Genomic DNA, 57671 nt, shown 5'->3' with positions numbered 1-57671 from the left:
ATATAACGTCATGCGCTGTTTTTACGGGCATTTGCACGGCAAAAGCTGTAATCGTGCCAAGCTCGGTGTCCGCGGTGGACTTGACTACCAGCTCATTTCAGCCGACTTTTTGAACTTTAAACCCTTTCGACTTTGACAATGGCTAAAACTTATGGTATAATTATATGTTAGAAATTATTAGTAAATACAAGGAGTACAACACATGGCACTCAAAAACGTTGAAACCCTCGAAAAAAATCAGGCGAAACTGACCATTGAAGTATCGGCCGAAGACTTCAACGCGGCCATCGAGGAAGCCTACAAAAAGAATGTCGGTAAAATCAAAATCCAAGGTTTCCGCCCTGGTAAAGCCCCGCGCAAAATGATTGAAAAAATGTACGGCGAGAGTTTCTTTTACGAAGATGCCATTAACATCTGCTACCCAGACGCCTACCGCCAAGCGGCGGATGCGGCTGAGCTAGATGTTGTTGGTCGCGCCGATGTCAATATGGTCTCAGTCGACGAAAGCGGCTTTGTTTTTGAAGCTACCGTCGATGTACGTCCCGTAGCCGAAATTGGCGCATATAAGGGCTTGACTGCCGAGTCAAGGCCGGTTGTCGTCACAGACGAAGAAGTCGACGCCGAGCTCGACCGCCTGCGCACTCGTAACGCGCGTGTTGAGGTTGTCGAACGCGCTGCTGAAAACGGCGACATCGTTGTTATGGACTACGCCGGTTTTTCCAATGAAAAACAATTTGACGGCGGGACGGCGCAAAATCAAACATTGGAACTTGGAAGCGGCAACTTTATTCCTGGATTTGAAGAACAGCTCGTTGGCAAGAAAGCTGGCGATGAGCTTGACGTTGATGTAACTTTCCCCGACCCGTATCACAGCGATGAATTGGCAGGACAGCCTGCCGTATTCAAAGTAAAAATCCATGAAGTCAAAGGCAAAACATTGCCTGAACTCGACGATGAACTGGCAAAAGACTTGTCCGATTGTGACACCCTGGATGAACTTCGTGCACAAATCAAAGATGAAAAAACAGCTCGCTTGCAATCCGAAATTGATCGCGTTGTTGAGGAACAGCTAATTGAAGGCCTACTCAAAGACTTCAAAGCTGATATCCCACAGTCGATGATTGATGCCGCTGTCGAACGCATTGTGGAAGACTTCAACTATCAGCTGGCCTCACAAGGCATCGATATGAATACCTACATACAAATCACCGGCATGGACCAAGAGGCGCTGATGGCGCAGTTTAAAACACAAGCTGAGCGTAATGTTCAAACCAACTTAGCCCTGAGTCGTGTCGCTGACGAAGAAAAAATCGAAATCTCTGACGAGCAGCTCAATGAACGCTTTGCCAAAATGGCTGTCGATTATCGGACAGAGGAATCAAAGATCCGCGATATGCTGGATGAAAAGACATTGATTCGCGATATGCGTGTCCAAGCCGCCATAGAGGCCGTTAAAGCAAGCGCAAAAATCACTGAAGCTGTCGAAGAAAAAGAGAAGAAGCCCGCTGCGGCAAAAAAAGCACCTGCAAAAAAGCCCGCTGCTAAGAAACCGACAGCCGCAAAGTCAACTGACGAAGCCAAACCGGCTGCAAAAAAGCCCACTGCGAAATCAACCGATAGTGCCAAGTCTGCGGCAAAGAAACCCGCCGCTAAAAAGCCTGCAACTATTAAAACAGCTGAAAAAGCTGACGTACCGGCTGAATAATGACAAAGTTTGCACTGTCAATATGATATAGTGACAAATCACCCACACTTTAAGAATATGATAACATGGAGGACAAAACAATGGCATTGGTACCAATGGTTGTCGAGCAAACTAACCGCGGTGAACGCTCATATGACATTTTCTCGCGCCTGCTCAACGACAGAATTATTATTTTGAGCGATGAGGTCAATGATGCAACGGCTTCACTCGTTGTGGCACAGTTGCTTTACCTTGAAGCCAGCGACGCCAATAAAGACATCGAGTTGTATATCAATAGCCCCGGCGGTTCGGTCACAGCTGGCATGATGATTTATGACACCATGCAGTTTATCAAGTGCGATGTCTCCACTATCTGCATGGGCATCGCGGCGAGCATGGGTTCATTCTTGCTTGCTGCCGGTGCAAAAGGAAAACGCTACGCTTTGCCAAACTCGGAAATCATGATCCATCAACCGTTAGGCGGTGCACGCGGTCAAGCCACTGATGTGCGTATTCATGCCGAGCATTTGGTCAATACTCGCAAGAGACTCAACGATATGCTGGCACAAATGACCGGCCAAACCGTCAAAAAAATCGAAACCGACACCGAGCGCGACAACTTTATGTCGCCCGAAGAGGCTGTCGCCTACGGACTTGTCGACAAAGTAATCAGTAAAAGGGGATAAAGAGCCGCCGAGTAGGCGCGTATTAAAATTGGAGCGATAACGTGAAAACGACGCTTTTCGCATAGTCGCGGAATTTTGATGGTAATGCGCCGTATACGGGGCGTGACAAAAACACGGGGGTAATTCCATGTCAAATGACGCAAAAAGAACCGTACGCTGCTCGTTTTGCAACAAGAAAAAGGACGAAGTTAAGCGTATGATAGCCGGTCCCGGCGCGTGTATCTGTGATGAGTGCATTCGCCTGTGCTTGAATATTTTGGACGACGAACCAATGTCGTTTGAAGACAAAAAGCCAACTGAAACCGCTGAAAAGCGCGAACTGCCCAAACCACGCGAAATCTATCAAACCCTTGACCAATATATCATCGGGCAAGAGGCGGCAAAAATTTCACTCAGCGTTGCGGTGTACAATCACTACAAACGCATCTATAACCTCGACGAAACAGGCGAGGATGTCGAAATTCAAAAAAGCAACATTTTAATTCTCGGCCCGACCGGTTGTGGAAAAACGCTTTTTGCGCAAACGTTGTCACGCATTTTAGATGTGCCGTTCGCCATCGCCGACGCCACAACATTGACTGAAGCTGGTTATGTTGGTGAGGACGTCGAAAATATTCTGTTACGCCTTATCCAAGCTGCCGATTTCGACATTGAATGGGCTGAACAAGGCATCATCTATGTCGACGAAATTGACAAAATCGCCCGCAAGAGTGAAAATGTATCCATCACTCGCGATGTCAGCGGCGAGGGTGTGCAGCAAGCGTTGCTGAAAATTCTGGAAGGAACGTCCGCCAACGTGCCGCCGCAAGGCGGACGCAAGCACCCGCACTCAGAGTTTATGCAAATCAACACTGACAATATCCTGTTCATCTGTGGTGGCGCTTTCGACGGCATGGAAAAAATCATCGAAAACCGTATGGGCAATGCCACGATCGGTTTCAATGCGCCTGTAAAAACCAAGGAAGAGCGCGAAGAGGCCAACATTCTCCAAGAAATCCAACCTCACGATCTGGTAAAATACGGTATCATTCCCGAACTGGTCGGCCGTTTGCCGGTTATCGCGGCATTAAAAGCCTTGACACGTGAGGATTTAGTGCGTATCTTAACGCAACCCAAAAATGCGTTGACCAAACAGTATTGTAAACTCTTTGCCCTCGATGACGTACAACTGCATTTTGAAAAAGAGGCTTTGGAAGCCATTGCCGATAAGGCATTGGCACGCAACATTGGGGCGCGCGGCCTGCGCTCGGTGTTAGAGGAATCCATGACATCCATCATGTACGATGTACCCACCGACCCTGGCATTGAACGCGTTGTCATCACTGCTGCTGTCATAAACGGCGAAGGTGAGCCTGTGGTCACTCGGCGTAAAGAGGCGTCATAAAAAAGTCGATATATAGGACGCGCCGGGAGAGCAAAACAAAAAAGGGTAGGGGAATAAAATGGCATTCTGCACAAAATGCGGCAAACCAATGACCAAGCAATTCTGCGGGGCCTGCGGTACTGCGGCTGTCACCCCTGACGTCGCTGCTTATTTGCAATCCTTATCAACGGCACAACCCTTGCCGCCGCCTGGTGTGCGACTTGCGACGAAGCCAATACCAAAGCAACACAGGCGCACGAAAATGATTGCCATGATCGCTATTGCTGCGGTATTGGTTATCGCCTTAGGTATTCTGTTTGTATCCAGCAGCTCAAGTATGGCCGGACTCGAGCGCCAACTGCTCGGCACATGGGAGCGCGAAGTTTACGGCTGGATCGGTTCAGACTGGGAAGACGACATGCCTATGCTTCGTACCGGCACACTTCGGCGCACGTTTAGCGAAAACGGCGGTGGCATTGTGCGCACAACATGGCACGGCAGTCCCGGCAGCGAAGGAAGTTCATTCTCATGGCAGCTTGATCGTGGCAGAATCTTCATGTCGCCAAGTACATTTGAAAATGGCGCCGAATGGGATGAGTTTGAAATCACAGACAATCAACTCACCATTCGTCGCGGATGGCAAGAAGAGGTTTATACACGGGTAAGTGAGTAAAAAACGCCCGTACAAAACACAAAAACCGCCGCAAAACAGTTCGTTTTGCGGCGGTTTTGCGGCATTTGAGGGGTGTTTGCGACACTCTTTATATCTTTACCTTTTTGAGACGCGCAAATCGCGGTAAACCGTCAACTTTTACCATATCCGTCTCGCCTTGAATCAGCGGCAGGGCATAGTCAATGTAATCTTGCGTCAGGCCGTTGCCGGCAGCGTTAATCCACGCGTCAGGCACTTTCTTTTCCGTGTTGGCAACATAAGTCAGATCGAGCAATACGGTTTCGCACTTATATTCGCCCGACTCGGGACGTTTGAATGCCACCATTTTGTCGGTCACACCTGCGACAGCTTGCTCAACCGCTGTTTGGCCTGCCAAGTAAGACTCGGCAATGTCGGTACCCGAGCCAACGTGCGCTGCGCAGCGTTGCAGCAAGCTGAACTCGATGCCGCGTACTTTCGCGCCGGTGTGCTCTTTGACAATATTCGCCAGCGTCGCCGCTAAACCGCCCAGTTGTGCGTGGCCGAATGAGTCCTTAGTCGTCGCCATTGTTGAACCATACTCGGAAATAAACTTGCCGTCTTTGTCTTGAATGCCTTCACTAACAGCGATAATCGCCTTGCCATTCTTCTTGTAAACCTCGCTCACATCTTTGAGGAAAACATCCATGTCAAATTCGCGCTCGGGCAGATAAATCAAGTCGGGACCCGCACCGCCATGTGATGCCAACGCCGCCGCCGCCGTTAGCCAACCCGCGTGGCGACCCATGATTTCCAAAATGGTAATCATGCCGATGTCGTAGACACGTGCGTCTTGATAGACTTCCATGCAGCTTGTGGCAATATATTTCGCCGCCGAGCCATAGCCGGGGCAGTGGTCAGTGCCGTAGAGGTCGTTGTCAATAGTTTTAGGAATACCCATAACGCGACATTCATATCCGTTTTTGAGCATGTATTTGCTGATTTTATTACAAGTATCCATTGAGTCATTGCCGCCATTGTAGAAGAAATAGCGCACGTCGTATTTTTTGAAAATTTCCAAAATGCGCTTGTAATCAGTATCGTCAACATCAGGGTCAGCCAGCTTGTAGCGGCATGAGCCCAGGGCAGAGGAGGGGGTATACTTTAGCAGTGACAATTCGTTAGGGTCTTCTTGCCCCATGTCGTACAATACGTCATCAAGTACGCCACGAATGCCGTGTGCCGCACCGAGAACTTTGGTGATATTAGGGTTTTTGAGTGCCGTTTCAATCGCACCAAGTGCGCTGGCGTTAATGACCGACGTTGGTCCACCCGATTGCCCGATAATACAGGCGCCTTTGAGTTGGGACATGGTTGTTTACCTCCGAAATTTTCTGTTGTTCGAGCCATTATACCCTTAAATGGATTGTTTTGTCAATGCGTGTGTGTTATAGTTAATGCAAAAAAGGTGATTTATGAATATCGTATACAACAACGTCTTGTCAGTAGAAGATTACTGCAAGCTACGTAAATCTGTGGGATGGCGTGATATATCTGAAGCGCGTGTGCAATATGCATTAGATAAATCTGACTTTATCATTGCGGCAGTAGTTGATAGTAACGCAGTAGGTATGGCACGGTTGATTACCGATGGCACGCAAGTGTTGATTATGGATGTTGTTGTCCATCCCGATTATCAAGGCAAAGGAATCGGCAGAGGGCTAATGGAGCAAATCAGGCAGTATATACTGAGCATAGACTTTGACCAAATACTTGTGAATCTTATAACACGCGACCAAACAGGATTTTATGAGAAACTTGGATACAAAAAGCTTAAAGATTTTCAAGCCGAAGGCATGCGCTTGTGGTTGAATGGTATGTAGGGGCGGCACTCTTGCCGCCCATGCTGAATCTACCCAAACAACCACCCAAACACCCCCGTACGTTGCGGCTGCGGCGTTTGCTGTGCCGTCACAACATGGTGCAACATCACGGCAATATCAGCGCGTGTCATAGGTGCGTCGAGATTTAGCACATCATTCGTGTCAAACAGCCCATTCTCACGCATATTCGTCACCGATTGCGCCGCCCAAGAGGGGACAGCACTGTCTTCGGCAAATGCATACACCATGTCGCTATCTGGCAAATTTAGTGCGTTGTTTAGCAATACGCTTGCTTGACCGCGTGTGATGGGGAAGTCGGGTTGGAATGCCCGCCGACCATCTTCTTGCGTAACGCCGCTCAGCCAACGGGCGTTGACGGCTAGGTTGACATAAGGCTTAGCCCATGCCGGTATATCCTCATCGTCGGCAAAGCCAGTTCGCAACGTTGGTGTCACTTCGCTAAGCTTCAGGCCATTGACCGCCAATGCCAAAAACTCCGCACGACTGACCGGTGTATCGGGGTGGAAGAAATGTCGTCCGCCAACCTGTTCGCCGACAATTAAGCCGGCCTCGGCCAGTTGCAATGCCGCATAATGCGCCGGATGTCCGTCCATGTCGTGGTAGCTGACTTTGGGTTGTTGACGCGCAATGGTTATTTCGACTTTCGCGGGTGCCGATGTGTTGCCGTACGAGTCAACGGCAACGTAGGTGAAACTGTCGCGTCCGTGTTTGTTGTGATAGGGGGTGTAAATGAAACTGCCGTCAGCGTTAAGCTTGACTTCACCGCGGCGCGACTTGCCGGCAATCCTAAACGTCAGCGGATCGCCGTCGGGGTCTTTGGCGTTAAATTGACCTGTAATAGCAACATTTCGGAAGGTTGACAACGTTACGTCTTGCGCAATAGGGGGTTGATTTGGTTCTTCTAGCACTGCGACATTGATGGTCACGTTATCAACGCTCACGCCGCCGGAAAAGACCGGCAAAAAGCTGAAACTGGCTTGCGAAACACTGTCGGCAGCAGGAGTATAGCGCAAGTTGTCAAGATTATCAATTGTGATAGCCTCACCAACCATCAATTGACGTTCCATGACGTATAAGTTGCCGATTTCTGCATCGGGCAGACCTGTGATGATAATGCCCTGTAGTTTGTCGTCACCGATAATGCGTGACGTGAAATCTTTGCGTGAAAATTCGATTTCATTGCCGACGGTGGTGTTCTTGGCGAAAATCTCCACAGTTGGCGACTCGGCGATGGTTTGCGCAAATGCGACGGGAGCAAAGGTGAGCAGCAAAACGATGGCTAGAATTATTGAAATAAAGCGACGTTTCATGATGGCCTCCTTAAACGTTAAGAATTGAGCGATACACCTATTGTTTGCCGGAATTGTTGAAATATTCCTAAACATTTCACTTGACATAATCTTTTTTACGCAGTATACTGAGAGGGATAAAAAGAAGAGGAACAGGTATTGTGTTACCCTCAACTATACAAAATAAAGATTTTGTATAGTTAGATGTTAGCGGTATTTGTATCCTCTACGGAGGAGCTTACATATGAACTACTCACTCGTACACGAACGCATTGATCAAATCCTTGATATGCAGCGTGCCCGCGTTGCGGCTATGGCGGAACAAGCTGACTTTATTGATTACGCCAAGTGTGCGCCGCTCATTATCGGTATTTGTGGCGGTGACGGCATCGGCCCTGCCATTACGGCACAAAGTGCGCGTGTATTGCAGCACTTGTTGGCGGCCGAAGTTTCAGCCGGGAAAATCGAGTTTCGTACCATCGATGGTCTGACGATTGAAAACCGTGCGGCGTGCGATAGGGCCATTCCTGATGACGTGCTGGAAGAATTGAAAGCCTGCCACGTCATTCTCAAAGGCCCAACCACTACTCCTCGTGCCGGCGACCCGTGGCCAAATATCGAAAGTGCCAATGTCGCCATGCGCAAAGCGCTGGATTTATTCGCCAATGTTCGTCCTGTAAAAGTGCCTGACCAAAATATCGACTGGGTCTTTTTCCGTGAGAACACGGAGGGGTCATATGCTGTTGGTAGTTTAGGCATTCATGCCGATGATGACATTGCCATCGACTTCTGCGTCACGACAACTGGTGGCACCGAGCGTATTGCCAAATTGGCGTTTGAACATGCTAAAAAGACCGGACGCAAGCGCGTCACGGCAGTCACAAAAGCCAATGTTGTCAAGACGACGGATGGTAAATTTCTGAAAATTTGCGAAGAAATCGCCGAAAATTACCCCGAAATCACTTATGATGACTGGTACATCGACATCATGACAGCAAAATTGGTTGACGAAAAACGTCGGACGGCGTTTGAGGTTTTTGTACTCCCCAACCTTTATGGCGATATTTTGACTGACGAGGCCGCTGAGTTCCAAGGCGGTGTCGGTACAGCGGGCAGTGCCAATATCGGCAAGCGTTACGCCATGTTTGAAGCCATCCACGGCAGTGCGCCACGCATGGTGGAAGAAGGGCGTGCGCAATATGCTGACCCCTGTTCGATGTTGCGGGCGTCGGTGATGCTGCTCGAACATATCGGCAAAATTGACGAGTCTTCGCGCTTGGAAAAAGCGTTGAACGTCTGCATGTACGAAGAGAAAAAGTTGGTTATTACTGGGCGAGACACAGGCGCGACCAGTGACGCTTTTGCCGATTATGTGATGTCGAAACTATAAAGTTCACACATGGCAAAATGGAGGCTGTTATGAAGAAAATTGCGTTGCTGCTTTCTTTGGTGTTGTTGGTGTCACTGCTTCTCAGTAGTGCGACCGCCAATGATCCTGTTGTCACACGTTCGTATGTTGACAATGTATTTGCGCCTTCTATTCGTGCGGCGGCAAACAATGCAATCCAAAGTGATATAGCGGCGACGCAATCACGCTTGCGCGATCAAATGTCAATGCTTTCAAATCATTTCTCTAACGCTAGCGCGGAAGAAATGATTGTGCAATCATCAAGCAATTTAATCCGTGATGCTATCCACCGCATGTCTATGGCACCCATGTCAACGACGCGCAATATGCTTATCCAACTGCCCGATGACATGACAATGGCGCTTGTCGTAGGCTCTACGTTTGTGTTAGAGCGTGGTCAGGCATATCTTGCAACAACTGCCATCAACTTAACCACAGGTATTGAGCAGCAACCGGGCACGGCAATGACTATCAACCATATTTACCTTACAGTTGAAGGCGGGCGCGCTGTGAACGGCTCTATCAATGCGGTGTTGCGCGTTGATGGCACCTATCGCTTTGAACGTACTTATCGAGAGCAATTTAGCGAACACGCGCACGCACTTCGCAGTTTAGGACTGTTCCGCGGGTCGCACAACGGCTTTGAGTTGAACCGTCCGTTGACGCGCGAAGAGGCTGTTATCTTTATGATTCGTTTCCTTGGCTTGGAAGAAGCTGCCGTTGAAGCCGACCTACCCAACCCGTTTGATGATCATCTGCCCAGTTGGGCACGGCCGCATATTGCCTACGCTCATCAACGCGGCTATGTGCGTGGCATGGGCGGCACGATGGAGGGACAATTTGGCTTTGGGCGATTGATTAGTATGCCGGAATTTATCACGTTGGTGCTGCGCACCTTAGGCTATACCGAAGAACAAGACGGTTTCCGCTGGACAACAGCACCGGATTTTGCCACTGAAATCGAACTCTTCACCTATGCTGAAATGACGGAATTCCGAAACCCGTTTATGCGCGATCATGTTGCTTATTTGGGGTTTTACTTACTGTTCGGTGAGCTTCGCGACGAAGATATAACGGTGCTTGACCGCTTGATTGAACGTGGTGTATTTACGATGGAGGAGGCAGAGGCTGCCATTGTGATGGTGACGATGGAGCGGATTGAGAGCGTTTAGCCGGAATTATATGATATTTGAAAGGCCTTGCTGTGCTTAAGCAAGGCCTTTGTCTATTTATATGTCTGTCAATTTCACATTCCCCTCCCCTGCCAGCTCTTGCAGCTTTCGCATTAACAACGGCGTAGGATAGCACTGCGCAGAAAACTTTTTCTTTGTTTCTTCGTCATAAATAACGGCAGGCCAAATTCCGGGAAATGATTTGAGCAGCGGCGGCAGGGCTTGGAAGGCTTCGCAACGCTGGTTGGGTATGCGGATATATAACTTTTGCGGCACTTCGCCCGTGAGTGATTGTAATGAATTGACCAAAATTTGCGGCGGCTTGTCGTCGCGAATGGATAGCCGACCCTCGCCCCAGATTGCCTTACCATTGCCGGCAATGTCTGATATTTCACGTAAGATTTTCGGGAAAATCATACATTCCAACGCACCGCTGTCGTCTTCAAGCATGAAAAACGCCATCAAGTCGCCGTTTCGTGTGTCTTTTGTTTTAAATGATGAGATAATGCCAGCGAATCTGACGATTTCATTATCGGAAAATCTATTTTCGCTCTCATCTTCTTGCTGGGTATCGAGCAAAATATCGCCCAATGATACCGGTGAAATTAACGCCAATTCGGTTTGATAATATTGCATCGGATGCCCACTGAGATATAGTCCCGTCACAGCCTTTTCGTGTGCCAATCGGTCAAAATCGTTGTATTCGGCGATGTTAAAGTGTGTGGGCTGAGTTGTTTCCTCGGCATCATCGAACATGCCCATTTGCCCGGCTACGTTTGCCTGTTTGTCACGGTTCAAGTCGGATAAAATGGTTGGCATAGCGTCCATCAAACCGCGCCGGGTCACGTCGAAGTTGTCGAATGCGCCGGAGAGAATCAACGACTCTAATGCTGTTTTATTGGGCGCAGCATGTAACATACGCTTACAAAAGCTATACAGATCGGTAAAATCACCTTTTTCATCACGCTCTTTTATTATGGCATCGACAGCGGCATGACCAAGGTTTTTCAAGGTCGCTAAGCCGTAACGAATACCGTCCTCTTCGCAAGAAAAATTTGCCGAACTCTTATTGATGTCCGGTGGCAAAATATCAATGCCCATCGCGCGAATCGACTTGATGTAATGGCTCACGGCATCGGGCGATTCGCCTGTTGTCAAGAATGCGGCAAAATATTCTTTGGGGTAGTGACGTTTTAGGTACGCCGTTTGGAAGGCAATTTGCGCATAACAGACGGCGTGCGCCTTATTGAATGCATAGTTAGCGAAACTGAGCATTTCATCGAAAATTAAATTGGCCGTCGCCGCCTCAACACCTCGTTTAACGCAACCGTCAATGCCGAGTTCCTCATTGCCGTGGATAAAATTTTGGCGTTCTTTTGCCAACTCGCTCATTTTTTTCTTACTCATAGCCCGGCGCACACTGTCAGCACGTCCCAAAGAAAATCCCGCCAAAGCTCTGAAAATCTCTTGAACTTGCTCTTGATAGACAATTACACCGTGTGTAAGTTGCAAAATATCGCGCAGCATGGGGTGGTGATAATGCACTTTTTCAGGGTTATGCTTGCTCTCTAAAAAACGCGGAATCTGTTCCATCGGACCAGGACGGAACAATGCTACTGCCGCCGTAATATCCTCAATGCTGCGTGGACCGAGGTTGATGCAGAGCCTTGTCATACCGGCACTTTCAAGCTGGAAAACACCTTCGGTATCGCCATGACTCAACATTTTGAATGTCTCTAAGTCGTCCTCCGGCACTTTCCCAATGTCAAAGTCGGGTGTGTGGATGCGAATAAGTGTTAGCGCATCATCAATAACAGTGATATTGCGCAGGCCGAGAAAGTCCATTTTCAGTAAGCCCAAGTCAGCAATAGTGTTCATGGAGAATTGCGTGACAATTGCCTCGTCATTCTTTGCAAGCGGCACAAGTTCGACGACGGGCTCCTGCGTAATGACGATACCTGCCGCATGTGTGCCGGCGTGGCGCGGAACACCCTCTAAGGCTTGTGCGGTAGTGACGACTTTGGCAATTTGTGGGTCTGTATCCACCAGTTGCCGCAGCTCGTTCGACTGCTTCAATGCCTTTTCCAACGTCATGCCGAGCCCAAATGGAATCAGTTTGGCAACTCTATCTATCTGCCCATACGGGACGCCCAGCGCTCGACCCACATCGCGCACGCCGCCCCGTGCCGCCATTGTACCGAATGTGATAATTTGCGCTACATGGTCGTGTCCATACTTTTCAATAACATAGTCAATAACCTCGTGCCGCCGTCGGATACAAAAATCAATATCAATATCGGGTAGGCTGACGCGCTCGGGGTTTAGAAATCGCTCGAAATAAAGCCCGTAGCGCATGGGGTCAAGGTGGGTGATGCCGAGGCAGTAGCTAACCATGCTGCCTGCTGCGCTCCCCCGCCCCGGTCCGACGGGAATGCCGTTGCGCTGTGCATATGCCATAAAGTCGCCTGTGATAAGGAAGTAGTCGTTATAGCCCATATTCGCAATAACGTCCAATTCAAACTGTAAGCGTTCGCGGTATCCGGCGTTGGCGTTGGGGTAACGTTCGGCAAAGCCTTCAAGCGCCAACTTTTTCAAATAGGTGGTTGAGTCACTCTCGCCCTCAGGCAATGAAAAGTGCGGCATATGCGTGGTATTAAAATCGAATTCAACATGACAACGCGCCGCAATTTTCATCGTGTTTTCAATGGCCTGCGGCATATCGGGGAACATGGCCGCCATTTCGTCGCCGCTTTTGACGTATAGGTCGGTGCAAGAAAATTTCATGCGGTCGGGGTCGTCAACTGTTTTGTTGGTTTGCACGCAGAGCAAAATATCCTGCACTTCGGCATCCTGTTCTTCGACATAGTGACAATCATTGGTGGCAACGAGCCCCAAGTCATGTTCCTGCGCCAGCCGTTTCAATCCGGCATTGGCGATTTTATCTTCGGGTTGTCCGTGTTCCTGTACTTCAAGGAAATAATGCTCACGCCCGAATATTTCGACCATTCGCCCAACTTCACGTGATGCGCCCTCGTAGTCGCGGTTGAGCAATAGTTGCGGCACAGCACCTCCCAAGCAACCTGACAGCGCAATCAAACCTTCATGGTAACGTTCCAGCAATTCGTAATCGACCCGTGCTTTGCCGTAAAAGCCATCGATAAAACCAAAGCTAACGATTTTACATAAATTGCGGTAGCCGGTATCGTTTTCGCACAGTAATACGAGGTGGTGTGATTCGCTGTCCTTGCCGTGTTCCTTATCGTGCCGCGAACGCGATGCAACGTAGACTTCACAGCCAATAATCGGCGTGATATCATTCTTGATCGCCTCGCGGTAGAAGTCCACCACGCCGTACATCACGCCGTGATCGGTGATGGCGACGTGCGTTTGTCCCAGCTCTTTGAGCCGCTTCATCAACGGCACGATGCGGCAATTGCCGTCGAGCAGGCTGTATTCTGTGTGTAAATGTAAGTGGGTGAATGGTGTCATAATTTACTCCCGTATAAACCGCAACCGATTGACTGTTACCGTCGCAGGTGAAGGACCGATGGCAAACACGCGCCAACCGTCCATGTAAACATCGTCGATTGGTGGCATAAGGAAATAATATTCGGTCGGCAGTTGGTCGCGGATATTCATTAAATCGTCCAGCCATACGCGCCCGACGTAACGCCCGCGCCGCAAATCGTCGCCGTCAAGGCCGCCCTCGTCTAAGGTGTTGAATTGCGCCATGACTTGTGTTATCGGTATGCGGTTTTGCGGCAAGGATGGTCCTTGCGTCAACAGAACAATGCTGGCGTTGTGGCTGACTTCAACGTCAAATTCCAGCACAATGTTGCCCCATTCACTGAGCGGAAAATGTATGCCGCTTCCCCACTTCAGCGCGCCGGTTGCCGCCGGCCATTGCCCTGCGGTGTTGCTGAAAATCAAGGATGGCACACCGTCAGCGTTGAGCGGCCCGTATTCGACGTTGACTATAGAGTTACCGGTGTGAATCGTCCATGCATCAATAGGAACGAGCGGGAGGTAATCGTAAACGCCTTGTGCGTGGACGACTATGCGGATTGGAAATATACCAAGTATTTCATCAGTATCGATATTAAATGCCTCAAATGTGGCTTCGTACACGCCAGCTGCCAGCCCATATGCAGGCCTTACACCTAAAACCCATTGCTCATCCAGTATATCTCCATCGGTAACACCCCATGTAAAGGCCTCTGGTGTATCGCCGGCAAGCCTGTAAGAAATTCTTAGTTCTTTACGATCATGCTCAATACCGCTAGTATTCCGAAACGTCACTGATTGAGTTTCAGGCAATTCATCATCTTCAACAATCGAAAAATCCATGCGCTCGACATTCTCAAACGTCACCGCGTCACGCATAACGACGTAATGCCCCACAAGATTATGCGATTGTCCGCCCATGCTGAATTCGTACGGCAAAAAGCCTGTTTCGCCTGGCATAACAGTAATTTCCGCAATGAGTTGGTCATGATCGAGCCAGTTGTTGATGTCGCTGAATGGCAATAATTGGAACGCCGGGTCGTTCAGCGGCGAATACGCGCCCATATAGGCGTTGCGCCCTGCGCCGCGCTCGATGTACGCCGCAAACACGCGCGGGACGCTGCTGTTGTTGGTAAAAAACATATAGTGGTGGTAAATTACGCCAATGTTCGCCCACGGCCATGACTGACCCGAGCGAATGTCGGGACGGTCGGGCGTCAAGACGTGTTCTTGGTCATTGTACAGTACCGTTAACGGCAAGCTGTCTTGGTTGACAACATAACGGTTGCGCGACACGGCATGCGTTGTCCAGCGATTGTCGACGTGACCGCTAATGCTGACAGGCATGCGCCCGGGCGCAGTTGTATCGTCAACCGTCCATGCCATGGTTGCCGCCACTTCGCCCAAATACGGCGAATAGCCCGTTGTACCGAGCCAATGCTTAGAGTTGGGGTATACTGTTTCAAATGGATCAAAATCGTTTAAGTTTTCCGTCACCCACGACATGACGCGCACTTCCAGTGGACGGCTACCATATACGCGCATTTTTCCGTCGAAAGTGCCGTTCATATGTGAGATGTGATTGGCAATAGGGTCCCATTCTGTCGTAAATGTTCGTGCGCCGTATTCTCTGCGTGGCAGGTCTTCGTTATCGGTAAAGAAGAGCCACATGCTGTCGCCCGCCGCAATTGTGTAGTCAGTACTCACGCCGGCGGTGTAGTACCACAGGCGGATGGTTTCGCTGTTGGTTGTCCAACCGAAAGACGCACCGTGGTTTTTTAGCGTCAGTGTTGCCGCTTGATCGTTGGGGTTATGGAAATGTATACCGTAATATATGCCTGTCCCCATGTAGTTATTGTGATAGAAGCAGAGGTGCAAAGAGCCATCAAATTCGCCTTCGTACAGATTGATACCAACCTCGGCGATATCTTGGCGGTCAATGGGTTCAGGTCCGTTGACAAAGAGGAATTTCCCGCCCTCGATATGTTCGTAATGAATCACCGCGGGTTGGTTCGCCACGGGTTCAGGCGGCTGCGGAATATCCGGCATAGTCGGCACAGGCGTAGGCGCAAGAAGCGGCGCATTGCTGCTGTTACACGCGGTGATTGGCAGCAACGCAATGGCAAGGATTGCGGTAAGTGTGAGGATTTTTTTCATAAAATTCTCCTTTGTAGGGCAAGGGCTCTGCTCTTGCTGTTTTTGGGTGACGGACGAACGCAGGCCGCCACTACGGTTTTTGCGCCGTGATTCGCTCCTTTGCGTGCTCGTGTGAAACGCCGCCGGGGTGCGCATCGCAAAATGTAAATTCTTCGTGCGAAAGTATTGTCCAGCCGTCATATTTCGCAGGCAATTCGCCTATGTCGAACAGGCTCTTGGTAAACGGCGCATTATCCGGCGTGGCAGGCACGCGGTTGGTGAACACGTCAACGAGGTTGTAGCCGCCCGATTTAGTGTGCGTTTGCATATTAGCAATAAACTTATCCCGCACAGCTTTCTCCGGCAAGTGCAAAACGCCGTGCGATAAAATCACGTCATAGTCACCGCCTAAAACGTAATCGCCAACATCGCAAGCCGTGAAATTGACAACAACGCCTTTATCAGCAGCAATGGCTTTCGCCTTTGCAATGCCCGCCTCAGACAAGTCAAATGCGTCGACTGTGTGTCCTTGTTCGGCCAAGAAGATAGAGTTACGTCCCTCGCCGCAACCAACGTCAAGAATGCGCGAATTAGACTTGAAGTTTTGATGAAAAGCCGCAACATCGGCAGTCGCGCCTTTCGAGAAAGTCGAAACATTTTTATCGTGATACCCGATTTCCCAAAACGGTTTATCGCAAAAATAAAACAATTCATCTATGTACGGGTATACGTGCTTGGGTATAAAAGTACCGTCTTCCATCATTTGCAAAATGGTTGATTTACTCGCCCACACGGCATCGCACGTTTCGTCGGGCAGCAGCACAACGTCATTGATATCAAAATCCTGCCGAAAGAGCCAGACATCGCTTATGTCGTTATGCTGCACTTCATAATGCTTTCGATTATATCGCTTAAACATCTGCCCGTTCTTGGGGTCAAGCGTCAGTCCAAGTTCTTCTTGCACTTCTTTACTCGCCGTTGTCAAGCTGTTGTCACCCGCGACCGCGCTGCCGCCGGTACATTCCCAGAGATTCGGCCACGGCTTGTTTGGCGTGCGTTTGGATATCAAAAACTCGCCTTGGGGGTTCATAATCCAAACGTGCACAATCAAGTGATATTCACCGTCCGCCATCGGTGCCCCGCGTTCCATCAAGCGCCCGGTTTTGTTGCCGTGCTCATCTAGCATATCCCACATTTCAGCCATGCACAATGTTCTCCCCATCAAAAATTAGAAGTCCACGCCCCAGGCCGGTCGGCAACCCTGCTCGCACGCGTTCGGCGAAGGCACGTTGCAGCGATGTGTCGGTTGGCCATTGCTCGGGCGGTAGTTTGCTTGCTGCGGCAAAAATACGCCAAGCATCGGGAAACCCGTCGGTTTCAACGTGTTCCACAATGGTAAAGTCGTCCATAAAGTCAAGGATATTTGAATTTTTCGGCAAGAAATTCTTGTGTTCCGGATAAAAAAGCCATGTGTCGCATATAATTACAAGTGGGCGGTACCCGTCCATGCCGGCGGTGAATTCGTAGGCTCTGCGATAGGAATCAAGCCTGACCGCTTTAGTCAAAGGTTCGCCCGATGACGGAATATGGCAGCTTAGTATGGGATACCCTTTTTCGATGTGCAAATCGCCGTTTTCGTAGGGCGTTTTCCACCAATACTTAGCAATATCATATTGCATCCGCCCTAAAGCGAACCGTTGCATACGATAAAAGCCGGAGAACCAACCAAAGACGAATGTGCCGATAATGCCATGTACTTCTTGGCACTCACGCATCTTGTATTTGATGTCCATCAGTGAATCCCAGAAAATCTCGTCACTGATTCCTTGCTCATCGTATCGCTCACGCAGCTTCTTCGCAGAAATCACCAACAAATAGAGTGCAAACGTATACTCATGAACACCCAACTCCTTGGCGCGTTGACTGGTTTTCTCAACCAATGTTTCTTCCGAAACATCGGCATTGAACAAGTCGTTCTGCAAGTCTTGCAACTCACCGTACTTTCCGCGCATATCCGCCATTACATTGCGTGCTTCCTGTGACATGTCGAGTTTGTCAAAAATCTGTTCCAGCATGATTATTTCTCCTCCCTGTTACGCCCCATATACGACAACTCTATTCTTTACTTAACTGTACAATTTTTCGCAACCGGTGGTTCAACGCTGATTTGCTGATACTCAAGGCCTCTGCCAGCTCCGACAATGACCATTCAGGGTTCTCCACACGCAACATGGCAGTCTTTTGTAAGTCTTCGGACAATGCTGCAAATGCCCCGCTGTCCATGAGTTTCTGTGTGGCAATGCGGTGCTGTGTCGCCGCCTCGACAATACGGGTGAGGTTGCCTGTTTCGCAGTTGACTTTGCGATTTACGTCATTGCGCAACTGCCGCTCCATCTGTGCCATTACGACCGTCATGTAGGCCGATTGCGCGCCCGCCAGCAGCAGCACATCGCCAATTGCCTCAGCCGCTTTGAAATAAATAACATAGCCCGACTTGCGTCGTGTCAGACGCGGGTCTAACGCCATCTCGCGCAACAACGCCAAAAATTCGCGCATAACGTAGTAATGGCTGCCCGAAATTTCAAGATGAAATTTTTCCGTAGTTGTCCGTAACTCATCTGTCATCGGCGCATTAACTGCCCCCGCCGATAGAAACGCACCGCGCAAGAAAGTACTGCGGCAACACTCGTCCTCCAACAACGCGTTATTGATGTGCAGTGCAATTGACATCGAGTGTCCGTAGTCATAAAGGTCAAACAGTGCGTACAAATGCGTTTTATCCCGCAATGACAGTACGGTTTTGCCGTCGCCCATGACTTTCTGCTCAAAAGAGAAGCCAAGCAGTTCTTGCGTCGTTTCTTGGAAAATAGAAACAATACAATCGTACTTCGTAACAATTTTTACCTCATTGCGTGAAAATGTATGGCCGAACAGCAATATACCATATAGCAATGCACGCCGACAGCACGGCCTGTCCGCAATCACGGCACACAGCTCTTGCTTGACTTGCTGGCTGAACGTTATCATAGGCCTAATTTGACCACTTCACATATCAACTCAACGCCTGTTTGTGCCTTAACGGTCGCTTTAATATGCATTTCCAAGGCAATCATATCCGCCGCCGTGGCGTTTCCGTAATTGATAACAAATCCAGCATGTTTTTCGCTCACCTGCGCGTCGCCTGTACGGTAGCCTTTCAGCCCGCACTCATCAATCAATGCCGCCGCGTAATATCCGGGCGGACGTTTGAAATAACTGCCCGCGCTTGGAAATTCCAATGGCTGGCTTTTTTTGCGCTTGCCTTGCAACTCTTCCATTCGCGCTTGAATGGTTGCCTTTTGGCCTCGTTTCAATTTGAAATGAGCGCGCAACACTGTCCAGTTTTTATCCATAAATATAGAATGTCGATAAGAAAATTGACATTCTTCGCCTGTCAAGTAAATTTGCTTGCCATCCGCGGTGACCGCATCAACGCCGCACACGATATCACTCATACAGCCATCATACGCACCGCCGTTCATTTTGACCGCACCGCCTACCGTGCCCGGGATGCCGTGTGCCCAAGCCATGCCGTCCAGGTTATGTTCTGCTGCGAAAATCGCTACACGCGAGAGCATTAAACCGCAGTCAGCAACAACACCTTCACCGTCGTTGCTGTCAAGTGATACTTCTTGCAAACCGTCTTTTGTCTTAATGATAACGCCTGACCAACCCTCATCGGCGGCCAGGATATTTGAGCCGTTGCCCAGCAGGAAATATGGAATATTTGCGTTGCGGCATAATTCCAATGCTATCAACAGCTCATCTACGGTTTGCGGCAACAACATCAGTGGTGCTGCGCCGCCGACGTGAAAGGTGGTGTGACGACTTAACAGCTCATCACGTAAGGCTTTTCGCCCCTGTGTTTCCCAAGCCGCCGTCACGTTTTGAATTGCATCCATAGCTACCACCTCTCCTTTCATGTTACGCGCAGGTGTGTTGATTTATACGCTGTGTTGGAAAATGCTTATACTATAAGGTATTCGGCTAACTTAAACCACTCAATTTTACAATGTTTTTCAAGTGCTTCTTGAAAAGACTTATTGAAATATAACTTAATAAATGGGTCAAAAACTTTCCCTATGCCGGAATAACCAATTCGTAGCTCGTGCTTTAGACGAACACCCTCATCAGTGTCATTTAACTCCAATTCCACTATCGCCGGAAGTCGCAATTTTGCTTTTTTCATCTGCCATTCGATTTTATTTGCGTGGCTTGCTGTAATCACAACTGCATAGAAAGTCAATCGGCGATTTTCACCCAAGTACTCATCCATAAAAACCACATCGCCGAGATGATTTTCCTTGCCGTGTTTAACGATGTGAAATTGCAAATGTTCCCCCGGCCACCATTCACTATATCGTTGGTCGCAAGGGTTACTCATAAAATCAAAAAATTGCTTCGCTGTCGCGTTTGGCACTGTTAATTCAACTGTATGACGAATCATATACTCACCTCAACACGCCTTTGCAAATATAAATTTTCTACTAACCCACTGCCACCAATGCTGCACCAATCACGCCCGCGTCATTGCCTAACGCCGCAGTGCGAATGACTGCCTTTTTCGCTGTCTTATTATAACTCTCACGTTCGACAATGGCTGTTAGCGGCACAATTAGCGCATCTCCCTCGTTAGCAATGCCGCCGCCAATACAGACGACTTCTGGTTCGAGAATATTGATCATATTTGCCAGCCCACAGCCAAGCATCTCCATATACTGCAACACAACGCCTTTTGCGATTTCGTCGCCGTCGCGCATGGCGTCAAATGCTGTCCGCCCGCTCACGCCGTCAAGTGTTTTTACTTGACGCCACAAGCGGCTGTCCGGATAAGCCTCCATAGCTTCGCGTGTCATGCGCATGAGTGCCGTCGCTGAAGCGTACGATTCCCAGCAACCTTTACGGCCGCAACCGCAAGGCTCGCCGTCATACACAATAACCATATGCCCAAGTTCGCCGCCGAGATGGTTAAAACCGGCATACACTTTGCCGCCGATGACAATGCCGCCGCCAACACCTGTGCCGAGCGTGATAAACAGCACATCGTCGCAACCTTTTGCGCTGCCAACTTTCGCCTCGCCGAGCGCAGCGGCGTTGGCATCATTTTCTAATGCAATTGGCACATCCCATTGCTTGCGCATCATGGCGGGCAGCTTGACAGGCTCTTGCAACGACGGAATATTGCAACAGTAAATCACGGTATCGGCATCCACCGAGCCGGGAAAGCCCAACCCAATAGCGTCAATGTCTGCCGTGTCAACGTTCGCTTTAACACAAGCTTCACGCGCTATGGCAATCAAGTCATCAGCCAACAATTGCGGGTCAGTGTCTTGGCGCGTGGGCAGGCTGGCTTTGCCCAGCAGTTTTCCCTCACGGGTCACTACGCCGGCAACAAGGCTCATGCCGCCAACATCTATGCCTATGGTGTACATGGAAAATCCTCCAAAATTAACGTAGGGGCGGGTGAACCCCGCCCCCCCTGCAAAGTCATTTATCTAGCCAATCGACGGCAACGCCGCCGCAGCTGCGCTTTGACCGACACGGCGCGTCTTTTCATCAGGCAACAGCAAATTCAAATCGGCGATTTCGGGGTAGTCGTCTTTAAGCACTTGACGCGCTTTTTCAATGACAATATCGCCGCCTTTGCCACTCATCACGCGCCCCAGCAACAACACGTGGCGCATGGGATAAATCGTGCGCCACAATGCCAGCGCATGACCAAGATACACACCAATCGAGTCAAAAATTGCGGCGGCTCTCGCGTCGTCGTCTTTCATTAGATTTTGCACAAAGGTCAATTTTTCTGCCGGTGTCGCATCAGCCGGCAATTCAATACCCGCTGCGGGGCAAAGTAGTGCCACGCCGTCTTGCGACATGCACTTTACACCGCAACCGATATCGCCCGACCACTCATCTTCAAAGGCATTATCTTGCCCGTCGACCGGCGCAAACGCCAACTCGTTAAGTCGTCCGGTAATATTACCGTTGCCGTCAATGTATCCCGCCGCAAGGCTTGTGCCCATGGCAATGCCAAGCACATTGTTTTCCCCAAGTCCCATTGCACCTGCCAGTGCCGTCACATCGCCGTCGTTTGCCACGACGAGCGGCACATCGCCGATTTCTTTGGCGGCGTTGATGTAAATATCCTTAACTACGCGCTCAAAATCATCGGGCTCGACTTTCAAGAACAGTGACGCAACTGCCGTTCGATTAGCCACATAAATGCCGGCTGATGACACGCCGATGGCATCGACACGTGGCATTTTACTGGCCGCAGTCTTCATGGCATCGACAATGCCATTGAAATGATACATCGGGTCAGCTGTGATTTTAGGATGCCAAACAACTTCTTCGCTGTAAATCGCCTCGCCATCAACAACTGCCGAGACTTTGCGGTCACTGCCGCCGGCATCAAAGCCAATGCGGCAGCCCGACAAGTCGCGTTTCAGCGCGGTGGTGACCTCGTGCGTTTGCGGACGCTGCCCGTACGGCAAGCTGTTCACCTCAAAATCACGTTCGTAGACCCGCGCCATAAAGGCGTTGTCGAATGCGCGCTTGCCCGTTGGGCTGTATTGCTCTTTAATGTGCGCGGCAATGCTGTCGCTGCCGCAAACGGTGATTCTAAACCCGCCAATCGCCCACAGCAGCAGTTTAACCATGCGTTCTGCATAGGCGTTGTCGGCGTCGTTATGCTTGCCATCACCAATAATTTTGGTTTCCAATGTAAAAACTTGTCCATTCTCACGCTCGATGGCGATGGCGAACGGTTGGGTCGCTAGCTTGGCGTAAGCGCGATTGTACGCCGACAGTGGCACAAAGCCGGGATTCAGTGCGGGAATGTGTTTGACATTGATGTCAATTCCATGGTGTTGCATAATAGTTTCTCCTTAATTGTAATGTTTACTCATCCTGAACCGGTAATGCAGAAAATGCTTATTAGTGGATATTATTCTTTGACTGTTGATAAACAAAAAGGATGTCCGGCAGGGTCAAACATCACAGTCGATGTATCAAAGAATTGAATCTCAGATTTTTTTGCGCCATGATATAAAGCCAATTTTTCAACTTCTTGCAAATTGTCCACAAAGAAATCTATATGCGCCATTTGTTGTTGTTTTCCGTTTTCCCATGGCCAAACAGGCGGCGTATAATCCTCCACAGTTTGAAAAACTAACAAAATGCCTTCCGGCGTACGAAGACCTGCCCACTCATCACCAGAGAGTTCCTCTCTTGTCCAGCCTGATATGTTCATATAAAAATCAGCTAATTCATTAGCGTTTGGGCAATCAAACGAAATACCGAGTATTGACTTTATCATCTTTTTATCCTATCTACCTACTAATACAAATTTTCACTTCACCTCAACACGCGCGGGCGAACAGTGTTCGCCCCTACGATGGTTCGGCAATTTACTTCATCCGTGCAAGCCTATCCTCAACATCAACACGCATACTATCGATATGTGCTTTGATGAAGTCGACCGGGCAAATGGTGTCATCTAAAATCAACGCTGTGATATCAAGCGCGTAGCTGCAACTATTACAGGTATCAACGGCGTGCGAGGCGAAGAATGTTGCGTTGGCAACTCGACGTCCGATAGCGGCTAAATCATATCGCTTGCCGCCTGCGCACTGTGACTCGAATACGGCTAAAATATCCGATGCCAATTGCGGCTCGGGGTCAGTGTTAAACACAACTTTGTCGCTGTCAAGCAGCCAGTCTAAGCCGCGCCAAACTTCCATGCTGTACAGTTTCTTTGGGCGCAATTCCATTGGCAGTGAACGGATAGCTTCGATTGTACGCAATGCTACGCCAACGTGTGTATCGTGTTTGTCGGCTAAATTGTGCGTAAACAAAAACTCCGGCGCACAGGCTTTAATAATTGCCGCTAGTTCTTCGGCGCACTGTCCGTCGCCCGATGCCTTTGCCGCTTTGCTTGGATAGCCGAGTTGCAGCATAGCACTGTAACGCCCCATTTTTGCGGCGGCGTCCTGCTCTTGGCGGCGTACAAGCTGCATATCCTCATCGGTCATCGAGGCATATTTTCCGTCCCGCGGTGAGCCTGCGCCATCAGTGATAACAACAGCGCTGAAAAACTTATTGCTGTCGTTGTAGCACTCGACAATGGGGCCGTATGCCATGATTTCCACGTCGTCTTGGTGTGCTGCAATGCACAGGTGTGTCGTGCGTTGCATAGCCGCCGCCGCACCCGAACCATCGGGGATGTAGATGTGACCTTTTGCATTTTTGAGTTGCATGAGATGTTCCTCCTGATATATATCTTTTATAATGTAACGCTTAATACCCCAGCTCAACCAGTATATCCGCCGCACTGACAACCATATCAACGCAAATCGTTCTAAACATATTTTCCTCAATGGCCTTTGCTCTGCCTTCGGGGGTTGAGATATCATAGCCAAGCAAATCGCGGCAAGCTAAGTGCTTGTTTTCTTCCTTGAACTTCGCCGTGAATTCTTCTGTTCGTTCATAACAAAACCTCTTGGTGTGGCCGTATTTCAGGCCGATTACCAACACCGCGCCCGCCACTGCACCACAGACCTCACCGCTTCGCATCCCGCTGCTGAGCCCGCCGGCAATTTTTAATGCCGTGTCTTTTTCCAGTCCATAGTCCTCGGAAAATGCACCGAAAATTGCTTGTCCGCAATTGAAACTGTTGTGGAAGAGATCGGCGGCGATTTCGGCCTTTTTGCTCACTATATATTCCTCCTCCGCCTCGCAAGCCACGCCCGAAACCTCGTTTCATTGGTATTCAATACCAAATCTTCGGGAAAGCCAATCTCTTGCAGCAGGTCCATCGCCAAATCAACATTGCCGACAAATCGTGCATCATGCGCGTCACTATTAACGATTACAGGACAATCATATTTGGCGCACAATTTCAACCAATGCTCAAATGTTTCGCGTGACTCACGCCCAAAGCGGAGCGACGTGTTGTTAACTTCCAGCACTGTGTCAGTGCGCACACACGCGCGTACTATGGCATCGTAACCAATATTATAATCGCTTTGCCCAACATGTGCAATACCGTCAATATGCGGGTGTTCGCAAGCTTTAATCCAATCGGCAGTCACGACTTCACGGTCATCCGACGGCGGGTAACACCATTGATGCTGCGAGCAAAGCACAAAATCCAGCTGCGCAAGAATATCATCGGGTAAATCATAACCATTTGGCATCATGTTGAGTTCAATGCCGCCAAGTACTGTCACACCGTCAATTTCGCGCGGATAATTTTGAGAAATATCAACGAAATATTCAAGCGGCGGCGCGTCATGCACATCGGGACCGTGTTCGGTGATGGCAATAATGCTCAGCCCTTTTTGTTTTGCCGCAGCGGCAGCTTCTTCAATCGTGGGCGTAGCGTGCCCGCAGGCGTTAGTATGTATATGCAAATCGGCAATCAATTTATTGTTGGTTTTGCCGTGGCGGAGACCGCGCTCTTCGCCTAAGGCAAAATCATGCATCATCACGTTCAAGACGATTGCCCCCAGTCGTCGCTGCCATCCTGTCCGAAATGGCGGCTGATTCTGTCGGTAAACTCCTTAGCGGCATTGTAGCCCAACTTTTTATGCCGCAAATTCATAGCGGCAACTTCAATGATAATAGCCAAATTTCGCCCCGGCTTGACAGGCACTTCCAGTTTGGGAATCTCCACGCCGAGGATCTCAGTTGTCATTTGGTCGAGCCCCAGCCTGTCATACTGCTTCTTATCATCCCACATTTCAAGGTGAATCACCAAGTCGATTTTTTCGCTCTGATTGACTGCGCCCATGCCAAAAATGCGGCGCACATCCACCACACCAATGCCGCGCAGTTCAATATAATGCCGAATCAGCTCAGGCGCGCTGCCCACAAGGCTAATGGCCGACACGCGCTTGATTTCTACAGCATCGTCGGCAATCAGCCGGTGCCCGCGTTTGACCAGTTCAATTGCCGTTTCGCTTTTGCCCACGCCGCTTTCGCCAAAGAGCAAAATACCCTCGCCATAAACCTCAACCAACACACCGTGCCGCGTCACACGCGGTGCCAGTGACACTTTGAGTGACGCCACCATGGCACTCATGATATACGCCGTCGATTCCTGCGTTTGCAACAACGGCACTTCATATTTTTTTGCAGAGGCAAGACACTCAGAGCATGGTTCTATGCCTCGACTGACAATCAGTGCCGGAATTTTACGCGAAAAGAGCGCGTCAAAATTCTCACGCCGCTGCTTGGGTGTCAAAGTCTCTAAATACGTCGCCTCCACTTTGCCCATAATCTGTAGACGTGACGGCTCAAAGTAATCAAAAAAACCGGTCAACTGCAACCCGGGACGGTTGACATCGTCGGTAGTAATCTCAATATCGGCGATATGCGGTGGTTCATGCAGCACCGTTAAATTAAATTCTTTAATGAAGTCTGTCAGCTTGACACGATAAGGCGCTTCAGTCATTTGATTCACATCCTCTGATTGTTTCACTTTTGCCATTATACGGCAAAACACAAGAAAAGGCAAGAGCAAGTTTTCTGCCTTGAAAAGATTTCTATACTATGTTACAATGAATATAACATACGTTTATATTTTGGAGGCAACGCTATGCACTTTGTTAAAATGTATGCCTGTCAGCATGACATTGCTTTGCTTGACGGCATCACTTCGTCTGTCGATGAAAGTGTACTTGCGGTGCCATACCTTTGTGATCGGCGGCTTGGCATAGGCGCGCAAACCCTTGTAGTTGTGCACCCGTCTACGGTGGCACACGCGCGCATTTCAGTGTATACGAGTAACGGCGCGGCCGTCATACTCTGTGGCGACTCAATACGCTGCGCGGCAAAGTTTCTCTACGATGACGGACACGTCAGCAATACCGCCATGACCATCGAAACATATCACGGTGTCAAGGAAGTGTTGGTCACACCATCCAGGAGTGAAGAGGCGTACAGCGTAACCATTGACTTGGGGCAGGCGCGTATGACCAAGCCTCCCATTTATAACCCATATCTCAAGATGAATTGCGTTAGTCTCGGTGAGCGATATATATTCATGGAGGAAGACAAACTGTACAGCGAGCCTGTTGAGTCACTCGGTCAAAAGCTGTCACGCGACCCATCACAGGACGGCGGTATCGACGTTGGCTTTGTTTCAGCGAGTGACCTCAAGACTTTAGCGTTGCGTCTATGGAACCGCACCGGTAACGAAACATTCAGTGACGGCACTGCCGCTGCCGCCGCTGCTGCGCTGATGATTGACAAGCGAAAATGCCAGCCGTCAGTCACCGTCCGTATGGCCGGCGGTGACATCACCGTCCACCAAGACGACGAGGGGCATTTATTTTTAACAGGGCAAGTTTGCTACGCATTTCGCGGCGAGATTTAATGTAAGTGTGCCACCGCTACATGATATGTTGCACCACTGCTATCACCTCTTGCCAATCACGCCGCATTTCCGCCAAGCACCGCAATCCAGCAGGCGTAATTTCATAATATTTCCGCATGCGACCGTTGTACGGACGATGATAAGTCGTCAAGCAGCCCGATTGTTCCAGACGGCGCAACACCGGGTACAATGACGAGTCGCTTACATCTATAAGTTCCCGCATATCAGCTGTAACAGCATATCCGTATGACTCTTTTTCTTCCAACAGCTTTAAGACACAGGCGTCAAGTAAGCCTTTTTTTATTTCTTTGTTCATTTTCAATACCCCCTGCTAACGTATTATACATCAAGCAATATTATTTATCAATGCAACTTTGGGAGGCTTCTTATGAAAAAACGCACACTCGCACTGTTCCTGACCATCCTTTTTACGTTGCTTCCCCTTTTTGGCTGTCGTGACATCAGCGAAAACGGCAACACTGTTGCAGCCCCGGTCAATGACACAGGGCTGCACAATCCCGACCTCAACCCGCAAACTGCCGCCGGGGTGGCGCAGGGCGCAAACGACTTTGCGTTTCGGCTGAGTGCCGCGCTGGCGCAAGAATTAGGCGATGAAAATCTGATCGTATCTCCCTACTCGGTTTGGTTGCCGCTTGCTGCGCTGCTCAATGCCACCACCGAAGCCCATATCAACGAACTACTCGAAGCCCTCGGCATTGCGGGCATTTCCGTTGACGATGTCAACCGTGCCGCCGCCCGTATGCTCTTCTCCCTCAACCGCGAGAGCGCCCGTCAGTCCGCCGAAGAAAACGACTGGCTCGACGAGTTCCATAACCCGCTCCGCATTGTCAACGCCATTTTCGTTGACGACAGCGTCAGATTGCGGCAAAACTTCGCGCAGATATTTATGGACTACTTCCGCGGTGCAGCGTTTAATGTCAATTTCAGCTCACAAATCGCTGTCGATGCCGTCAATACTTGGGCGTATGAGCAAACGAACGGGCTGATCCGTGACATTATTGAAGAATTCAGCCCATATGCCATTGTCGCCATTGCCAACGCCATCTACTTCTCCGATCGTTGGTCGTGGGAATTTAGTCCTTCGGCAACCATTGAAGACATCTTCCACGCGCCGTCGGGCGAAACAACAGCGCACTTTATGGTGCGGCAAGGCGACGGGCAATTTTACTTCGAGGATGCCTATTTGCAAGCTACACAACTCCGCTTTACACACGGCGGCGGCATGATGGTTCTGCTGCCCCGTGACGGCGACGCCAACAACCTGCTTGCCGGCATGACCAACCAACGCTTTGAGCAAATTCGCGCAGACGGTGATTCCGATGCCACAGGACGGTTGCTCTTGCCCCGCTTCTCCCTCGAAAACCGGCTTGATGGTTTAGGAGAAACTTTGGACGCCTTGGGCGTTCCCTTATTCAACCCACTCACCGGGCCGACAATAGGCGGGTTGATTGAAAGTGGCGACTTTGTACGGCTTGGCCAAGTCGTGCAAAAATCCGTGATTGAAGTCGACGAAAAAGGAACAACTGCCGCCGCTGTAACAGTGATGGAGGCTGTTAATGACGGCATCCCCGAGGAGCCGGAACCAGCTATACCCTTTGAAATGATTTGCGATCGACCTTTTGTCTTCGTGCTGTACCAGTGGGCAGACGGCGGTGCGCAAGTGCTGTTTACGGGCGCGGTTAACCAACCATAACCTAGGGTTATACCGTAATAAAAAACCGCCCTCACGGGCGGTTTTTTATTACGGTAGGGCGTGAGTTACTTCATGCCTTGTTCGTAGCTTTGAATCATTTTTTTGACCATTTGGCCGCCAACCGATCCGGCTTGGCGTGCTGTCAAGTCACCGTTGTAACCTTGTTTCAAGTTAACGCCAACTTCGCGGGCAGCTTCCATTTTGAAGCGGCTGAGCGCTTCTTTTGCTTCAGGTACAAGAGCTTGGTTAGCCATAGTATTTATCTCCTTCTGATGTCAAAAGGCATTGCGCGATGATAGTGTGTGCCATCACATTGTGCTTTATACTCAGTGATATCCTTCTTCGTTGCCAATTATTTCATCAAATATCTCAATTTTCCCAATCGATACTTCGTATGCTATTTTTTCTACTGTTATACCATCTTCTATTTTTTGATATGTACGGCTTTGTATGCGCCCTTCAATCGATAATTTCGTTCCAATTTCACAATCGGCGAATTCACGCGCTTGCCCACCCCATACAATACACGGAAGATAGTCGGCGCGTCCGTAACGACGGTTGACTGCCAAAAGCATATCGCAAATTTCGCGCCCTAACGGCGTTTTACGAAAAACAGGTGCTTTGCATAGCGTTCCGCATAATGAGACAATATTATGTGGCTCGCCTTGGCTGTGTATAATACTTTGCGCCAACACCGTAATAATCAAACGATTGCCAATGCCGCTCTTGTTGTTATACGATCGCAACGCACCCTGCACGGCAATCGTGTCGCCAATGTCAACGGCAGCTTCTTTTAACATTGATTCCGGGCAAATGATTTTCACATAATCGTCAATACCTGACAAGCGACGGCTTTCCAACACAAAGCCATAAAACGTTTCGCGGTGTGTCGTATGCGACACTTGCGGCGCGCTGATCACCTTGCCGCAAAGGGTGACGGCGTTTATATTCCAATTCATGTTATTGCCTCTCTTCTCGTTCGCTAGGACAGTCTATGAGGCAACTACGCTGTTTATGCGTGGGCGAATCGATATATATACCATTCTCCGAGGCGTTTTTCTCCGATTAGCGAATAAGCAAGTACCTTAATACAATAGACGGCTCAGCATTATTTAGCAGAAACTCAATGATTTTTTCTTTCATGCCAACTTCCCCAAATAAAGATTTCCCGCCTTCTCATTAGCGAAACAGCCGTATCATAATGCCGAGCCGATGTCAAGTTTTTTGTTTGCAAGTATTGTCATTTTGTGATAGAATAACAAATATATCCATTTGACAGGAGAACATTATGCAAACCGAACACTCTGCCCCTACCTTAAATGACAAACAACAACAGGCCGTCGACCATGTTGACGGCCCTTTGCTCATTCTCGCCGGTGCCGGCAGCGGCAAAACTACAGTGCTTATTGAACGCGTTGCAAATATGATTGAACGCGGCGTCAAGCCGTGGCAAATTTTGGCGATTACTTTTACAAACAAAGCCGGCGGCGAGATTCGCGAAAGGCTGGAAAAGCGCGTTGGCGAGCAAGCCGCCGACGTTTGGGCGCATACGTTTCACTCAGCGTGTGTGCGTATTTTGCGGCGCGACATTGACCGTGTGGGATTCACTCGCTCGTTTTCTATCTACGATGCTGACGACAGCCAGCGTGTGCTAAAAGCCATCATGAACGAGCATAATATCGACCCAAACGACTGTCCGCCGCGCGCTGTTTTGACCGAAATTTCCAAGGCGAAAGACCAGCTGCTTGCGCCCGAACAATACGCCCAATTGCACGACGAAACGGCGTTTGAACAAACTATCGCAAAACTCTATAAACATTACCAAAAGGCATTGCGTGACGCAAATGCGCTTGATTTTGATGACATTTTGTGCCATGCTGTCAACTTATTGCTGACCAACGAAGACTTGCTTGATTACTATCGCGCAAAGTTTCGCTATATTATGATTGACGAATATCAGGACACCAACCATGTGCAGTATTTGCTTGCATCGGCGCTGGCAGACGAACATCGAAACTTTTGCGTTGTCGGCGATGATGACCAAAGTATTTACCGTTTTCGCGGCGCAACTGTCGAAAACATTTTGAACTTCCAAGAACAATATCCCGACGCCCTTGTTGTGCGCTTGGAAGAAAACTATCGCTCAACCGGCACGATTTTGCGCGCGGCTAACGGCTTAATTGCCAAAAACAGCCAACGTCTGGGCAAAACGTTGTGGACAAGCCAAGGCGACGGCGAAAAAATTGCATGGCATTGCGTGGATAACAGCGATTATGAGGCCTCAACCGTTTGCAACCTAATTATGAAAGCCGTAGGCGAAGGTGCAAAACTGCGCGAATTTGCCGTACTGTACCGCGTTAACGCGCAAGCAAATAAAATTGAGGAATCTTTGCGGCGTAACGCCATCCCCTATCGCATTGTCGGCGGCACGCGATTCTTTGACCGCTTGGAAATCCGCGATATGCTGGCGTATTTGCATGTTATAAATAATCCGCAAGACACGTTGCGTTTGCTGCGTATTGTCAATACGCCGTCGCGCAAAATCGGGCAAACATCCATCGACACAGCGCAAGCACTTGCTCTGCAAAACGGCATAACATTGTACGAAGTTCTCGCCAAAGCATACGCTTACCCTGAATTATCGCGTGTGCAAAACGCCATGATAAATTTTACAACAATGCTGGGCGATTTGCGCGACAGCGAATTGCCGCTTGACGAGCTATACGACGCATTGCTGCAAAAAACAAAATATTGCGAATTCTGGGAAGCCAAAGACGACCCTAAAGACAAAGAGCGCGCCAACAACGCCCGCGAATTAAAGTCGAGCATTACTGCGTACATAGAGCGTTGCGCCGAGCAAGGCGAAACGCCTGCATTGTCAGGTTTCCTCGAAGAAGTTGCACTTTTTACCGACCTTGAAACGTATGACGAAAACAGCGATGCCGTCGTGCTGATGACTGTGCATAGTGCCAAAGGCTTGGAGTTTGATCGTGTGATGCTTGTGGGATTAGAGGAAAATATTTTCCCATCCCCACGCTCTGTATATGAGCAGGTTCAACTCGAAGAAGAGCGGCGGCTCTGCTATGTCGCCGTAACGCGAGCGCGGAAAATATTGCATTTATTTTCTGCACAATCGCGTATGTTGTACGGGCAAACAACGTTTAATCAGCCGTCACGGTTTATCAGCGAAATACCGCAGGACTGCGTTACCGTACACGAAAACCGTCAAACGCAACCCACCATCCGCGATGTTTACAGCCCGTCACGCCCTACGCGGTCAGCGATTCCTGCAGCAAAACCAAGCACACCGTTGCCCGATTTTCAACCGGGAATGCGCGTAACACACACGGCGTTCGGCAACGGTATGGTCATCAGTGCACGCCCAATGGGCGGTGATTGCTTGCTGGAAATCGAATTTGACGACAAGGGCAAAAAACGACTGATGGCGAAATCGGCGATGGCGTATTTGTCGGTTGGCGGGTAGGTGGTTTAGCGCAACTTTTTTGTGTTGAGGATTTAATGAAAAATGTAATGATTATTGTATCCGGTATGGCAGCGGCAGGCAAAACGACATTTGCCGAGTGGTTGTCACAAGAGGCGTGTGTCCCTCTTCTTTCTGTTGACAACTTGTGGGAAAATTGGGGGACAACTACGATTCCATTTGCTCAATATTGGGTTCTTTGCGAAGATATAATGAAGCAGTCTTCGCCGTTAATCATTGAATTTGGTTTTTGGGACGAACAAAAGCCGATGATAAATGAATTGGTTAAACAGTACAAGTATCAAACTGTTAATGTCCATTTTACCACTTCGGTTGAGTTGGCACATCAGCGTTTTAATGATAGAAGAAAATATGATATGGGTGGCGCGAAGCCGCAAATTACATTGGAACAATATATGGAAATAGTAGAACAATCGAAAAATTTTCAATTTGGAGATTGCATTCTTTATGTTGATACCACTGATTTTTCAACAGTTTCATATGCGGATATAACTAAACAGATACATCAGCACACAATGGGTGCAGTATAAGCAATATATGCCTAGAATCACCCCTCCCCCTTACACACATCATACCGCCGCATCGCAATCACAGTCGATGTCAAATTGCACACTTCTGTCAACGCCCCCGTGTACATACCCGCTGACAAGTTATAGACAATCATACAACTTTGGCTGAGCAATGATGTTTTGCGCAGCCATTTCATGTTATCTTGCCATGTGCCCCACGTTTTTGCCGATGTTGCAATTAGCGGCATAATGCTCAAAACATTTTGCCATGAAAAATACGTCGAAATTGCAATAATTCCCAAAAACGCAACCAATACTATGCGTGATGGTTGCAAATTTTTCTTTTTATATACATAAAACACCACACCGCGAATTAGTACAACAGTAAACAAAAGTGCGGCTGTAATTCTGTTTGTCATCAAATATTGCGCGATAAAGAGGACCGTTCCTGTAATTTGGAGCAATAGGAACGTTTCTTTTTTGCGCTGTTGCAATGATGCGACGAATAAAATTAACGTGAGGATTCCGAGTGCTTGTATAAGGATGAAATTATTCAAAGGGTTTTTCCCTTTTCAACGTAATATTCATCTTTTAAAACAGCATACTCAACACGATTTACCCATTCACCGTCCCATTTTGTATGTTGCTTGTAATCGCCCTCTTTGGTCATTCCGCACCGAATCATCGCACGTTCTGACGCAAGATTACACTGCAAACACCCGGCTGTAATTTTGTTCACACGCAATTCTTCAAAGCCAAACTTTATAACAGCTTTATTTGCTTCGGATGCATACCCTTTGCCACAAAACTCGGGCAAAAATAGATATTGCAATTCCGCACGACTGTCAACAACAGGCTCAAACCCAACTTCAAGCTCTACAATCCCCGCAAATTCGCCGGTTTTAGCCAATATAACAGCAAATTCCCACCGCAATCTTGGTTTATGCTCATAATCTTTCAGCAGTGTGTCTATATAATGTTGGCTCTGCGCAATATTAGCATGAGGCAAATCTAAATAGCGCATAACATTTGGATTTGAGAATAAATTGTACACGTTATTGGCATCTTTACTGCAAATTTCGCGGAGTAATAGCCGGTTTGTTTTAATTGGTAGTTTCATAGTACATCACTTCCGCCCGCGCAAATAATCCGCCGCGGGCATTTTCTTGCCGCCCGGGGCTTGCACTGTGCCGATACACACTAATTTTCCGTCCCCGGCAGCAATGGTAAGCCCGCCGTTGCTTGTGTCTTCGCCAAAAATAGACGCATTTGTAATTTTCAATACCACACCGTTAATGTTCGTTGTCGCAACCGGCCACGGGTCAAGTCCGCGAATTTGGTTGACAACTTTCTGCGCCGATTTTTGCCAATCGACATCACACAACGACTTGTCGAGCATAGGCGCAATCGTCGCAAGTGCCTCGTCTTGCGGTGTTCGCGGCGCGTTACCAATTTCCAGGCAAGCAAGGGTTTCAACCAGCAGTTCCGCCGCCATTGGCATAAGTTCGTCATGCAATTCGCCCGCTGTCATGTCGGGCGGAATTGCTATCGTACGTTTCAAAATCATATCGCCGGTATCCATACCCTCTGCCATGTGCATGGTCGTCACGCCGCTCTCGCGCTCGCCGTTGAGGACAGCCCATTGTATCGGTGCCGCTCCGCGATATTTCGGCAGCAGCGATGCATGGGCATTTATGCAACCGTGTTTCGGGATTTCAAGGATATCAAGCGGCAAAATGCGTCCGTACGCCACAACGGCAATGCAATCGGGCGCATACGCACGCAACTGCTCTGCCACAACGCCATCGCGCAATTTTGTGGGCTGATGCACCGTCAAGCCATGCGATAACGCCAGCTGCTTAACGGGCGGCGGCGTCAACTTCATCCCCCGCCCTACCGGCTTGTCGGGCTGGCAGTAGACGGCTAAAATGTCATGCCCTGCGGCAATCAATGCTTCCAATGACGCAGCAGCAAAGACCGGCGTACCCATAAAGACTAATTTCACGCAGTACCCCCCTCTTTTTTATTTCTTATTTACTTAACTCTTCATCAGTCAAATACCGCGACACTTTGGCGGTAAACAACTGTCCGTCCAAATGCTCCAATTCATGGCAAACCGCCCGCGCCGCAAGCCCTTCAACGAATTTCTTAAATTCTTTGCCGTGTCGGTCCTGCGCCTTGACTTTAACTTTCATCGGGCGCTTGACAATTCCATAAAGCCCCGGCACAGACAAACAGCCCTCTGCGCCCTCCTGCTCGCCGGACTGCGCCACAATTTCAGGGTTAATCAATTCGATTAGCCCCGTTTCTTCAGTGTCAATCAACGCCACACGCCGCAATACGCCAACTTGCACAGCGGCAAGCCCCGCACCGTTGGCCTCAATGAGCGTATCACGCATATCGTCCAGCAATTGATACAAACGGTCATCAAATTGCTCGACAGGCCGTGATGGCTTTAATAGGCTGGCATCGCCCTGTGTCAAAATTTCTCGAATTGCCATAACCTTAGATACCCCTCTGTTAATATAATATCACCTAATGAGTCGCTGTTATATATTATTCGGCATAAAATCAGCATACACATATACGCCCTTACATGCCTTGCTAAGTGCCGCCATTTCCTCTGAAATGCCATGCCGCGTTGCGCGGTCAAATTGCCCCAACAACACAAGCTGATAGCGATACTGAAAATTGTGCCGAAATAAAGACGCCGGCGCAGGCCCTTTGATATTTAGTGCGGGAAACATTATTGCTAACTTATCTCGCAAAGCTAGTGCGGCCAAATGCACTGCCTCATTTTCACGGCCCGACAGGCGCAGTAGCAACATTTCGGAAAATGGCGGCAAATTTCGTGCCTGCCGTAATGGCAATTCGGCTTGATAAAATACATCGTAGTCCTGCGCTGCCGAGGCTTGGAGTATCACATTTTGCGGTGTGAAACTCTGAACGACAGCCCGACCCGGCTTTTGTCCGCGCCCGGCGCGCCCCACGACTTGAGTAATCAATGCAAACGTCCGCTCATGGGCACGAAAATCAGCGGTATTTAACGATGAGTCGGCCGCTAAAACACCAACAAGCGTAACATTCTCAAAGTCCAATCCCTTTGTAACCATTTGCGTCCCCACCAAAAACGGCACTCGTTCATCGCGAAATTGCGCCAACAACGTCGCGTGTGCGCCGCGCCCGCCCGTCGTGTCTGTGTCCATACGAATGATGGGCTGGTTGGGAAACATCTGCTGCAATTCTTCCACCACACGTTGCGTGCCAAATCCCATTGACTTCATCACACCACCACAATGGTGGCAACTCTGTTGTGCCGGCATCGAATACCCACAGTAATGACACATTAGGCGATTGTTCGCCGAATGATACGTCAAAGCATTACTGCATGCCGGACATTGCGGTGACACGCCGCATTGCAAACAAGTATGCATTCTATCACGACCACGCCGATTGACAAAAAGGATAGATTGTTCGCCGTTTTCTAAATTTTTGCGCAGCTCTTGCGCTAAAACATTTCCAACTACACCATTCAAGCCATTCTCTAAATCAACCCGCAAGTCAGCAATCGTCACCGCCGGTAACGCCGACGCATTAAACCGCCCCGGCAACGCCAGCAATGTCAGCTTACCCGTCCGTGCAGCGTACATGCTTTCAATGCTCGGCGTCGCGCTGCCCAGCACAAGCAAGGCATTGTGCTGGGCAGCGCGATATTTCGCCACGTCGCGGGCATGGTAGCGCGGCATGTTATCGCTTTTATAGCTGCCCTCATGCTCCTCATCAAGAATAATCAGCGACAGCTTACGCATGGGTGCGAAGACTGCCGAACGCGTGCCAACCACCACATCAGCCTGTCCTGACCGCACGCGCTTCCATTCATCATAGCGTTGCGTCAGCGTCATGCCGCTGTTGAGCATGGCAACACGGTCGCCAAACTGTTGCGTGAATTGCGACACCAGCTGCGGTGTCAATGCGATTTCCGGCACAAGCACCATCGCGCCGCCGCCTTGTGCCAGCGTGTGTTCAATAAGCTTAATATAGACTGCCGTCTTGCCACTGCCCGTCACACCATGCAGCAATGCGCCTCGCGAGCGAACGCCACTTCCGGTTTGCCGGCGGTCATGCAGTTCAACAAGTCTCTCAAATACCGCTTGTTGTGCCTCGGTCAGTGTTTCGATTGTCTTGCTCGACAGTTCCAGCTCAGGGCGACGAAAACTCTCACGCTCATGCGTATTCACAGCCTGCAACTTCTCCAAAGCCCGCAATGTCGCTGCTGTCGCACCTGTATAATAGCGCAACTCGTGCCACGGCAAAGTTGGTCCCTCGGCTTGCAAGAGCTCCAGCAACGCCACCTGTAACGACGCGCGATGCGCCATACGCCCCGCATATTCTCGCACACTGAAGTCGGGCGACAATGTGACAAGCACTTCTGTTTTGTCGTTCAGCCGTGGTGCACGCTTTTCCTCAACACGCGCAAAGCCTTTGAGTCGCAATGATTCCCATGCCAGCTCACCGCCCTGCTGTGCCAGCACGGCGCTAAGGTTTGCGCCTTTTTTCTGTCGTTTAAGCCATTGCCACAACGCCAACACTTGCGGTTCATGTTGACATGCCTCTGCCACAACTTCTTCGCCGACATCATTCACAAAGCAAACCGTCTTTGCCTGCAACCATACACCCGCAGGCAACATGGCGCGCAAGACAGCGTAAAACGGCGCGAAAAAACGCTCCCGCACCCAAAATGCAAGTTGAATATCCTGACCTGTGGCAATAGGTTCGCGGTCGAGCAGCTGCAAAATCGGCTTTGTCTTGGAATGCACCGATTCATTACTCAATGCCAAGACAATGCCTTCTTTCCGCGTATTGCCCCGCCCAAACGGCGCAACGACTCGACAGCCCGCGCAAATATCCTCACGCCACTGTTCAGGCACTTCATAATCGTATACAGCATCCAAGCCTTGCAACGGTAACTCTAGCGCGAGCTTAGCGTACAGTTTGCCTGGCACATGCGGCATTATACCGATGCCTGTATACGCCCCTCGGCAACTTCCCGAATGGCGATGCTGAGTGGCTTCTCTTCCAAGAAAACACCCTCCTCACGGGCATCTTCGGCAATGTCGCGTGTACGTTGCGCCACAACATTCACCAAGAGATAGCGATTGTTCACCGATTGCATCATTTGCGCGATGGATGGTTCTAACATAATAATCTCCTCTATTTTTGTATTTCCCGCCCTGACGCCAACTTCGCCATAATCACAGACGCCAGTTCAAACGCCGCACGGTCAATGTCTCCCTTACGATTAAACACGATATGATCATAAATGTCAAGTTCTGACAATTGTTCGCTGACTGCTTGCATACGCTTAGCAATACTCTCCTCACACTCTGTGCCGCGTTTTCGCAGCCTGTCTTCAAGCTCATCTAATGATGGTGGTACCAGATAGACAAACAGTGCGTCGGGATGTCGCTGTTTGATTTGCACTGCACCCTTAACTTCAATGTCGAGCAATACGACTTCGCCCAACTCAATACGCTGCTTCACAGGTGCATAAGGCGTTCCATATTGATGCCCGGCAAACGCAGCAAACTCTAACAGTCCGTCTCCCTTAACCAACTCATCAAATTTCTCACGGCTGACAAAGTGGTACGCCACGCCGTCATCTTCGCCCGGGCGCGGCTCACGCGTGGTTGCCGACACCGAAAAATGCACCGGCGGCAAAAACTTGCCGTATTGCTTCAGCATAGCAGCGATGACTGTACTCTTACCACTGCCGGACGGACCGCTCAATACGACCAGCGTGCCCTGTTTACTCATCGGCGCCATCCTCCCCACAGGCAATGGTTGCCTCGTCAGTCATACGGTTGGTGAGCCGGTTGGCAATGGTTTCAGGTTGAATCGCCGACAAAATCACATGATCGCTCGACATCACAATGACAGCACGCGTACGCCGTCCATATGTCGCGTCAATCAGCATTTTTCGCTCCCGCGCCTCGGTAATACTCCGCTTAATGGGTGCCGATTCGGGGCTTACAACAGCTATCAAATGCGCCGTGTTGACCATATTGCCAAATCCTATGTTGATGAGTTTCATTGAAAATCCTCCGTGGTAATTGCTGTGCCCTATGCTGTATAATGTTTATTTTGTGCAGTTTTATTGCCATTGTTACTACTCATATTATGTTTTATCTATGATATACGCTTTTTTAATAAGTATTAAACTTTTAACACTATCAATGAAAACCGGGATGTTATTATAATGGTGCATAGATTCCGGTCTTATCCACGGCGTTATCCACATCATATTCCTCATATCGTTATCAATAGATGTAAACGCAAAAGACTTCGATTCACCAAATGCAAGAACGCAAATATTCATATGGCTGTTTCCGGCAACATTGACTGTCATCGCTAAATCCTTTGAACAACCCTCCTTCGCGCAATTAACACATTTATGCTCCAACGCTTTCATAAATATATCGACAACTTCCTCCGATTGCTCATTCACATATTTATCACTATTACCAATCCATTCAAACGAAACTTCACAGCCGATAGAATTTTCGTTGATACGCACTTTGCCTACATCTATGCCTTTATACTTGAATTTATAGCATTTATACCCCTGTGAAATGGTCATGTCTTCTGACTTTAAAAATGCGTAAAAATCTTCAAAGTCTGCAAGTAGCTGACCACTTAATTTTTCCTTTGCTATTTCCAATAGTTTCTTTGACATTTTAACCTCCACTAATATAAATTCTCTAACAACAAATATCACCACACCTACTCTATATTCTGCACCTGCTCCCGCATTTTCTCAATCTCAGCTTTCAAGTCCACCACAATCCGTGCCATATCGGCATCATTACACTTTGACCCGATGGTGTTTGCTTCGCGGTGAAATTCCTGCATCAAGAAATCAAGCTTGCGCCCGCCGCCCTTATCAAGCAAGTCACGCATTTGCTTGATATGACTGCGCAGTCGCACAATTTCCTCGTCAATCGCCGCTTTGTCGGCAAACAGCGCCGCCTCAGCCAGCACACGCTGCGGGTCGAACTGCTCATCGCCTAACAGTTCGCGCATACGAGCGTCAATTTTGGTGCGATACGCTTCCGTCGCCTGCGGTGCCAAAGCAACGATTTGTTCCAGCAACGCTTCCACAGCAAAACAACGCTCCAACAAGTCGGCCTTTAAATTCTCGCCCTCACGCCGACGCATTGTTGTCAGCTGTGTCAACGCATGGTCAAGCACGTCGAGTACTGCCGCCTGCAAGGCGTCATTATCCTGCTCAGACCGCTGTGTAGCAATCACATCCGGCAGCGTCAGCAGTCTCGTAACGCTTAAATCATTGGGTTTCCCCAGTTGTGCTGCCAGTTGTGCTGCCGCTTGCATATATCCCTCGGCTACCGAAGCGTTGACTGTGATAGCCGCATTGTCAGCCTGCGCGCTGTCAATGGTGACAAATGCCGACACTTTGCCGCGCGAAAGAGCCGCATTCAACCGTGCCTTGACAGGCTCTTCCAAAAACAGATACAACGCACCCGTGCGGATATGGCAATCTAAATACCGCCCGTTGACGCTTTTGACCTCAATGGTAATATTCTGCTTACCGTGCGTGCCCTCGGCACGTCCGTAACCTGTCATACTCGCAATCATAATGCCCTCTATTCTGATGTTATCATTTCAATCGTTGTGGCACCGTGCTTGCGCCGTCGTCCGCACAGTATCGCCGCGCCCAGCGTTACAACAAAAGCAACCGCACCAACCCACGGTGCAACAGCATATCCGCCCAAAAACAATGCAATTGGCAGTACATACAACCATGCCGCCATGCCGAGAATCGACTTTGTCGGCGTTTGCACGACAACAGCATCACCCACAAGTGCGTTGCAGTTATTGTAGGCATTTAATGTAATGGTGCTCACCCCGCAGCTACCGCACGTTAGGCATCCGTGTCCGCACGCTGCGCCGCGTTTAACAATAATCTCAACTGTACCGTCAACGTTCACGGCAGTGACGATGCCGTTAGCTTGCATCAGTCTCAATCTCAAGCGACACGCTCAACTCGCCAATCACAGCCACCAGTGGTGCGCCGCGGATATTCACCGTTGCCTGCGCGCCCATTCGTCCGGCGACAATGGGCGCCCCCTGCATGGCAAGATCAACAACCACCGTAATATCGTCAGCATTCAGCGCTTGCACCGATGCCGTCGGGCCACGCAAACGCACTGAAATCGGCGGCACAATGCGATAGCTTATCCCTGCCGGCACATTGTTCACCCTAAAATTCTCCACCACCACGTCGCGCTCGCTCACGCCGCTGATAGTAATCGACACTGTGGCTTCTTCCACGCGGTCAACATTGAAGACGCCGTTGACGGGGACGTGTACGGGAAAAAGAAAGTCTTGGCTCATGCTCTCCAATTCGGCGAGGATAATCGCCGGCTCAAGCTCAATGGTATGAATACCGTCCAAAATCTCGCGCTCACCTTGCAACCGTATGCTGGTCGGCGAAATCACAGACGATTCGACATCTTCTTGCCGAATGCCGCCGCCGGCAACAATTTGAACGGCCAGTGGCACATCCTTAACGAAATGCACAGGCACATACACCATAACTATTTCGGCAAATGTCAAATCACTTTCGCCGATTGTTGCGCCGTAAGCGTCTAAAAACTCCCAAATATATACATCTTGCGTAAAACTTTCCGACGCTTGGGTCGCATTCAGCACAATAGTGACTTCTTCGATATAATCTACCACATCGGCCGGGCCGCTGACGGTCAAACGATTGGCAATCACATCATCGGGATGGCCAATCGATTCAATGCGGATATTGTCCTCATCAATACGGTAATCCTCATCCAGCTCCACCGCACTGATATCTACGCGCACAGGCACGCGCCGAACAGCATAAGCGACAACTTCCAACATAAGCTCTTGCGGCGAAATCCTGATAACTTCCACACTGTCTTGCAACGCTGCTGGCAAGATGACCTCAATGGTCGCAGGATGCTGCCCTGTCTCATCAATGTGCGCCAACGAACATTGCACAACAATGCTGTCGCGCATCCCCTCCAGCCGCGTCAAATCCCTCATCGTACCGCGCACGGTAATATCAACGGTTGACGCCAACCCCCCACGTATAAAAAGCTCGTGGTCTTCGGTTCTGTCATTAATGACGGTTACGGGCAAATTCGAGATGGTAGTCTGACTCGTCGGGTCCAGCATGGTCATAACAAAAAGCCACAGCACCACAGCCACGAACAGACTCAAAAGTAACCATAAAAAATTAATGCCGCGGCGCTCTTTGGCAGGAGTCAAACGACTTTCAGTACGGCCGTCGCTTGGGAGGCGATTGTTTTCACTCGTCATGATTTCCTCCTCCATCGGCGCGTAAAACGTTTCAAGCCTTTGGCATTGGCGATTTCTTCGTCAACAAGCAATTCGTTGTTCAGCATTTTTTCTAACGTATCCGGTGTCAAGTGCCGTTTGATAATACCGTCCTGCACCAGCGAAATTGAACCCGTCTCCTCACTGACAACGATGCAGACGGCGTCTGACGTTTCACTCATACCCAGCGCTGCGCGATGCCGCATACCCAGTTCGCGATTGACGGTGGTGCTGGTCGTCAGCGGCAGCATACAACCGGCACCGACAACGCGCCCCTCTTCAATGATTACCGCGCCGTCATGTAATGGTGATTTTGGGAAAAATATGCTCTGCAACAGTTCACTTGATGTCTCGGCATTAATCATGGTACCCGTGCGCAAAATATCGGTTAAAATTACGTTGCGTTGGAAGATTATCAGCGCGCCTGTGCGCTCCCACGCAAATGTTTTGCAAGCCTCGACCGTATGCATGATCGCGGCTTCCACCGTACTGCGGCTCTCTTTGGCAAGCAGCTGCTGCAACGTACTTTTCGAACCGATTTGCTCCAACATCTTGCGCAGTTCCGGCTGAAACATAACGATAATCGCAATGATGCCGACTTGCATCGTATTGCTCAAAATATAGTTGATTGTTTGCAGCTGTAAAAGCTCAGCCAACAACATCAGCACAGCCAATAGCACTACGCCTTGAATAACGCGGATAGCTTTCGTACGGCGCAACAGCTTAATTAGCTGGTAGACAATGAGCGTCACCAGCAAAATATCAATGTAGTCGGACACCGTGGCGTCCCGTACATAGTGTATAATATTTTCGAGCAGCGTACGGAAAAACTCTTGCATACCGACTCCTTTACATGAACTGTATATATTGTACCACAAATCGCCGAAAATGTCAAGTCGAAAAACCCCTGCCTAATGGCAGGGGCCGGTAAATAAAACTGACTTAAAGTCGCGCATTTTTCAGTCAATTATGGGGTCTTTGCAGCAAATTTTGGGTGCCGATGGGGCGTCCCTGCACTACATGGCTCCCTCAATAAACACTTTTAAACGCTCCAAGCCTTTGACAATATTTTCGTCGCTCGTAGCATAGCCCCAACGCAAATAATTCGGCGCGCCAAACCCGCCACATGGCACAACGGCAACGCACGCCTTCTGAAGCAACAACTCAGCAAAATCATCGGCGTTATTGATAACCTTCCCATATAGCGTCTTGCCGAGCAGCGCCTCAATGCTCATCATGACATAAAACGCCCCCTGTGGCCGAATGACCTTGACCAGCGGTATTTCATCCGCCTTGGCCAAGAATAAATCTCGGCGCTTGTGAAACACATCTCGCAACGCTTCAACGCACGACTGGTCGCCGCTCAATGCGACAGCCGCCGCCTTTTGCGCCATTGTTGCCGGTGAAGAAGTCGAATGGCTCTGATAATTTGCCATCAATGTCGCCAACTCCTGGTTTGCCGCTACATACCCCACGCGCCAGCCCGTCATGGCAAAGCTTTTCGACACGCCGGACAATACCACCGTCAAGTCTTTCATTTTCGGAGAAATAGCCGCAATGCTTGTAAAAGTTCCCTCATACACTAATTTGCTGTAAATTTCATCACTAATGACGAAAATTTCGTGTTCCACACACAGCATTGCGATTTTTTCCAATGTTTCACGCGGCACAACCATACCTGTTGGGTTAGACGGGCTGTTGAGTATCATTACTTTTGTCTTGGGTGTAATGACATGAGCAATATCATCAACGTCAAGCTCGAAACGATCGCCCTTGTCACAATTGACCTCAACGACAACGCCGCCGCACATCTCAATCTGCTCTTTATAGCTAACCCAATACGGCGTGGGTAAAATCACCTCATCGCCCGGATTGAGCAGGCATGCCAACGCAATGTATAGGTTGTGCTTGCCGCCACTCGACACAACAATCTGGCTTGGCGCGTAATCCAAACCCTTATTTGCTTTGAAGCGTTTGCAAACAGCTTTGCGCAATTCCTCGGTGCCCGCCGGAGGCGTATAGCGCGTCAAATTATTCTCAATCGCCGCAATGCCGGCTGCCTTGATGTGTTCCGGCGTATCGAAATCAGGCTCACCTGCACCAAAACCGATAACATCCTGCCCCTCGGCAAGCATTTGCTTATACTGCGCATCAATCCGCATAGTGGTCGATGCCGTGATTTTTTGTGCCCGTGTAGAGTATGGTTTATGGCTCATGGATTGTTGCCTTCTTCCCAATAAATTTCTTGAACCAGTATACTCTAAATCTTGCAAGAAAGCAACCCTTTCGACAAAATTTTATGTGGAAATTGAAAGGCTATTGGCATGAGCTGCAAATCGCTCCTAATGGACATCCGTCACACTTCGCCTTTGCTCGGCAAAAGTCTTTGCACACATACACAATGCAAGCGTGAAAGTTATTGTACAACGGCACATCAACAGGCAAACTGTTCATAAACCACGCCTGCACATCACGGTAGGTCAACTTAACATCCACACCCAAACGTCCCAGTAACCGTTTTGTGTATGCATCCACCACAAATGACGGTAACTCAAGCCCATACAGCAAAATCGAGTCTGCAGTTTCCTCCCCTACCCCTTTAATGTCAAGCAATTCATGCCGCAATATTTCCAACGGCTGCGCAGCGACTTTTTCAGCTTGATAATCATATTGCTTGAACCAAGCCGTCAAACATTTTAAATACGCCGCCTTTTGATTGAAGAACCCCGCAGGACGAATAATTCCGACAAGCTCATCTAGCGTCGCATTTTCCACAAATTTAGGCGTAACATCGCTTCCAAAATTATTGATGGCCTTTTCCACGTTGCGCCAAGCTGTGTTTTGGGTGAGGATTGCGCCAATCATCATTTCATAGGGCGCATCGGCAGGCCACCAATCTAGGTTGCCGTAACGGGCGTAGAGTATGTTGTATAGCTTCGTTGGTTTCATAATTCTGCTCCTGTAGTTGTGTAACATTACGCTATAAGTGTAACACACATTTTCTCTGCTGGATTACCAAAAACAACTTTGTTGCAAAAAGGGCCGAGCATTTAACTCGACCCCCATTTTTTAATTCCTAACTAGCCAGCACCGCCCCGTACGCTTTATATGCCATAAACACATCCAGTTTACCCACCAACTCAAACGGCGCGTGCATTGACAACACAGGCACACCGGCATCGACAATATCAATATTGCGTTCCGCCAGATACGCCGCGACAGTGCCGCCGCCGCCTTGGTCGACTTTACCGAGTTCCGCCATCTGCCACAGCACGTTGGCTTTGTCAAACATACCGCGCAGTTTTGACATCACTTCGGCACTTGCGTCCGACGCACCGCCTTTGCCGCCGCGCCCGGTGTACTTGCATACAGCAATGCCGTGGTTGAGCATGGCACTGTTATTTTTCTCACTAACACCGGCAAACGTCGGGTCATACGCATTGCTTACGTCTGCCGACACGCAGAATGAGTTGGCGTAACAGTCAAATAAACTAATATTATTAGGTTTACATAATCCGTTAACAAACCAATCGAAATGCGCGCTCTTCATGCCTGTAACGCCCTCACTGCCGATTTCTTCCTTGTCGGCGAGCAACACGAGTGCCGTCTTTTCTGGCACTTCCTGCAAGTCAAGCAACGCTTGCAACGCCGCATACGAACACACGCGGTCATCATGACCGTACGCGCCAATCATCGAACTGTCCAGCCCCACATATCGTGCCGACAACGCAGGCACAAGCGACAGTTCGGCAGTTTGGAAATCGCATTCGGTAATGCCGTACTTTTGGTTAAGCAGTTCCATCACAGCGAGTTTCACGCGGTCTTTGCCTTCTTCGCTGTCGGGTTTTGAGGCAATCAAGGCATTGAGTTCTTCGCCGGCAATACCTTCAGTCATTGATTTTTTCATTTGGTCTTTCGCCAAATGCGGCAGTAAATCAGTGATGTATAGCACCGGATCGACGGCATCGAAGCCAATTTTAATGTCAATTTGTTTGCCTTGTCTGTCGTACACCACGCCCATCAACGCCAACGGCAACGCCGTCCATTGGTATTTCTTAATGCCGCCGTAATAGTGCGTTTTGAAATACGCCAGCCCATCGGCTTCGTACAACGGGTTGGGTTTCAAGTCCAGCCGCGGCGTGTCGATATGCGCGGCAATTAGGTTAAACCCCGTCTCCATTGATTGCTTTCCGATAATGGCTAAAATCATTGCCTTACCGCGATTGTCGGCGTAAATCTTGTCGCCGGCTTGATAGCTTTCGCCCGGCACAAACAGCTTGAATCCGTGCTTTTCGGCAATTGCAATAGTCGCCTTAACAGCTTCGCGCTCGGTCATCGAATCGTCCAGAAAAGTGCGGTAATCTTCGCACAATTCGTCCATTTTCTTTGTTTCCTCGGCGTTGAGTGTGTCGTAGCCGTTTTTTGGACTCCGCAACAATGCCTCATGGCGTTGGTCTTTTTTTTCCATAATTTTTTCTCCTTCTTTATAGGGGCGCACAGTGTCCGCCCATTGATTATTTATTATTGGCGGGCTGTGCGCTCCTACAATATTCTAATATTTTCAACGCATTCTTGCGCAATTCAAGCTCTGTGCCATCGTTTTCAATACAATAATCCGACTCTTCTCGATAATACACATCATCGGGCTGAGCGTTAATCCGCGCTTGCACTTGCTCTACCGTCAAATTATCCCGCGCAACGACACGTTGTATGCGCAATGCCGGCGGCGCAGTGACACTTACAATGCAATCGCAATGCCGCACAATATCACTTTTCAGTAGCGCAATCGCCTCAATTACGACATCGCCATCAATATCTGCAATCTTTTTCGCCACTTCTTCGGCAATATGCAGATGTGTAACAGCTTCCAGCCTTGCAAGCGCGTCGGCGTTGTTGAATACAATTTCCGCCAACTTTGCCCGATTGATTTTGCCGCTATCGTCAACGGACGGAAATTCGCCCAACACGGCGCGTTGCAATACTTTTGATGCTGTCAGCAATTCACGATACACCACATCGCAATCAATAACGTGCAACCCGCATTTCCGCCAAATTGCCGCGACTTGCGATTTACCGCTACCGATTGGACCTGTGAGGCCGATAGTCATAGCGCATTCTCCTGTGTCCATGCCAACGCTTCTTTTAGTATCGTAACCGTTACCGCTTTTGTCCACCAACGCCCATCAACAGGTCGTTGGTTGCTGAATTGCTGCTGTGAAGCGAGTTCAAATGCCTGTGGCAACGGCAACCACAATGGTTCACTTCCGTCGGCGATTTCATAATCACACAAGCTCAACTCACTCTTTTCGCCGACTACTCTCGCGATATAGCAATAGTTTTCAGCAACAACGCTAGGTTCGGCGCAATTACTGTTCTCATCAACTCGCCCGAGTTCAGCGATAATCTCACAATCGCAGCCGCACTCTTCCAGCATTTCACGTTTCAATGCCGTATAAAAATCCTCACCATCTTCGACCCCGCCGCCCGGCAACATATAAACTTCCCATTTTTTTATATGCCACAGTGCAATATTGCCATCTCGATCAAATAACACCGCACGCACACAAATACGCGGCGGCGCAGTAGATAAGCCGTCAACGCCGATGATATCCTTATCCGTAATCGTTGCAATATGTTTCATAACGCCCATTCCTTATTTCTGCATTCTTATTTACTCAATACGTTCCCACACGTTTTGCCGCCTCCACCACCACACGCATGTTTTCCAAACTCACACTGCTGGGAATCGAATGGTCACTCGCAAAGATATACCCCCCGCCCTCTTTCAGTTTCGGCACAAGGCGTTCAATCTCGGCAACCACAGCTTCGGGGTTCGTCCACAGTTTAATATCAAGCCCACCGTGCAACGTAAGTTTATCGCCGTACTCGGCTTTAACGGCCAGTGCGTCCATGCCGGCCTTAACTTCTAACGGATTGAGTATATCGACACCGGTGTCAACAATGTCGGGCAGCAATTTTGTAATGTTACCGCAAGAATGCAGCCGTGCAACAATGCCTTTATTGTGCGCCCAATCAACGGCGCGTTTATGCGCCGGTTTGATAATCTGCCGATAAATTTCGGGCGAAAACAGCGTTGTGCCTTTATAACCCATATCATCGGGCCAGTGGATGGAGTCAAAGCGATAGCCCTTGTCCCACATCATGTCGTAATGCGCAATACACTTGTCTAAATATGTGTTAATAATATCTTCAACCCATTCCGGCTCTTCAATCATCGCCATCAAAATGGTTTCTGTGCCGCTCATCCACGAATGCGCCACGTCAAAACCAAACCAAAAAACAGCTTCAATCCAATCGCCATTGGCAACCCATTTGGCGTGATTGTCTTCCAACGCCGCCCAATCAATGCGCGACGGGTCGACGGTCATACGCGCTTTTGTTTCTTGCCAAATTTTAGAATCCTTCACTTTGAAGTCCAAGAATTCCGGCGTAGACTCACCGCCGCCAAAATCTTTATACGTCGCGCCCCAGGCATTAGTGCAAATTGTGTATTCGTCTGTTTTTTCAATGACTTCCACCTCATAGCGCGGCGAAATATCAACCCATAATTCCTGCACTTTGTCGATGCCGAAATAATCGCGGTAATCCATCCCCGCAGGCAAGCCCTCTTGCTCCCAACGCTGCACTGTGCCCGGCCACGGCCAATCCTTAATGGGTATACGGTCAACGTCTTGGCGGTTGATTATGCGCGTAAAGCGTTCTTTGGTTGTCATGGTGTGTCCTCCTAAGATTCAAAGCGTTTTTAGTAATTTTACAAACTTGCCGCCCTCATCTTCGCCCATACGGAAAATGCTTGTAAAGCCTTTTTTCTCATACAGCCATCTGGCTCCGATACTGTCTATGTCCACGCCCAAAGACATTTCTTTGTAGCCTAGACTCTTAGCGTACTCGGTTAAATAATCAAGCAACACGCCCCCGATACCGCGATTGCGGTATTCCGGCTTAACCACCATTCTCGAAAGATAAATACGTTCATTTTCAATGGTGCATCCTAAATCTCCGCTGACTAGAACGAGTGAGCCTTCGCCTATATATTCGTCATTTTCCACATACACAAAGGTGATTCTATTGCCGGATATAAGTTCGTCATGCCACTTTTTTGTCCTTTTGGGGTTCTTGTTCATATCCCAAATATTGCCACACTTGTAATAGTTGTCCGGGGCGAGCTTTTCTATCGTATAGCCCATTCTTAATTCACGCCTCCAAATCCCATTCAAAAATATTAACCGTGCGATAGCCATTATCTTTGTACAAATCATGCCATCCCGGCAATGCCACTGTGCGAACCAGCTTTGCGCCCAATTTTTCACAAACGCGTATGGAACTTCGGTTGTCATGGCGGTTTGAAATCAACAATTTAGTCATATCATGCGCCTTAGCAATAGGCGCCAACAAGCGGCAAGCCCGTGCAGCATAGCCGTTGCCTCGGTGTGGTTCATCGATATTATAGCCAATTTGCCCGCCGTAGTACAGCCCCTCGGTAAAGCCGATGGTCAAGCGCGCGTCACCGATTTTCTCGCCGCCCTTGCAAATGATGAAGCTGTAATTCGGCATCCAATTCCGTTCGGGCTGATACGGCGTTTTCTTTATGCAAACAAAATACAATTCGCCGTCACGCAGTTCGGGCAAGTCGACAAAGCCGTCAAATGTAATAGGCAACAGAGCATAGCGAGCAATTTCAGTTTGAGTCTCCCACTCCCGCCTTAACATCGCATACAAAAACGCGTCATCGTACTCACTATCCGACTTTTTGTGCGCGGGAAAAGCGTCTAAGAAATGCCCCTCACGGCGCATTCCGATTTTCTCCATAATGCCCCATGAGCCAATATTTTCGGCATAGCATTCGGCTATAATTCGATGCAAATTCAATGACTCAAAGCCAAATTTCAGCAATGCCCGCCCTATTTCCGTACCGTAACCTTGCCGCCAGTAATTGCGGTGCAGCAACCAACCCACGCTACCATAATTGTCGTTAATATCAAGCCCGCACCCGCCAATAAGCTGTCCGCCATCTCTTAATGTAACAGCCCAATTATAATTTTTTATAGGGTTTACTTCCGCTTTGGCAATAAATTCAGCGATTTTCTCACGGGTTACTTGCTCAGTGTTCGTTGGGTATGGCATGTAGTTAAAATTCTCATCATTGCCCGCATAACTATGCACAGCATCAAAGTCATCATGTCGAAATTTCCTCAAAATCAATCGTGGTGTTTCAATTGATTTCATCTACTCCTCCCCCTTCAACTTCTCCGCCTGGTCCGCCGTTGTCAGCGCGTCAACCACTTCGTTTAACTCGCCGTTCATAATGGCGTCAATTTTATACAGCGTCAAGTTAATCCGGTGGTCGGTCACACGGCTTTGCGGGAAATTATACGTCCGAATGCGCTCACTGCGGTCGCCCGAGCCAACTTGCCCTTTGCGTGCCGCCGCAATTTCATCGGTTTGCTTTTGACGTTCCATGTCGAGTAAGCGCGTTTTTAGAATTTTCAAGGCGCGGTCTTTGTTCTTGTGCTGGCTGCGCTCGTCTTGACACTCAACGACCAACCCGCTCGGAATATGCAACATCCGAATGGCCGAATCGGTCTTATTGACGTGTTGTCCGCCCGCGCCGCTGGCGCGCATGGTTTCAATTTGCAAGTCGGCAGGGTTGATTTCAATATCGACATCTTCGGCTTCTGGCAATACGGCAACAGTTGCAGCCGATGTGTGAATACGCCCCTGCGTTTCGGTGTCCGGCACACGTTGCACGCGATGTACGCCGCTCTCGTATTTCAAACGTGAATAGGCGCCGTTTCCCGAAATCAGAAACGAAATTTCTTTAATTCCACCCAATTCAGTGTCGTTTACGCTCAAATTTTCCACTTTCCATCGATTGCTCTCGGCAAACATGGTATACATACGATACAACGCCGACGCAAACAACGCCGACTCCTCGCCACCAACACCGGCACGAACTTCCATTACGACATTCTTTTCATCATTTGGGTCAACGGGCAATAACAGAATTTTCATGCGCTCTTCAAGATCGGGAATGACCGCTCTCGCCGCGTCCAACTCCTCCTGCGCCAACTCCCGCAGCTCCACATCGCCGCCCGCGTTAAGGATTTCCATCGATTCCTCGACAGTCTGCAACGCCGCCGCATACTCTTTATAAGCCTCCATCAACGGCATGAGTGCCTTCTGCTCTTTGAGCAACTTGCCCATCGCCTGTGGGTCGGCATACACCTCAGGGTCGGCGAGCTGTGTTTCAATGACGTTGTATTTCTCTTCAATGCCGCGTAGTGTGTCGAGCATGGTGTTCTCCTTTTACTTGTGCTATACTCAATCTATCACTTCCGGCGATAAATGTCAATGACGGCACCCAACTTTTAACCTGTCTTCGCGTCTATATTACGAGAGGAGGGAAAACAATGCAGGAATTTCAAGACCTGGTCAACACCAACTACGCCAAAGTCTTCTACCACACCTTAAAACAAGTCGGCAATGACCACGATGCCGCCGACATCGCGCAAAACACCTTTTTCAAAGCCTTCCTGCGCTACGGCTCACTCCAAAAGCCGGAATCCGCCGCCCCGTGGCTATTCGTCATCTGCAATAACGAAATCAAACAGCACTTCCGACAGGCTGCAAAGCAACAAACCACACACCCAAACCAACCCCAACCGACAAGCCACGCCACACTCTATGCCGCCATCGAGCAACTATCCCAAGCCCAGCGCCAAGTCGTACTCCTCAAATACTTCGGCGGTTACACCATGCAGGAATTGTCAGTGGCACTAGACATCAGCACCGCCACCGTCAAAAGCCGGCTCTACGAAGCCCGCCAAGCCTTGAAACGCCTGTTAAGCACACCATCACCCACACTACAATCAAAAAGGAGAAAAAACATTATGTCAACCATCAACCTATGTGACATCGGCTCAAAAACAATCCCCTGCCTGTCACTCAACGCACAAAAACAACTCTTGCAATGCGCCAAAGATAACGTAAAATTCACCGAAAGCATGCTCGCCGAGCTTGCCGACATTGACACCGGCAAGGATTTCTTAGTCGCCTGCAACGGCAGCGTATCCTACGACGAACTCGTCAAAATCCTCGCCTGCTGCGACGATGCCACCGTCTACCGACTAAGCGGCAAGGACTATAAAGCATGGCGCTCAATCAGCAACAGCCCGCTGGCCAAAGACATCGCCGCACTACAAAACATGGGCGGCTACATCGACAGCGTAGAGCCAATCTTGTACGTCCCATCGCTACTCGACACCTGCCATTGGTACAAAAAATATCTCAACTGGGGTTACGGTACCGACGAGGACGGCATCGAAAAGTACTGCCACGCCACCATCTGCCCGCAAGCCCACGACGACCTCAACTCGCCGTACCAAAACTTCAAAGGCTTCCACCTCCGCCAAAGCCAAAGCAACGATGTGCCAATTCGTTGCGGCGCATTTATCTTTGTCAGCGGTCTGGCAGAATTGCACACCTCAATCATCAAGCGCGGTTGGAGCAAAATCACCAAAATCCGCCACAACAACTGGGGGACAGACGCTTTTAACGTCGAAGACCTAAACGGCTTTACCTTGGAATTCTGCGAATGGCGTTGTGAAAATCCGTCAGACTATACCTAACCAACGCAGAGTCTCTGCTCTTGCCGTTCGCAGTAAAAACAACCGCAACGTCACAGCAAGGCGGGGTTTGTCCCCCGCCTTGCTTTTTATTTGCAATTATCCGCGCAATCTGCTATACTATTCAGCAGATTAAACGCGGAGGATAAAACAATGAGCCAAGCACCCACATTTGACTTGCAAACCCTGCGCCATAGTGTTTCCCATGTCATGGCAGCCGCGGTAACGCGTTTGTACCCAAACGCAAAATTAGCCATCGGCCCTGCCATCGACAATGGTTTCTACTACGATTTCGACCTCGATACACACATCAAGCAAGAAGATTTAAAAGCGATTGAGGCTGAGATGAAAAAAATCATCAAAGAACGCCATGCTTTTACAGCATACACACTGCCCCGAGCTGAGGCACTCGAAGCCATGGCTGATCAACCATATAAAGTGGAGTTGATTCACGAACTACCCGACGACGCCGAAATTTCTTTCTACAAGACCGGCGATTTTGTTGACCTCTGCGCCGGGCCGCACATTGACCACGCCGGGCGGATTAAAGCATTCAAACTTCTCAATGTTACCGGCGCATATTGGCGTGGTAATAGCGATAATAAGATGTTACAGCGCATTTACGGCACGGCATTTGCGACCAAAGATGAGTTGGCGGCACATTTGCACGCGCTGGAAGAGGCGAAAAAGCGTGACCATAACAAAATCGGGCGTGAACTAGGCTACTTTACAACGGTTGACTATATCGGACAAGGCTTGCCTATTCTACTACCAAAGGGTGCAAAGGTTTTGCAACTTTTACAGCGTTTTGTCGAAGACGAGGAGGAAAAACGCGGCTATTTACTAACTAAAACCCCTATGATGGCAAAGCGAGACACCTATAAAATTTCGTCACACTGGCAACATTACCGCGATGGTATGTTTGTTATCGGCGATGCCGACGCCGAAGAAAACAATGATGTGTTTGCCCTGCGTCCCATGACCTGTCCGTTCCAATTCCAAGTTTATCTTAATAAAATGCGTTCCTACCGCGATTTGCCCATTCGTCTGAACGAAACGGCCACGCTGTTCCGTAATGAAGGCTCCGGCGAAATGCACGGTCTAATTCGCGTACGGCAGTTCACGTTGGCAGACGGGCATATTATATGCACGCCCGAGCAAGTGGAAAGCGAATTTGTTGGCTGTATGGAACTGCTCGAACACATCATGGACGCGCTGGGCATTCGCGATGATTTAACCTATCGCTTCTCAAAATGGGACCCGAACAACAAAGAAAAATACTTGGGCACCGCCGAGGATTGGGAAAATGCACAAGCTATTTTGAAAGCTACCTTAGACAAAATGCAACTTGATTATGTCGAAGCTGACGGCGAAGCGGCGTTTTATGGTCCCAAGCTGGACGTGCAGTTCAAAAATGTACACGGTAAAGAGGATACCTTGTTGACCATTCAGCTCGACTTCCAGTTAGCCGAGCGATTTGGCATGGATTATGTGGACGCCGATGGACAAAAGAAACATCCCTACGTTATCCACCGTTCATCGCTGGGTTGTTACGAACGCACATTGGCGATGCTATTAGAGAAATACGCAGGCGCATTGCCGTTGTGGACTGCACCAGTACAGGTCAAACTGTTACCCCTGACAGACCGTCACCAAGACCACTGTCGCCGAGTCGCCAACGATTTGCGCGCCAGCGGATTGCGCGTTGAGATTGACGAACGCAACGAAAAAATCGGCTACAAAATCCGCGAAGCACAGCTCGAAAAAATCCCCTATATGCTCATTGTAGGCGACAAAGAACAAGAGGAAAACACCGTCAGCGTGCGTGCACGTGACGGCGACAAAGGCGCGATGCCCGTCGCCGAGTTTGTAGCAATAGCGGCCAAGGAAATCGAGGAAAAGTCATGAAAAAAGTGCTAAGTGTATTCGGCACACGACCCGAGGCCGTCAAAATGCTGCCGCTGGTCAAAAAAATCGAGCAAACACCCGGCTTGCAAAGCATTGTTTGCATTACGGCACAGCACCGTGAAATGCTCGACCAAGTCATGAACATTTTTGACGTCAAGGCCAACTACGACCTCAACGTCATGAAACCCGGTCAAACATTGACAAGCATCACTGCCGCTGTGCTGACAGGACTTGAACCCATTTTGCAAGAATGCCAGCCTGACATTGTTCTCGTGCATGGCGACACAACGACCAGTTTTGTCGCAGCACTGGCGGCATTTTATCAACAAATTCCTGTGGGGCACATTGAGGCCGGCTTGCGAACATTTGACAGATATTCCCCTTTTCCCGAGGAAGTCAATCGCACCATGACAGGCAAATTGGCAACCTACCACTTTGCGCCGACATCCACCAATGTAGCTAACCTTGCCGCTGAGAGCATTACAGAGAATGTCTACCTGACCGGCAATACGGTCATCGACGCATTGTTGTCCATTGTGCGAGGCGATTATGCGTTCAAATCCCCTGCCCTGCAAAAATTGGATTTACAATCGGGGCGTGTGATTTTAATGACAGCCCACCGCCGCGAAAATTTAGGCCAACCCATGCGCAATATTTTTGAAGCTGTGCTGAATATTGTAAATACATACCGAGATGTGCGCGTGATTTACCCCGTACACAAAAATCCCGCCGTGTTAAATTTGGCACATGAAATTCTGGGCAAACACGACCGAATCCACCTCATTGAGCCGCTGGACGTCGATGATATGCATAACCTTATGGCACAGTGTCACTTAATTTTGACCGACTCTGGCGGTATTCAAGAGGAAGCGCCGTCGCTAGGCAAACCGGTGCTCGTTTTGCGCACGGAAACTGAGCGCCCCGAGGCTGTCGAAGCGGGAACTGTCAAAGTCGTCGGTGTAGAAAAGGATATCATTATTGCTGAGGCATCAAAACTGTTAAACGACGAAAACGCCCACAGCGCTATGGCCAAGGCCGTCAATCCTTATGGCGACGGCAAAGCATGTGAGCGCATCGTAGAGGTGTTGGCAACACAGCTATGAGCAGCATGGGTTGAAGTTTATATTTTATGCAGGAAAAAGTGTAATGTATATGAAAATTGAAGATATAATCAATGAAGTTCTCATGGGAGAAGCGCGCAAAAACGCGCTGGATTTTGTCGAGTATTTGCAAACGAATGGTGCGCAATTCAGTGATTCCGATAACTTCTTTTGGAATCCCACATTTAATGAAAAGGCCTTGTTTACAATTAACATTGCAATTTATAACGACGGAGCAGCAAGTTTTGATACCTTTATAAATATTTTGCCGTCTGCTTGGGAAAATGAGAGCGCGGCAGCATTAGAAGATGAGCGCACTAAGGAAATCCTTTGGGCAAATGTGCGCCCCTGCGTAATCACCGATTGCAAAAACTGTAGCCCGGGATATGAAAAGATCATCCTTGGAAAAGAATTTAATAATCTCTGTGGGTGCTTTTTAGGGATTTATGGCCCTGACGCAGAAACATTCACTTGTATGAAAAAAATATTTGACGGCATAAAAAGCGATATTATTGAAAATGCTTAGATACTTATTAAACAAACTGCCGTAGTAATGATTTTATATTTAGTGTAGGAGGCAATAGATATGGCAAAAGGGCCAATGGGTAAAAACGCGAAGCAATTAAGTGCCGCAATAGGCGTTGGAATACAAAAGAAAGAACGCCCCAAAATCGATACAATAATAAACCATCTTATTATTGACCCCATAATTAAAAACGAGCTTAATAAAATAGTCAATTTATTAAATGAGAGCAACGCCAAACCATCTTGGTTTACCACCAGTCATTATAAATTCAAACACAACGACGAAATTTCATTTCAAATAAAACTCGGTGATAGCTTCTTCCTCTACAAATACCCAACCATAAACAACATGCACCCAAGCGTATAAATAGCGTGGAATTCCGCGCATAGGGTATGTTACCAAAAAGGCATAACGTGGGATGTCTGTCACCCACTCGTCCAAATCGGGACGACGGGTGAATGTCGCATCTTCTCCAAACTCCTCTTGCAGTAGTTCCAGCGCTTCGGCGTATTCATAGCTTGGTTCTGTATGTGTTGGCTCTGGCGTTTCAGTAGGTGTCGTTATGGGCGTTGGTGTGTGGTCAATTACATCATTCTCGCCGCGAGAGGCAAGCAAGATGCCAACAGCCAGTAAAGCCGCAACCAAAACGACAGCCAATATTACCAAAATAACTTTTTTCATATTGGCATGAGCTAACGGAACATAGTTATGCTGAAGCCTTCGCCATCTGCGTAACTGTGTATATGCACAAACAATTGGTCAAATGAGTCATAATATCCATATGGCGATTCATCTAGCACGTTATAGAGCCATACCGATTCTAAGGACACAGCTGCATCTTCCTCTGGGCTTCCTTGGGAAAAGCCCGCATCTCTAAGCTGCTCCTTATATATTTCCATAACGCTCATATCAAAAAATCCATATTGTGTCATAACTATCCCATACTGCGGAATCCAAAACCAATCATATGGAATTATCTCACCATTGCGCATAGGGATAGGGAATAAAATGTTAGGAACTTTTGCGTATAAACTAGACTCTTCAAACGCTGTTGGCTCCCCTGTATTAGGATTGACCCACACATATAGATAAGACTCCATACTCACATTAGAGTAATCTATCAGAAAAGCATATAACAGAACGCCATCCTCATATCTATCCATTTCAGTCAAACGACTTG

At 49.1% G+C, this 57671-nt stretch carries 59 protein-coding genes (1 of these 59 running past the window's edge); 16 read left to right on the top strand and 43 right to left on the bottom strand.

The window, feature by feature from the left end; translation table 11 throughout:
- From FWE06_04835 to FWE06_04815, 5 genes are all read left to right on the top strand, one after another.
- Window positions 1-136, top strand: the 3' portion of a protein-coding gene (locus FWE06_04835; GenBank protein ID MCL2546505.1) for a metallophosphoesterase. The gene continues 557 nt to the left of window position 1, outside the view; the window shows 136 of its 693 coding nt (coding positions 558-693); its start codon lies off the left edge, out of view; it ends in the stop codon at window positions 134-136.
- A 66-nt stretch (window positions 137-202) separates the two neighbouring features.
- The gene (gene tig / locus FWE06_04830) at window positions 203-1705 is read left to right on the top strand and encodes a trigger factor (protein MCL2546504.1); all 1503 of its coding nucleotides are present in this window, start codon (window positions 203-205) and stop codon (window positions 1703-1705) included.
- An 80-nt stretch (window positions 1706-1785) separates the two neighbouring features.
- The gene (gene clpP, locus FWE06_04825; GenBank protein ID MCL2546503.1) at window positions 1786-2370 is read left to right on the top strand and encodes an ATP-dependent Clp endopeptidase proteolytic subunit ClpP; all 585 of its coding nucleotides are present in this window, start codon (window positions 1786-1788) and stop codon (window positions 2368-2370) included.
- Between the two features lie 127 nt (window positions 2371-2497).
- On the top strand, window positions 2498-3754 hold the full coding sequence (gene clpX, locus FWE06_04820; GenBank protein MCL2546502.1) for an ATP-dependent Clp protease ATP-binding subunit ClpX: 1257 nt from the start codon (window positions 2498-2500) through the stop codon (window positions 3752-3754).
- Between the two features lie 58 nt (window positions 3755-3812).
- Window positions 3813-4406, top strand: coding sequence for a zinc ribbon domain-containing protein (locus FWE06_04815; GenBank protein MCL2546501.1), 594 nt, complete (start codon window positions 3813-3815; stop codon window positions 4404-4406).
- Between the two features lie 88 nt (window positions 4407-4494).
- On the opposite strand, the gene FWE06_04810 is transcribed toward FWE06_04815, so the two are convergent.
- Window positions 4495-5736: a 6-phosphofructokinase gene (locus FWE06_04810; protein MCL2546500.1), complete on the bottom strand. Its 1242-nt coding sequence runs from the start codon at window positions 5734-5736 to the stop codon at window positions 4495-4497.
- A 103-nt stretch (window positions 5737-5839) separates the two neighbouring features.
- On the opposite strand from FWE06_04810, the gene FWE06_04805 reads away from it, so the two are divergent.
- Window positions 5840-6247: a GNAT family N-acetyltransferase gene (locus FWE06_04805; protein MCL2546499.1), complete on the top strand. Its 408-nt coding sequence runs from the start codon at window positions 5840-5842 to the stop codon at window positions 6245-6247.
- A gap of 29 nt (window positions 6248-6276) precedes the next feature.
- On the opposite strand, the gene FWE06_04800 is transcribed toward FWE06_04805, so the two are convergent.
- Window positions 6277-7578 carry an Ig-like domain-containing protein gene (locus FWE06_04800; protein MCL2546498.1) on the bottom strand — a complete coding sequence of 434 codons (1302 nt, stop codon included), beginning with the start codon at window positions 7576-7578 and terminating at the stop codon, window positions 6277-6279.
- Between the two features lie 223 nt (window positions 7579-7801).
- Between FWE06_04800 and FWE06_04795 the strand changes: the two genes are divergently transcribed.
- Both FWE06_04795 and FWE06_04790 read left to right on the top strand, forming a co-directional pair.
- Window positions 7802-8947, top strand: coding sequence for an isocitrate/isopropylmalate family dehydrogenase (locus FWE06_04795; protein MCL2546497.1), 1146 nt, complete (start codon window positions 7802-7804; stop codon window positions 8945-8947).
- 29 nt (window positions 8948-8976) lie between these two features.
- Window positions 8977-10137, top strand: a complete 1161-nt coding sequence (locus FWE06_04790; protein MCL2546496.1) for a hypothetical protein — start codon at window positions 8977-8979, stop codon at window positions 10135-10137.
- 57 nt (window positions 10138-10194) lie between these two features.
- Here the strand turns inward: FWE06_04790 and FWE06_04785 are convergent, their stop codons facing one another.
- From FWE06_04785 to hprK, 14 genes are all read right to left on the bottom strand, one after another.
- Window positions 10195-13626, bottom strand: a complete 3432-nt coding sequence (locus tag FWE06_04785; protein MCL2546495.1) for a DNA polymerase III subunit alpha — start codon at window positions 13624-13626, stop codon at window positions 10195-10197.
- Window positions 13627-13629: 3 nt separating this feature from the next.
- Window positions 13630-15798 carry a hypothetical protein gene (locus FWE06_04780; GenBank protein ID MCL2546494.1) on the bottom strand — a complete coding sequence of 723 codons (2169 nt, stop codon included), beginning with the start codon at window positions 15796-15798 and terminating at the stop codon, window positions 13630-13632.
- A 70-nt stretch (window positions 15799-15868) separates the two neighbouring features.
- Window positions 15869-16981 carry a methyltransferase domain-containing protein gene (locus FWE06_04775; GenBank protein ID MCL2546493.1) on the bottom strand — a complete coding sequence of 371 codons (1113 nt, stop codon included), beginning with the start codon at window positions 16979-16981 and terminating at the stop codon, window positions 15869-15871.
- Window positions 16974-17852 carry an acyltransferase domain-containing protein gene (locus FWE06_04770; GenBank protein ID MCL2546492.1) on the bottom strand — a complete coding sequence of 293 codons (879 nt, stop codon included), beginning with the start codon at window positions 17850-17852 and terminating at the stop codon, window positions 16974-16976. Before FWE06_04770 ends, FWE06_04775 begins: the two co-directional genes overlap by 8 nt.
- Before the next feature lie 40 nt (window positions 17853-17892).
- Window positions 17893-18804: a DNA-binding protein WhiA gene (gene whiA, locus FWE06_04765; GenBank protein MCL2546491.1), complete on the bottom strand. Its 912-nt coding sequence runs from the start codon at window positions 18802-18804 to the stop codon at window positions 17893-17895.
- A complete protein-coding gene (gene murB, locus FWE06_04760) occupies window positions 18801-19718 on the bottom strand; it encodes a UDP-N-acetylmuramate dehydrogenase (GenBank protein MCL2546490.1) in 918 nt (305 codons plus the stop codon). The genes whiA and murB overlap by 4 nt, the downstream gene beginning before the upstream one ends.
- Before the next feature lie 65 nt (window positions 19719-19783).
- A complete protein-coding gene (locus FWE06_04755; protein ID MCL2546489.1) occupies window positions 19784-20263 on the bottom strand; it encodes a hypothetical protein in 480 nt (159 codons plus the stop codon).
- A gap of 40 nt (window positions 20264-20303) precedes the next feature.
- Window positions 20304-21248: an ROK family protein gene (locus FWE06_04750; protein ID MCL2546488.1), complete on the bottom strand. Its 945-nt coding sequence runs from the start codon at window positions 21246-21248 to the stop codon at window positions 20304-20306.
- Window positions 21249-21311: 63 nt separating this feature from the next.
- Window positions 21312-22691, bottom strand: a complete 1380-nt coding sequence (locus FWE06_04745) for an ROK family protein (protein ID MCL2546487.1) — start codon at window positions 22689-22691, stop codon at window positions 21312-21314.
- A 71-nt stretch (window positions 22692-22762) separates the two neighbouring features.
- On the bottom strand, window positions 22763-23134 hold the full coding sequence (locus FWE06_04740) for a VOC family protein (GenBank protein MCL2546486.1): 372 nt from the start codon (window positions 23132-23134) through the stop codon (window positions 22763-22765).
- Window positions 23135-23225: 91 nt separating this feature from the next.
- On the bottom strand, window positions 23226-24074 hold the full coding sequence (locus tag FWE06_04735) for a PIG-L family deacetylase (GenBank protein MCL2546485.1): 849 nt from the start codon (window positions 24072-24074) through the stop codon (window positions 23226-23228).
- A gap of 40 nt (window positions 24075-24114) precedes the next feature.
- The gene (locus tag FWE06_04730; GenBank protein MCL2546484.1) at window positions 24115-24531 is read right to left on the bottom strand and encodes a C-GCAxxG-C-C family protein; all 417 of its coding nucleotides are present in this window, start codon (window positions 24529-24531) and stop codon (window positions 24115-24117) included.
- Entirely contained in the window at window positions 24531-25304 is a 774-nt protein-coding gene (locus FWE06_04725) for a PHP domain-containing protein (GenBank protein MCL2546483.1), read from the bottom strand. Before FWE06_04725 ends, FWE06_04730 begins: the two co-directional genes overlap by 1 nt.
- A gap of 5 nt (window positions 25305-25309) precedes the next feature.
- A complete protein-coding gene (gene hprK, locus FWE06_04720) occupies window positions 25310-26272 on the bottom strand; it encodes an HPr(Ser) kinase/phosphatase (GenBank protein ID MCL2546482.1) in 963 nt (320 codons plus the stop codon).
- Window positions 26273-26416: 144 nt separating this feature from the next.
- Here hprK and dapF point away from each other — a divergent pair, with 144 nt between their 5' ends.
- Window positions 26417-27196, top strand: coding sequence for a diaminopimelate epimerase (gene dapF, locus FWE06_04715; protein ID MCL2546481.1), 780 nt, complete (start codon window positions 26417-26419; stop codon window positions 27194-27196).
- Window positions 27197-27212: 16 nt separating this feature from the next.
- Here dapF and FWE06_04710 read toward each other — a convergent pair whose 3' ends face one another.
- On the bottom strand, window positions 27213-27512 hold the full coding sequence (locus FWE06_04710; GenBank protein MCL2546480.1) for a PadR family transcriptional regulator: 300 nt from the start codon (window positions 27510-27512) through the stop codon (window positions 27213-27215).
- A gap of 72 nt (window positions 27513-27584) precedes the next feature.
- Between FWE06_04710 and FWE06_04705 the strand changes: the two genes are divergently transcribed.
- The gene (locus tag FWE06_04705; protein MCL2546479.1) at window positions 27585-28910 is read left to right on the top strand and encodes a hypothetical protein; all 1326 of its coding nucleotides are present in this window, start codon (window positions 27585-27587) and stop codon (window positions 28908-28910) included.
- A gap of 65 nt (window positions 28911-28975) precedes the next feature.
- Here FWE06_04705 and FWE06_04700 read toward each other — a convergent pair whose 3' ends face one another.
- On the bottom strand, window positions 28976-29164 hold the full coding sequence (locus FWE06_04700) for an alpha/beta-type small acid-soluble spore protein (protein ID MCL2546478.1): 189 nt from the start codon (window positions 29162-29164) through the stop codon (window positions 28976-28978).
- Between the two features lie 72 nt (window positions 29165-29236).
- Window positions 29237-29869 (bottom strand): single-stranded DNA-binding protein, encoded by a 633-nt coding sequence (locus tag FWE06_04695; protein ID MCL2546477.1) that lies wholly within the window; start codon window positions 29867-29869, stop codon window positions 29237-29239.
- 329 nt (window positions 29870-30198) lie between these two features.
- On the opposite strand from FWE06_04695, the gene FWE06_04690 reads away from it, so the two are divergent.
- Together FWE06_04690 and FWE06_04685 are read left to right on the top strand one after the other, a co-directional pair.
- The gene (locus FWE06_04690; protein ID MCL2546476.1) at window positions 30199-32394 is read left to right on the top strand and encodes a UvrD-helicase domain-containing protein; all 2196 of its coding nucleotides are present in this window, start codon (window positions 30199-30201) and stop codon (window positions 32392-32394) included.
- 35 nt (window positions 32395-32429) lie between these two features.
- Window positions 32430-32942, top strand: coding sequence for an ATP-binding protein (locus tag FWE06_04685; protein MCL2546475.1), 513 nt, complete (start codon window positions 32430-32432; stop codon window positions 32940-32942).
- A gap of 17 nt (window positions 32943-32959) precedes the next feature.
- Here FWE06_04685 and FWE06_04680 read toward each other — a convergent pair whose 3' ends face one another.
- From FWE06_04680 to prfA, 22 genes are all read right to left on the bottom strand, one after another.
- Window positions 32960-33478, bottom strand: a complete 519-nt coding sequence (locus tag FWE06_04680) for a YgjV family protein (GenBank protein MCL2546474.1) — start codon at window positions 33476-33478, stop codon at window positions 32960-32962.
- Window positions 33475-34041: a GNAT family N-acetyltransferase gene (locus FWE06_04675; GenBank protein ID MCL2546473.1), complete on the bottom strand. Its 567-nt coding sequence runs from the start codon at window positions 34039-34041 to the stop codon at window positions 33475-33477. Before FWE06_04675 ends, FWE06_04680 begins: the two co-directional genes overlap by 4 nt.
- 6 nt (window positions 34042-34047) lie before the next feature.
- Window positions 34048-34926, bottom strand: a complete 879-nt coding sequence (gene fmt / locus FWE06_04670; protein MCL2546472.1) for a methionyl-tRNA formyltransferase — start codon at window positions 34924-34926, stop codon at window positions 34048-34050.
- A 25-nt stretch (window positions 34927-34951) separates the two neighbouring features.
- Complete coding sequence (gene def, locus FWE06_04665; GenBank protein ID MCL2546471.1) at window positions 34952-35422, bottom strand: peptide deformylase; 471 nt, start codon at window positions 35420-35422, stop codon at window positions 34952-34954.
- A 48-nt stretch (window positions 35423-35470) separates the two neighbouring features.
- Window positions 35471-37933 carry a primosomal protein N' gene (gene priA / locus FWE06_04660; protein MCL2546470.1) on the bottom strand — a complete coding sequence of 821 codons (2463 nt, stop codon included), beginning with the start codon at window positions 37931-37933 and terminating at the stop codon, window positions 35471-35473.
- Window positions 37933-38121: a DNA-directed RNA polymerase subunit omega gene (gene rpoZ, locus FWE06_04655; protein ID MCL2546469.1), complete on the bottom strand. Its 189-nt coding sequence runs from the start codon at window positions 38119-38121 to the stop codon at window positions 37933-37935. Before rpoZ ends, priA begins: the two co-directional genes overlap by 1 nt.
- An 11-nt stretch (window positions 38122-38132) precedes the next feature.
- Complete coding sequence (gmk, locus tag FWE06_04650; GenBank protein MCL2546468.1) at window positions 38133-38735, bottom strand: guanylate kinase; 603 nt, start codon at window positions 38733-38735, stop codon at window positions 38133-38135.
- Window positions 38728-39012 (bottom strand): DUF370 domain-containing protein, encoded by a 285-nt coding sequence (locus FWE06_04645; GenBank protein ID MCL2546467.1) that lies wholly within the window; start codon window positions 39010-39012, stop codon window positions 38728-38730. The genes gmk and FWE06_04645 overlap by 8 nt, the downstream gene beginning before the upstream one ends.
- A gap of 84 nt (window positions 39013-39096) precedes the next feature.
- Window positions 39097-39654 carry a hypothetical protein gene (locus FWE06_04640; protein ID MCL2546466.1) on the bottom strand — a complete coding sequence of 186 codons (558 nt, stop codon included), beginning with the start codon at window positions 39652-39654 and terminating at the stop codon, window positions 39097-39099.
- Window positions 39655-39701: 47 nt separating this feature from the next.
- On the bottom strand, window positions 39702-40574 hold the full coding sequence (locus FWE06_04635; GenBank protein ID MCL2546465.1) for a YicC family protein: 873 nt from the start codon (window positions 40572-40574) through the stop codon (window positions 39702-39704).
- An 8-nt stretch (window positions 40575-40582) separates the two neighbouring features.
- On the bottom strand, window positions 40583-40954 hold the full coding sequence (locus FWE06_04630; GenBank protein MCL2546464.1) for a SoxR reducing system RseC family protein: 372 nt from the start codon (window positions 40952-40954) through the stop codon (window positions 40583-40585).
- Window positions 40944-42293 (bottom strand): hypothetical protein, encoded by a 1350-nt coding sequence (locus FWE06_04625; protein MCL2546463.1) that lies wholly within the window; start codon window positions 42291-42293, stop codon window positions 40944-40946. The genes FWE06_04630 and FWE06_04625 overlap by 11 nt, the downstream gene beginning before the upstream one ends.
- On the bottom strand, window positions 42290-43150 hold the full coding sequence (gene cdaA / locus FWE06_04620) for a diadenylate cyclase CdaA (GenBank protein MCL2546462.1): 861 nt from the start codon (window positions 43148-43150) through the stop codon (window positions 42290-42292). Before cdaA ends, FWE06_04625 begins: the two co-directional genes overlap by 4 nt.
- Window positions 43151-43327: 177 nt before the next feature.
- Window positions 43328-44527 (bottom strand): pyridoxal phosphate-dependent aminotransferase, encoded by a 1200-nt coding sequence (locus tag FWE06_04615; GenBank protein ID MCL2546461.1) that lies wholly within the window; start codon window positions 44525-44527, stop codon window positions 43328-43330.
- Window positions 44528-44627: 100 nt separating this feature from the next.
- Entirely contained in the window at window positions 44628-45260 is a 633-nt protein-coding gene (locus tag FWE06_04610; GenBank protein ID MCL2546460.1) for an endonuclease, read from the bottom strand.
- Between the two features lie 127 nt (window positions 45261-45387).
- Window positions 45388-46779, bottom strand: coding sequence for an aminopeptidase (locus tag FWE06_04605; protein ID MCL2546459.1), 1392 nt, complete (start codon window positions 46777-46779; stop codon window positions 45388-45390).
- 46 nt (window positions 46780-46825) lie between these two features.
- Complete coding sequence (gene coaE / locus FWE06_04600) at window positions 46826-47419, bottom strand: dephospho-CoA kinase (protein MCL2546458.1); 594 nt, start codon at window positions 47417-47419, stop codon at window positions 46826-46828.
- A complete protein-coding gene (locus FWE06_04595; protein ID MCL2546457.1) occupies window positions 47416-47952 on the bottom strand; it encodes an NUDIX domain-containing protein in 537 nt (178 codons plus the stop codon). The genes coaE and FWE06_04595 overlap by 4 nt, the downstream gene beginning before the upstream one ends.
- Before the next feature lie 34 nt (window positions 47953-47986).
- Complete coding sequence (locus FWE06_04590; protein MCL2546456.1) at window positions 47987-49045, bottom strand: hypothetical protein; 1059 nt, start codon at window positions 49043-49045, stop codon at window positions 47987-47989.
- Window positions 49046-49063: 18 nt separating this feature from the next.
- Window positions 49064-49519 (bottom strand): GNAT family N-acetyltransferase, encoded by a 456-nt coding sequence (locus FWE06_04585; protein ID MCL2546455.1) that lies wholly within the window; start codon window positions 49517-49519, stop codon window positions 49064-49066.
- A 7-nt stretch (window positions 49520-49526) separates the two neighbouring features.
- Window positions 49527-50558, bottom strand: coding sequence for a GNAT family N-acetyltransferase (locus tag FWE06_04580; protein MCL2546454.1), 1032 nt, complete (start codon window positions 50556-50558; stop codon window positions 49527-49529).
- The gene (gene prfA / locus FWE06_04575) at window positions 50559-51626 is read right to left on the bottom strand and encodes a peptide chain release factor 1 (protein MCL2546453.1); all 1068 of its coding nucleotides are present in this window, start codon (window positions 51624-51626) and stop codon (window positions 50559-50561) included.
- 116 nt (window positions 51627-51742) lie between these two features.
- On the opposite strand from prfA, the gene FWE06_04570 reads away from it, so the two are divergent.
- The 4 genes from FWE06_04570 (at window position 51743) to FWE06_04555 (ending at window position 56491) form a co-directional block, all read left to right on the top strand.
- A complete protein-coding gene (locus FWE06_04570) occupies window positions 51743-52960 on the top strand; it encodes a sigma-70 family RNA polymerase sigma factor (protein ID MCL2546452.1) in 1218 nt (405 codons plus the stop codon).
- Between the two features lie 150 nt (window positions 52961-53110).
- Entirely contained in the window at window positions 53111-54865 is a 1755-nt protein-coding gene (gene thrS / locus FWE06_04565) for a threonine--tRNA ligase (protein MCL2546451.1), read from the top strand.
- Window positions 54862-55968, top strand: coding sequence for a UDP-N-acetylglucosamine 2-epimerase (non-hydrolyzing) (gene wecB, locus FWE06_04560; protein MCL2546450.1), 1107 nt, complete (start codon window positions 54862-54864; stop codon window positions 55966-55968). The genes thrS and wecB overlap by 4 nt, the downstream gene beginning before the upstream one ends.
- A 43-nt stretch (window positions 55969-56011) precedes the next feature.
- Complete coding sequence (locus FWE06_04555) at window positions 56012-56491, top strand: hypothetical protein (protein ID MCL2546449.1); 480 nt, start codon at window positions 56012-56014, stop codon at window positions 56489-56491.
- A 288-nt stretch (window positions 56492-56779) separates the two neighbouring features.
- Here the strand turns inward: FWE06_04555 and FWE06_04550 are convergent, their stop codons facing one another.
- Window positions 56780-57172: a hypothetical protein gene (locus FWE06_04550; protein ID MCL2546448.1), complete on the bottom strand. Its 393-nt coding sequence runs from the start codon at window positions 57170-57172 to the stop codon at window positions 56780-56782.
- Between the two features lie 11 nt (window positions 57173-57183).
- Window positions 57184-57671, bottom strand: a 488-nt coding sequence (locus FWE06_04545) for a hypothetical protein (GenBank protein ID MCL2546447.1), incomplete at its 5' end; no start/stop codon positions are given.

Source organism: Oscillospiraceae bacterium (genome assembly GCA_009780275.1).
In the GTDB taxonomy this organism is placed as follows: domain Bacteria; phylum Bacillota; class Clostridia; order Oscillospirales; family UBA929; genus WRAI01.
Note: the sequence above shows the minus strand (reverse complement) of the source record. Positions and strands in the feature narration are given on the sequence as shown.

Bases quoted from the DNA above. Each gene is read 5' to 3' on its own strand.
- FWE06_04810 (MCL2546500.1), bottom strand. From the start codon at position 5,736: ATGTCCCAACTCAAAGGCGCCTGTATTATCGGGCAATCGGGTGGACCA.
- FWE06_04775 (MCL2546493.1), bottom strand. From the start codon at position 16,981: ATGGCTGAAATGTGGGATATGCTAGATGAGCACGGCAACAAAACCGGG.
- FWE06_04640 (MCL2546466.1), bottom strand. From the start codon at position 39,654: ATGTCAAAGAAACTATTGGAAATAGCAAAGGAAAAATTAAGTGGTCAG.
- FWE06_04795 (MCL2546497.1), top strand. From the start codon at position 7,802: ATGAACTACTCACTCGTACACGAACGCATTGATCAAATCCTTGATATG.
- FWE06_04625 (MCL2546463.1), bottom strand. From the start codon at position 42,293: ATGACGAGTGAAAACAATCGCCTCCCAAGCGACGGCCGTACTGAAAGT.
- FWE06_04770 (MCL2546492.1), bottom strand. From the start codon at position 17,852: ATGCTGGAACAGATTTTTGACAAACTCGACATGTCACAGGAAGCACGC.
- rpoZ (MCL2546469.1), bottom strand. From the start codon at position 38,121: ATGTTAGAACCATCCATCGCGCAAATGATGCAATCGGTGAACAATCGC.
- wecB (MCL2546450.1), top strand. From the start codon at position 54,862: ATGAAAAAAGTGCTAAGTGTATTCGGCACACGACCCGAGGCCGTCAAA.
- FWE06_04735 (MCL2546485.1), bottom strand. From the start codon at position 24,074: ATGCAACTCAAAAATGCAAAAGGTCACATCTACATCCCCGATGGTTCG.
- FWE06_04780 (MCL2546494.1), bottom strand. From the start codon at position 15,798: ATGAAAAAAATCCTCACACTTACCGCAATCCTTGCCATTGCGTTGCTG.
- FWE06_04675 (MCL2546473.1), bottom strand. From the start codon at position 34,041: ATGAAACTACCAATTAAAACAAACCGGCTATTACTCCGCGAAATTTGC.
- FWE06_04705 (MCL2546479.1), top strand. From the start codon at position 27,585: ATGAAAAAACGCACACTCGCACTGTTCCTGACCATCCTTTTTACGTTG.
- whiA (MCL2546491.1), bottom strand. From the start codon at position 18,804: ATGATAACGTTCAGCCAGCAAGTCAAGCAAGAGCTGTGTGCCGTGATT.
- FWE06_04585 (MCL2546455.1), bottom strand. From the start codon at position 49,519: ATGGGCTATACGATAGAAAAGCTCGCCCCGGACAACTATTACAAGTGT.
- FWE06_04800 (MCL2546498.1), bottom strand. From the start codon at position 7,578: ATGAAACGTCGCTTTATTTCAATAATTCTAGCCATCGTTTTGCTGCTC.
- clpX (MCL2546502.1), top strand. From the start codon at position 2,498: ATGTCAAATGACGCAAAAAGAACCGTACGCTGCTCGTTTTGCAACAAG.
- murB (MCL2546490.1), bottom strand. From the start codon at position 19,718: ATGGATGCAATTCAAAACGTGACGGCGGCTTGGGAAACACAGGGGCGA.
- cdaA (MCL2546462.1), bottom strand. From the start codon at position 43,150: ATGCAAGAGTTTTTCCGTACGCTGCTCGAAAATATTATACACTATGTA.
- FWE06_04805 (MCL2546499.1), top strand. From the start codon at position 5,840: ATGAATATCGTATACAACAACGTCTTGTCAGTAGAAGATTACTGCAAG.
- FWE06_04685 (MCL2546475.1), top strand. From the start codon at position 32,430: ATGAAAAATGTAATGATTATTGTATCCGGTATGGCAGCGGCAGGCAAA.
- clpP (MCL2546503.1), top strand. From the start codon at position 1,786: ATGGCATTGGTACCAATGGTTGTCGAGCAAACTAACCGCGGTGAACGC.
- FWE06_04590 (MCL2546456.1), bottom strand. From the start codon at position 49,045: ATGACAACCAAAGAACGCTTTACGCGCATAATCAACCGCCAAGACGTT.
- FWE06_04610 (MCL2546460.1), bottom strand. From the start codon at position 45,260: ATGAAACCAACGAAGCTATACAACATACTCTACGCCCGTTACGGCAAC.
- FWE06_04645 (MCL2546467.1), bottom strand. From the start codon at position 39,012: ATGAAACTCATCAACATAGGATTTGGCAATATGGTCAACACGGCGCAT.
- def (MCL2546471.1), bottom strand. From the start codon at position 35,422: ATGGCAATTCGAGAAATTTTGACACAGGGCGATGCCAGCCTATTAAAG.
- coaE (MCL2546458.1), bottom strand. From the start codon at position 47,419: ATGACTATCGGCCTCACAGGTCCAATCGGTAGCGGTAAATCGCAAGTC.
- FWE06_04750 (MCL2546488.1), bottom strand. From the start codon at position 21,248: ATGTACACCATAGGCATAGATGTTGGCGGCATGAGCCTTGTTGCCGGC.
- FWE06_04740 (MCL2546486.1), bottom strand. From the start codon at position 23,134: ATGATAAAGTCAATACTCGGTATTTCGTTTGATTGCCCAAACGCTAAT.
- FWE06_04605 (MCL2546459.1), bottom strand. From the start codon at position 46,779: ATGGAAAAAAAAGACCAACGCCATGAGGCATTGTTGCGGAGTCCAAAA.
- FWE06_04815 (MCL2546501.1), top strand. From the start codon at position 3,813: ATGGCATTCTGCACAAAATGCGGCAAACCAATGACCAAGCAATTCTGC.
- FWE06_04700 (MCL2546478.1), bottom strand. From the start codon at position 29,164: ATGGCTAACCAAGCTCTTGTACCTGAAGCAAAAGAAGCGCTCAGCCGC.
- FWE06_04570 (MCL2546452.1), top strand. From the start codon at position 51,743: ATGCAGGAATTTCAAGACCTGGTCAACACCAACTACGCCAAAGTCTTC.
- tig (MCL2546504.1), top strand. From the start codon at position 203: ATGGCACTCAAAAACGTTGAAACCCTCGAAAAAAATCAGGCGAAACTG.
- priA (MCL2546470.1), bottom strand. From the start codon at position 37,933: ATGCCGCATGTGCCAGGCAAACTGTACGCTAAGCTCGCGCTAGAGTTA.
- hprK (MCL2546482.1), bottom strand. From the start codon at position 26,272: ATGACTGAAGCGCCTTATCGTGTCAAGCTGACAGACTTCATTAAAGAA.
- FWE06_04745 (MCL2546487.1), bottom strand. From the start codon at position 22,691: ATGCAACACCATGGAATTGACATCAATGTCAAACACATTCCCGCACTG.
- FWE06_04580 (MCL2546454.1), bottom strand. From the start codon at position 50,558: ATGAAATCAATTGAAACACCACGATTGATTTTGAGGAAATTTCGACAT.
- dapF (MCL2546481.1), top strand. From the start codon at position 26,417: ATGCACTTTGTTAAAATGTATGCCTGTCAGCATGACATTGCTTTGCTT.
- FWE06_04710 (MCL2546480.1), bottom strand. From the start codon at position 27,512: ATGAACAAAGAAATAAAAAAAGGCTTACTTGACGCCTGTGTCTTAAAG.
- FWE06_04785 (MCL2546495.1), bottom strand. From the start codon at position 13,626: ATGACACCATTCACCCACTTACATTTACACACAGAATACAGCCTGCTC.
- prfA (MCL2546453.1), bottom strand. From the start codon at position 51,626: ATGCTCGACACACTACGCGGCATTGAAGAGAAATACAACGTCATTGAA.
- FWE06_04550 (MCL2546448.1), bottom strand. From the start codon at position 57,172: ATGAAAAAAGTTATTTTGGTAATATTGGCTGTCGTTTTGGTTGCGGCT.
- thrS (MCL2546451.1), top strand. From the start codon at position 53,111: ATGAGCCAAGCACCCACATTTGACTTGCAAACCCTGCGCCATAGTGTT.
- FWE06_04695 (MCL2546477.1), bottom strand. From the start codon at position 29,869: ATGAATTGGAATATAAACGCCGTCACCCTTTGCGGCAAGGTGATCAGC.
- FWE06_04630 (MCL2546464.1), bottom strand. From the start codon at position 40,954: ATGCAAGCTAACGGCATCGTCACTGCCGTGAACGTTGACGGTACAGTT.
- FWE06_04725 (MCL2546483.1), bottom strand. From the start codon at position 25,304: ATGATGCATGATTTTGCCTTAGGCGAAGAGCGCGGTCTCCGCCACGGC.
- FWE06_04555 (MCL2546449.1), top strand. From the start codon at position 56,012: ATGTATATGAAAATTGAAGATATAATCAATGAAGTTCTCATGGGAGAA.
- gmk (MCL2546468.1), bottom strand. From the start codon at position 38,735: ATGAGTAAACAGGGCACGCTGGTCGTATTGAGCGGTCCGTCCGGCAGT.
- FWE06_04755 (MCL2546489.1), bottom strand. From the start codon at position 20,263: ATGATTCGTCATACAGTTGAATTAACAGTGCCAAACGCGACAGCGAAG.
- FWE06_04615 (MCL2546461.1), bottom strand. From the start codon at position 44,527: ATGAGCCATAAACCATACTCTACACGGGCACAAAAAATCACGGCATCG.
- FWE06_04790 (MCL2546496.1), top strand. From the start codon at position 8,977: ATGAAGAAAATTGCGTTGCTGCTTTCTTTGGTGTTGTTGGTGTCACTG.
- FWE06_04635 (MCL2546465.1), bottom strand. From the start codon at position 40,574: ATGATTGCGAGTATGACAGGTTACGGACGTGCCGAGGGCACGCACGGT.
- FWE06_04595 (MCL2546457.1), bottom strand. From the start codon at position 47,952: ATGAAACATATTGCAACGATTACGGATAAGGATATCATCGGCGTTGAC.
- FWE06_04690 (MCL2546476.1), top strand. From the start codon at position 30,199: ATGCAAACCGAACACTCTGCCCCTACCTTAAATGACAAACAACAACAG.